Source organism: Rhodoglobus sp. (assembly GCF_053580035.1).
In genome coordinates this window covers 1-57,671 of the sequence record NZ_JBMDVL010000001.1, presented here as the reverse complement: position 1 = coordinate 57,671, position 57,671 = coordinate 1, and the positions used below count along the sequence as shown (strand labels likewise).

The window sequence follows — 57,671 nt, the reverse complement described above, 5'->3', positions numbered from 1 at the left end:
TGCGCGCAGGAACGGCGAACCGGGCTGAAGCTCTCGAAACATTGCGCTACATAACAACAATGCGCATCCGTCTCCTAGGCGATCGTGTCTCACGCGCGACGGCGTGGAAGATTGCCGAGAGCCTCGATTGGGCTGACACGAACGACGCCGAGTACATCGCCGTCGCACAACTTCAGGCTGATGCCTTTGTCACTGTGGATGCCGACTTCCGTCGGCGCATCAACGGCGTTGTCACGGTGGCGTCGTGGGAGTCGCTCCTCAGTTAGTGGGCGTGCTTCCCGCTGACGCAGTGCGACACGATCGAACCAACAAGTTAGGCGACGGTGCGAGTCCGCCCCACTATTCCGGCACGCACGAGCAGTACATAGAGCTGGCATCCGAGGCAGTAGTCGAAGACTGAATTGAGGAACGCGGCGATGAATGCCAGACCCGCGAAGATCACGAGAGCGTAGGGCACGGCTGCGAGGTGCAGCACGACGCCGATGACGGTGATGACGAAGCCGACACCCTGCGAGAACGTGGGTGGGCGCGGGTCTTCGAGGTGGCTTGGTGCACTCAGGCGCGGACGAATCACCGCTTTGAAGAAGAGTCCGTAGGGGTGATGTTGGATGCCGGCGAAGGCTCCCCACGCAAAGAGCGCAGCGATGAGGCTGAAGAGAATGAAGGCGGGCTGGCTGGCGCGCTCGGCGATCGTGGCCGGGAGCGCTGCTGCGGCATCCAGTCCGAGGCCGATCACTGTGAGCAGCAGCACGGCGGTGATACCTGCGCCGAAGCGAGGGCCGCGCGGGTCAATTCCGCGTTGCCCCGGCTTCGCGGCAAGTGCTGCCTTGGAGCCTGCAAGCGAAGTGGTGCCGGTGGAGCGGGTGTCATTCGTAGTCATTGGTGTCGCTATCTATGCTGTCCCGGGCGGGAGCGTGGTCTCGGAGGGGCGGGTGCGGTGACTGGCTGTTAGACCAACACGGGGCTGAGCATCCGGTCGAGTTCGGCACGGAGGTCGTTGATCTTGGGGGCACCACCGATGCGGGCCTGCAGCACACCGTTGCCATCGAGGATGAACGTGGTTGGTGACTGCAACAGGTTGAACTGGTTAGCGATCTCGGGGCGTGATGTGACATCCAATTCGACATGAACCACTGAACCGGTTCCGTCATCGAGTTCGTCAGCGAGGCCGCTGAGAAGAGTTCGGGTGACCTTGCACGGTGTGCAGACTTCGGTAGAGAACTGCAGAAGGGTGACACGGTTTCCGAACGGGGCGGTGCCGGGAATCGTGATGCGATTCTCGCCGGCGGCTGCTGCTGCAACGGGGGTTGTTGTTCGTTGGATACGGCCGGTTCTGGCACGCCAGACTAGGCCCAGCGCGGTGGCGAGTGCCACGAGGCCAAGAAGCACAGTCAGGGTTTCCACGGCGTCCACCTTTCAAGAGTATGGGGGCTTCTGTTGCGTCATCGTTGTGTGACGAGAAGTTACTCAGGACAAGTCGAATGCGACTTCAGATATTCCGAGAAGGTTAGCGCTGCCAAACAGGGCTGTGGCCTAGATTGGATGCGCGGCTGCCGCACGGGTATCCGCGACACTTGCGTGTGGAGACTCACGAGCGGAATTACTGTGAAAGATACGTCGACCTCGAGCGAGTTCTCCCTTGTGCAAGACCCACCTCCGGAGATTTCTGAGCAGGATGCCGCGGCTTTCGCCGACACCGTCTTTGGCATCGCTGCCACTGCCCGTTCGCTCGGCAGCCATCAGGACCGCAATTTCCTTCTGGAGGGCGCGGAAGAACGCACTCTCCTCAAGATTTCTAACCCCGCAAGTTCCCGGGCTGAGCTCGAGGCACAATCTCTCGCCGCCGCCCATCTTGCCGCACGCGAGCCGAGCATCCGGGTGCCCCTCACTCGCACCGGGCGTGATGGTGCACGCGTTCAGGAGCTCTCGGTCGACGGCCGGATATTACACGCCCGCGTTCTCGACTTCATTAGCGGCACTCCCCTCTCTGGCGGGCGCTACCTTTCCCCGCACGCTGTGCGCGCGATCGGAGCACTCGCGGCTCGTGTTGCCGTCGCGTTCGCGGACTTCGATGCCCCCGGCGTCGAGCGCTCGAACCAGTGGGATCTTCGTCGCGCTTCGACGGTGCTCGACGCCCTCCTCCCCTATGTTGACGACGATGCGCTCCGTGCGCGCCTTCGCGAGACGAGCGATGCCGCTTGGGCGACGGTGTCCACTTTGGCCGCTGAGCTTCCGGTTCAGACAATCCACGGTGACCTCACCGACGACAATGTCGTCTCAAACGACACGCTCACGGGCATTCCCGACGGGATCATCGACTTCGGCGATGTCAACCGGAGTTGGGCTGTCGGCGAGATTGCGATCACGGTCTCCTCGCTTTTGCACCACGACGGGGCAACGCTGCCATCTGTGCTGCGCGCGGTCTCCGCGTACCACTCGATCCGCCCGCTCTCGTTTGCCGAAACAGAAGTGCTCTGGCCGCTTGTGGTGATCCGCGGCACCATCCTCGTCGCCAGCGGGCATCATGTGCAGGCGACCGATCCCGACAATGAGTATGCGAGCGAGAATTTGTTGCACGAGGTGCGCATCTTCGAGCAGGCTACCTCGGTTCCGCTAACCGTCGCGAACGAACTAGTTCGCAGTGCGCTCGGACATGATGGCCGCCAAGCGAGCCTGCCAGCGAACAGAATGCTAATTCCCGCGCTCAATCCGAGCGCAATCGAAGTGCTGGATTTCTCGGCAACGAGCGCGGCACTCAACAATGGGCGCTGGCTCAACGACGACGCCGAAGCGGAGATCGCCGCCGAGGCCATCACCGCTGGTGCTTCCGGCGCGCTTACACGCTTTGCCGAGCCCCGGCTCACACGAGCGCGTATCCCGGTCGATCCAGAGCCCGTGAACACTCCGCTCGGCATCGAGCTCACACTGTCCGAGCCGCAGGAGCTGGCCGCGCCGTGGCCGGGCACTGTCACGCACAGCGCCGACGGCGTCGAGTTCCGAGGCGACGGCATCCTCCTCACTCTTGAGGGTGTCAAAGCGCTTGTTCCCACTGGCACCGAGGTGGATGCTGGCGCGCCAATCGGCCACGTCCAGAATCGACTCCGCGTGCGGGCATCCCTCGGCGATGTCGCGGTGCCCTGGCTTGTCAGCCCGGACCTGGCTACCGCCTGGCGCTCTCTCGCGTGCGATCCAACACCCCTCGTGTTTGGCGAGACGCTTCCCAGCGCCGACCGAGATTCGGCCGCCCTGATCGCTCGCCGGCGCGACACTTTCGCTGATGCGCAAGAGTTCTATTATGACGAGCCTCCGATGATGGTGCGCGGCTGGAAGGAGTATCTCGTTGACGCTGATTCCCGCGTCTACGTTGATGTTCTTAACAACGTCACTTCGATCGGACATGCACACCCACGCCTCGTCGTCGCCGTCACTCGGCAGTGGAGCCTGCTCAACACCAACTCCCGTTTCAACTATCCGGAAGTCGTGGAGTTTTCCGAGCGTTTGAGCGCGCTGCTCCCCGATCCCCTCAATTCCGTCTTCCTTGTGAATAGTGGCTCGGAGGCGGTTGACCTCGCGCTGCGCATTGCCCGGGCGTGGAAAGCACGCAGCGATGTACTCGCCGTTCGTGAGGCCTACCACGGCTGGACTTACCTTTCGGATGCCGTATCCACATCGATCGCGGACAACCCTGGCGCCCTCAGCACGCGGCCAGACTGGGTGCACACTGTCGATGCGCCGAACAGTTACCGCGGCAAGTATCGCGGCACGGAGTCCAGCCGCTATGCGGACGAGGCTGTTGCCGAGATCGAACGTCTGGCCGCCGCCGGAACCCCTGTTGGCGCCTTCATCGCAGAAACTTTCTATGGCAATGCGGGTGGAATCGCCCTGCCTGACGGCTACCTCGACGCTGTCTACGGCGCAGTGCGCAAACATGGCGGCCTTGCCATCGCCGACGAAGTGCAGGTCGGCTATGGCCGCCTCGGCAAGTGGTTCTGGGGTTTCGAGCAGCAGGATGTTGTGCCGGATATCGTTGCGGTCGCCAAGGCTATGGGCAACGGGCATCCGCTCGGCGCAGTCATCACGACGCCAGAGATTGCCGCCCACTACCGCTCGCAGGGCTACTTTTTCTCGTCAGCAGGCGGCAGCCCGGTGTCGAGCGTTGTCGGCCTCACGGTGCTCGATGTGATCCGAGATGAGAAGTTGCAGGAGAACGCCGTCGCGACCGGCGGTTACCTCAAGAAACGCCTCGCCTCGCTAGGCGAGCGCCACCCGCTGGTCGGAACCGTGCACGGCAGCGGCTTCTATCTCGGTCTTGAATTTGTGCGAGACAGGGCAACGCTAGAACCAGCCACCGAGGAAACCGAAGCTATTTGTGAGCGCCTGCGTGAAGTGGGCGTCATCGTTCAGCCCACGTCGGACCACCAGTGCGTGCTGAAGATCAAACCGCCGATGTGTCTCACGCGCGCAAGTGCCGACGCCTTCGTCGATGCCCTTGACCGCGTACTGACGAACGGGTGGTGATGTTGACAGGGTAGGTCGCTATTCTTTAGCCCACACGATGACGTGCAACGGAAAAGAGGAGCTCATGCCTTACTTCACCGTCAACAAGAATGCCCAGCCGAACACCGGCGACCACGAGGTTCATGACTTGGCGTCGACACGGGGCTGTCTGCCCAGCGTCGAGAATCGCACCGATCTCGGCGAATTCGCCTCGTGCAGCGAAGCTGTGAATGCCGCAAAGAATCAGTACTCGAAGGTTAACGGTTGTTTCTGGTGTGCCATCGCCTGCCACACGACCTGACTCCGCTTGCGCCGGTAATGTTTGAGCATGCCGAACCACATTCTCATTTCTGGCCCAGTGTCGTGGAACAGCATCGTTTATCTCGATCATCTGCCCGAACCCCGCCCTCACATGCAGTTCGCTCTGGAAGATTTTGAGACGGTTGGCGGCACCTCCGCCGGTAAGGCCCTGCACCTTGCCGGGCTTGGCCGAGAGGTCACCTGCCACACAGTGATGGGCAACGATGCGGCTTCTACCCGCCTGCGCTCGGTTCTTGAATCGTCCGGCATTGAGCTGCACTGCGTCGCCGTTCCCGGCGCTAGTGAACGCCATCTGAATCTGATGACGAGGTCCGGCGAGCGGGTGTCGCTCTACCTGTCGGCTCCCGCGTTTGCCGAGCCAGATGTTGTGCAGTTTCGCACCCTGGCCGAAGGCGCGGAGGCACTTGTCATGGACCTATCGGAGCCCTCTCGAGCACTTCTTTCGGAGGCGGCGGCATCGAGCATCCCGATCTGGACCGATCTCCACGATCACGACGGCCAGTCTGATTTTCATGAGCCGTTCGTTCAGGCGGCGTCGTACCTATTCATGAACGCCGATGGGATGCCGGACCCGCTGCCATTCATGCGCGCTCGGGTAGACGCGGGCGCCATTGTGGTGGTGTGCACGCTAGGTGCCGAAGGAGCTATGGCGCTCGACGCTGATGGAATCCATAAGGTGGATGCGGTGCCTGCCGAGATCCGCGACACTAACGGTGCCGGTGATGCATTTTTTGCTGGCTTTCTGCACGCGACACTGTCGGGTGCCGGCACCGATGGGGCACTCGCCGCGGCCGCCTCGCAGGCGGTAGTTGCTCTCGAGTCGAAGCACCTTCATCCCTGCGTTGAGGGTGCGCTCAACTAGCCGTAACCTTCCGCGCCGAAGCCTGCCCACGTGGCCATGATTCGCCAAACGCCGTCCACAGCATCGGTATTAGCACAGCAGAAGCGACCAACAAGACACCGCCGAACACCATGAACACAGTCCGAGCATCGGTAGCCGACGCCAACAGCCCCGCGAGCCCAGCGCCCACAGGAAGCGCAGTTCGCGCCAATACGAGGTAGGTGCTGCTGACACGACCAAGCAAGCGCGGTTCGACAGCGGTCTGCCGAATGGTGATAGTCATCACGTTCCACAGCGTGACGGCTGCACCGTTGAACGCGAGCAGCAGGGAGGCGAGCCAGAGGTCTCGTGTCCACGTGAGGGCGATGATCGACACTCCGCTCAGGAGAACGGAAACTACCGCAGCCGCTGGCGCACCCAGTCTCTGGATGACCCGAATCGCGATCCACGCACCGACAAAAGATCCGACCGCTGCCAGGGCCAGCATGATGCCGAAACCGATCTCTCCTGATTGCAGATCGCGCAGCGCGTAGATCGCGGCAACTCCCCAAAACCCTCCGGAAACTCCAGCCCACACCGCCAACAGCAACGACATTATGCCGAGTAATCGCGAGTGAGTCACCACCCGGATTCCCTCGACCAAATCTCCGAGGAAGTTCTGGATTTGCCCTCCCGCACGGTCCGGCGCAGGAGTTTCGGGCGCACCCTCCACTTCGCCCAGCGAGACCATCGCAAGTGCCGCGGCGACGAGCAGCAGCACATTAGCAAGAATCGGCAACGGCTGAGCCACCGCAAACAGAATCCCGCCGAGCGCACGCCCCACAAACATCTCACCAACGATTTGCCCCGACTGCAGGTCAGAGTTCGCCCGCCCCAAATTGTTCGCAGCTACCAGACGCGGAAGGATCGCGTGCGATGCCGGATCCGATACCGCCTCCCCCGCGCCATAAAGGAACGCAACCACACACAGCATCGCGATGTCGAGCACCCCGAGCGCGATCGCGACCGCCACGAACGCCAACACGACCGCACGCACTAACTGTGACAGCGCGATAAGTCGTCGCTTCCTGACCCGGTCAACGAAGACTCCGGAAAATTGCCCGAAGAGCAGCGCCGGCACGTATGTGAACACGGTCACCAGCGCGATCAGCGCGGGGTTTTCCGTTGCCTGAGTCGCCAGTAAGGGCAGTGCGACCAGACGGATGCCGTCGCCCATATTCGTCGCAGTGACGGCACCCCAGAAAACCCAGAATGGTCGCCCGAGCTTCTGCCCGCCGGACACTATTCGCTTCTCGTTGGGCTGCCTACCGAATACGTGAATGCTCCGAGCGAGACCATGTCTCCGCCGTCGGTATCGAGCTGACGAATGAATGCCAACGCGCTCTCCAGCAGCACGACCGCAGCTTCCTTGCCTGCAGCATCCAATCGCACCTGCGACACAAACAGTCGCTGGGATTCACTCGCTTCCATCTGCGAAGCCAGCGCGCGGAGCACTGCGGGCCGCGCACCCGCCTCGGTGCTCTCAGGGTCGCCTGCGATCGATGGAGCCGCGAGCCCCCAGAGCTGCTGTCGCCCGCCGCGAACACTGCGCTCACCAACCTGGCACACGATGTGGGCTCGCTCCAGTACGCGCAAGTGGTAACTGATACTGCCCTTGCGAAGCCCCAACTCGGTCGCGAGCTCGACCATGGTCCACTCGCGATCCCTCAGCAGTCGAAGCATATCGAGCCGTACCGCATTGGAGAGGGCTCGGAGGTCGCCGGTGGCCGCTGAATCTTCGACCGGAGCAAGGGCCGTACTCTCAATCGAGTTCGTCATCTCATTAGTGTCAACGACTGTCGACACTAATGTCAAGCACAGAAAGTATTGAGCCTCCTCCCGCAAGCATCAAGCATTTCAAGCGCTTCCTGGAGACCAAAGCCCTAATAGCACGAAGGGGCCGAAAAGAGAATCGCCGTCTGTAGAGCAATAGTCGTAGCCTCTCGATGCGTCCGCCTGAGCTAGTGGCATAAGCACTCATCGCCCCTGGAGGGCAGCCGCCGCAACACGATACCCACTGGTTTAGGCAAATCGGCAGCCGGCGGAGATCCAGACGGCCCGAAGTATAAGTTCCGTGTCACTTGTCAACTTCGTGGAGCCGCAAGCGTGACCGAAATAGGACAACGTTTTATCCGACTTATGGCTTCTTTTCGCCACTCAGGAGTAAAGCCGAACAGGTCGTGGCGGTTCTACCCTCGCCGATTGAGAGCTTAAACCACTCCTCACTCGCTGCCCTGTCCTATTGCGCGAAGGACGTCAGCTATCCAGACAAGGTCATAGTCGATCGGCTCATGTTCGCCGGAAACGATCGCCTCAAGTGATCTAATTGAGTCGGAGAGCTGTCCAATCGTAAACTCTGCCGGTGACTGGGTGACATCGTACATAGCGTCAACAGGTATCGACCAAAAATACTCGTGCGGAATAGCGAGCACCGGCCCCCGTCTCTCCACTACTCTGGCAAGTGCCATCCGCAAAGCGGACTCAAGCGCCGAAACGTCTACTTTCTGGTTCCGCTCGTTCATCTTCCCCCCAAAATATCTGTGATGCCCTTCTGGAACGCCGAGATTTCTTTTTCGAGATGTGCGATTCGGCCCGCAATGATGCTCTCTCTTACAACATTTGAACTCGCCGCAGCAAGAATTCCGAGGTTGTCAGATGCATCCGGATTTGCACGGTATTGGTTCAGCTTAATGACATGCTCGGTGAGGCGCTTCTCTAGCGAAGCGATCGCCTTCAAACTGGCTGCGTTTAGGCTCGCGAGGAACAAATCTCTCTAGGTGTGAAGTTGTGCTCGCAATTCACGCCTTGCCCAAATAGCCGCGCCGACGCATACGTGACGGAGGTCACAAGAGCGATACGAGTGGGGTTTTCAGCGACCTGAGCCGCCAGCGAGGGCAGTGCCCCAAACGTATGTCGTCACCCAAATAGGTCGCGAAGGCAGCGCTCCAGACTACCTAGGACGGCCAGCCAAGCTCCTTCCAGATACACACAATTCGTATCTCATCGGGCTATCCAACGAATACATGAAGGGCCAGCGAGCCGACTTCTCCGCATCGATCTCGAGCTGACGAATGGATGCCAGCTTGCTCTCGAGCTGCACGAGAGCGTGCAGCGCTACCGCGGCGTCCGCGACCGCTTCAACGCCAGCATGGCCGAGCGGTCGAACCCGAAGGTGCGTCGGGCAACGAATCCGCCGATGGTTGTTCCCGCAGCGAGCCCTAGGCCAGTGGCTAGTGCCATGACCATTGACGGCAGCCCTTCGGTCACCCCGAATTCGGAATCCATGAGCGAATAGATGCCTCGATACAGGGCAAGCCCGGGCAACATGGCGATGATGCCGACCATGTTGGTGGCGCCTTCTGGCACTTTCAGCCAGCGGTAAAGAAGGTAGCTGATGACGCCGGCCGCGGTCCCGGCAATCGCAGGAGCCAGTCCTGGCGACGAGGCCAGCGGCAGCACGAAGTAGTAGACGGCAAATACGAGGCTCGCGCCGATGGCCATAATCGGCAGCAACCGCATCCGCACATAGGAGGCGAGGGCGAAGCCTACAGCGATGATGGCCGAGCCGATCATCCCGGAGACTACGCTGCGGTTGTCCCCAAGAGAGTCGCCCACCGCCACCGGAATGCCGAGGCGCAGAGAGAGACTCAGCACGATGGAGATACCGACCGCGAGGCCAAGGGTCATCATGATGACCTCCATTCCGCGGGCAGTTGCGGTGACGTAGTAGCCGCCGATCGCGTCGCTGGCTGCGGCGGTGAGTCCGACGCCGGAAAGGAGCATGATGATGCCGGCGATGACAATGACTGTCGGGCTGTTCGATCCGGGGATCTCGATCCCCACCGAACGCAGCCAGAACATGAACACCGCGATGACGGTGGTTACCGCTGCGGCAGCCATCTGAGCAAAGAATGCGGGAACTGAGAAGCGTTCCAGACGACGAGTCATGACATCCGATATTGCTGCGGATGCTGCCGCCACGAGCACGAGAACGAAGCTCACGTCGAACATCACGACGACACCTGCCGCGAGTATCGCTTTACCAGCGGTCACCATCCAGCGGCGGTACGGGTGGGGTGTCGTCAGGATCGCGCTCAGTTTTTCGCGCGTCTCATCCACGTCTCCTGGACCGTCCGGTCCGGTGATTTCGTCGATCAGCCAGTACACGTTCTGCAGCCGCGTGTAGTCAATGGTGCGCACTTTCACGATGCGCATGATCGACATGGGATCTTCATTCATCCCGCGGTGTATCGAGACGGTGAGCGAGGTGAAGGTGATGTCGACGTGCATCCCAGTAACGCCATAGGCGGTGCTGATGCGCAGCACGGTAGCAACAACGTCGGCGGCGGAAGCTCCAGTCGCGAGCATCGCTTCGCCAGCACGCAAACACAGGTCGATGACCGAGCGCGCGTGACGCTGAGATAGCTGCTGCTCACTGCCGGGGATAGACAGGAGCTGAGTGGGCGCACTGTTTGTGCGCAGGGCTCCCCCGGCCATAGTGATGAGGGATCGACTGATCCGTTGCTGGAATGCGCGTAGTCGATTGTTGCCCGTAGTCACCCCTCTAGGCTACGGGCACGAGCGTGGGAATGTGTCCGCGACGGGGCCGATAGCCACCGCCACCTCAACTAAATCGACTACTCTGCACGATGGTGAAAAAATCCACCGCTCCGGATGCCACACCCTGTGTTTCAGCTCAGGGCGGGCTCCCACCACAACTACGGCCAGCACCACTAGCCGCTGAGAAGAAAACGAGTAGGCGATGACCCGAGTTCACCCCGTCATACGCACAGTCGGCGACGCGTTCCGCGGCATGCTGATCGGCTTCGCTGAGATCGTTCCCGGAGTCAGTGGCGGAACCATCGGTCTCCTCGTCGGCGTCTACGACACCCTCATCGATGGCGCCGGGAATCTCGCCCGTGGTGTGGCGCTCACGGTCGCAGACGGAATCCGTGGTCGTGGGCTTTCCCGCGCTGCCGCCCACTTTCGTTCAGTGCGTTGGAATGTCGTGTTGCCCATCGGCGTCGGGATGCTCGCAGCCATCGTTATCGGCGCGGCGCTGCTCGCTCCCCTGCTCGAGCAATATCCGACCGGCACCCGCGCAGTCTCTGCCGGGCTCATCGCCGCGTCGCTCATCGTGCCTGCTCGGATGGTCGGCGGACGTTGGACGTTGCCCGAGGTTCTGATCGGCCTCCTGGCCGCCGGCGTCGCTGTTGCGCTCACCAGCTTGCCGCGCGCCGGGGATGCGGATCCCACCCTCATCATCGTGTCGCTCGCGGCGGCCCTCGCAGTGTGTGCCCTCGTTCTTCCCGGAGTTTCGGGCTCATACCTGCTGCTGATCCTCGGCATGTATGCGCCCACTCTCGCTGCCGTGAATGACCGTAACTTTGGCTACCTCGGCGCGTTTGTGATCGGTGCCATCGTCGGTCTTGGCCTCTTCGTGTCAGGGCTGCAGTGGCTCCTGAAGAACCGCCGCCGCGTCACTCTCGTCATCATGACAGGCCTCATGCTCGGCTCGCTCCGCGCCCTCTGGCCGTGGCAAACCGAGACCGGCGAAGTACTCGCGCCCGAATCTGACTTCGGATTCGTGCTGTTGCTCTTTGCGATCGGTGCCGCGGTCGTGCTCGGCATCATCGCTGCAGAAGTTGCCCTGACGAAGCGGCGGATGCTCTCGCCCGAGATCGTCGCCGATCCTGAGCCTGATGCGCGCGACGCTTAGTAAGCAGAGACCTCCGCGGCGATCCTCGGACCTACGAATTTCATTTCAAAGCATTGGAAACACGGCTGGCAACCCAGCGTCTGTTCGCGAATCTGCAATCTTTATTCGGATTAGTCCAGCAGTAAGCTCAGCGTGTCTCATTGCCGTGAGTATCTTCGCGTGGTTTTCCCAATGCTCCTCCCAAAGGTCCTCGCCCGCGAGCGATGCAAAGTCGATGAAGGTCGGATCGCCTGATGATTCATAGTCCATTAGGCGACTCGCCCTTTCCTCAAGCCCCGGCACACGACGCGTCGCAGGTGAGAGACGAGCCGGACTAAACATCCACGAGTGCCAAGGCTTGTTGCCCTTGCTCTGGTTGCACTTGCCGCATGCAGGCACGAGGTTTTGAATCTCTGAAATATAGCCGGTGGGTTTCTTATCGACAACGAGCGGTCTCAGGTGGTCCCATTCGCTCGCGGGGTCTCCGCAATAGGCGCACGTGACCGAGTCCTCCATATCGAGAACTTTCAGGGCCCCATCGATCTGAGAAGAGTTCGGCGGGACAACTGGAATGATGCCGTTGACGAAGGAGTTAGTGATGCTCGAGGAACGACTTGTAATCCGCACCGCCCGTGGCATCGCGAACCGAAACTCTACAAATTTAGCCATACGGCCGAGCATAGGTTGCGGTGGATGAGTCACCGGATATTCGGGGCTCACGTGAGTTGGAAGCATGCGCATAAAGCGCTAAGTCGCCAGCGCTCGCACCATTACTAGTAAGCGACCTGAAACTGGAGGCACTGCTTACGCGCGCTGTTGCCGAGCGAAATAGCCTCGCCCATCAATTTTTCGGAAAATGGTCTGAAATCTGGGACGGTCCGGAGACCGACATCCACATGATTCAGGATGTGGACCGAACCCGCGAACTATTCGAGGAGGCTATCGGCAAGCTCGTCTCCGTTATAGGCACACGCCTCGACACGATCGGCGAGAATCCAGATGAGTACATTCCCGGTTTAAAAGTGCGCATTGCGAACGTCCACAGCGCGTCCACGGAGCAACTCGACACGACCTCATAGGACGCGCCGGAATCGCCCAACGTCAGCGCCCCGCCTCGCGTGAAGTCTCCGAACCACGCCATGTCAACTCGCGCAACTGAAGCACCGCCGCAGCGCGACCAGTAACCTGCAGCAGGCGAAATACCCCTTCGAGGTGCTTTTTCACAGTCGACTCTGAGATGCCTAGTTCGCGCGCGAGCTCGTTGTTCGAACCTCCCGTGTGCGCGAGGGCGAATAGCACATCGGCTTGGCGACGGGTGAGGCCAGCGTCCAGGAGCGCATCCGTATCCGCTGAGACATCCTGCTCCCGGCGCAAGAGCAGCACCGCCCACGAGTAGCGATCCATCTCCGCATCCACGAGGCGGGGGCGCTCGGCGCTGACCTGTGGCGCATCGCGAGATGGCCACTCAGTGCGTTCATGACGGCAACGTCGCGATCGCTGAACTCCCCCATCCGCTCGCTGCGGTTCAAGGCGTAGCCCACCACGACATCCGGCGACGAAGGCAGCTGCACCACGAGCTGAAAACGCACATTGAATAGACCATAGAAATGGCGGTAGAGGTCGGTAGAGGTGCTTGTCGCGTTGGAGCTTGAAACCGCATCCGACCCGTAGCTCATCTGCGAGCTTAAGAGCACCTTCTGGTCTGAGCCCTTGCGGAGGTTGCACCCGCCATGACTCCGCTTAACTCTTCCGGATCTTCCACTTTTCCAGGATGCACGCGCCCGCGACTCCAGCATGATCCGCTATCGCGATATTGCTTTGCGCCCAATGACTTCACAGCCATACTTTCTCTATGGACCGAAGCGAGGCATCTCCACCACCGATCGTCTTCGAGACCGAGCGACTCCTCTTGCGGCCGTGGCAGGTCACCGACGCAGAGTTCCATCGCCAGCTGTGGGAGGAACGCGATCCACGCGTCCCGGCGCATCGTCGGATTACGCGGGATGGTCGTCCTACCGTTGCAGAGTTGGCGAACTGGGCCCGCAGCTACGAACTAAAGCCAGCGCCCGGCCTTCTCGTTGTGCAGCAGAAGGGTGTGTCAGCAGCGATCGGATATTGCGGGCTCATCCCCAATAGCGTCAGCCGTCCGGAAGAACCAGAACTGGCATTCGAATTCCTTCGAGCATTCTGGAATCAAGGATTTGCCACCGAGGCGTCACGAGAGATCATCGAACGAGCACGGCGCATAGGGTACCGGCACCTCACATCCACTGTTCGAGATTGGAACACCGCGTCACTCCGAGTGCTGGACAAGCTGGGCTTCGTAAACAAAGGCGAGAAGGAGAACGACGATCAGCATGGCGATTCGCTCCTGCTGAGAATGGCTCTCTGAGCGCTTCCCGTCTACCAGCCGAAAACCTGACGGACGACGTTTCGTAAACCGTTCACATCACCTGTAGCCGCCAGAGCTTCATGCATGCCCTCAGCACGAGAAGGCAAGGCACAGCCGACTGACGTAAACTAGGCCTCTTGATTATTGAGCCTGTGGGGCTCGCTCGACGGAGGTTTCGTGGCCGGAAATGCCAACACTCGCTTCAACAACGTTTCACTGTTGTCGGTCGCGAGCACATTACCCAGCCGGGTAACCACATCAGCTGACCTCGAGACGCGCCTCGCCCCGGCGTTCTCGCGCCTCGCGCTCCCCAGCAGACTTCTGCAACGGGTGGCCGGTGTACTTGAACGTCGCAATTGGGCTGACGGTGAAACATCCGACGACGCCACAGTCTCGGCCGGCCAACGCGCGCTGGCAGAAGCCGGAGTGGATGCCTCAGAAGTTGGCCTCCTCATCAACACTTCTGTGAGCCGAAAGCACCTTGAGCCATCGGTAGCGGTGCGCCTTCACCACGGGCTCGGCCTGCCCAGCTCTGCCATCAACTTCGACGTCGCGAACGCCTGCCTCGGCTTTGTCAGCGGCATGAACCTTGCGGCGAACATGATCGAATCGGGCCAGATCCGGTACGCGATCATCGTCAATGGCGAAGACGCTGACGCAATCCAAACCAACACCATCGACCGCCTGCTGAAGCAGGACTCCGATCGTGACGGATTCATGAGCGAATTCGCATCGCTCACACTCGGCTCCGGTGCTGCTGCTGCGGTGCTCGGGCGCACCGACGAACACCCGGCCGGTCATCCGATCCTCGGTGGAGTCACCCGCGCGGCAACACAGTTTCACGAACTCTGCGTCGGAAGCGTCGATGGCATGTTCACCGACGCGAAAGCCCTCCTCAAAGGCGGTCTCGACCTCGTCGTCTCGGCGTGGAAAGAGGCATCCACCGAATGGGACTGGTCGAAGATGGATCTGTACGTCACCCACCAGGTGTCGTCGGTGCACACCAACGCCATCGTCAAAGCCGCGAAGCTCGACCGCGATCGCGTGCCCACCACCTTCCCGCTCTATGGCAACGTCGGCCCCGCATCGATCCCCATCACCCTCTCTGAAGCACAGGGCTCCCTCAAGAAGGGCGACCGCGTTCTCCTCATGGGTGTGGGCTCCGGGCTCAACACAGCAATGATGGAACTAGCATGGTGACCGAAGCCGCTTCCCGCCCACCGCACCACCTGCCCGGGCTTGACCCTCGCTTCAGCCGAGTTACCTCCGTGCCCGGAAGTGGTCTGGATGCGGGACTCACCCGTGAATGGCACTACCTCGACACCGGCGATGAGCTGGAACGTATCGGCGTCCCCATTGCCGGCACCATTCTGGCCGTCCACGGCAACCCGACCTGGTCGTACTACTGGCGCGAACTGCTCACGCAAACGCTGCAGGCCGCCGAGGCTGGGGCTGGGGCGTGGCGAGTTATCGCCGTCGACCAGCTCGACATGGGCTTCTCGGAGCGCACCGGCATCCATCGTCCGCTCGCGCAGCGGGTCGCCGATCTGACGGCGTTCACCGATGCACTCTCGCTTACGGGGCCCGTAATCTCGCTCGGTCACGACTGGGGTGGCGTCGTCTCCCTCGGCTGGGCTGTCGATCACCCGGAGCAACTCACCGGCATCATGCTGTTGAACACGGCCGTGCATCACGAGACCGGCAAGCCGATCCCGGCACCGCTGCGACTTGCTCGAGCACGCGGGATGCTGGCGGCATCCACCGTGCGCACCACCGCCTTCTTAGAGACCACGCTCGCGCTCACTTCTGAGCCGCTCGACCCGGCCGTGAAGGATGCCTATCGTGCGCCGTACCGCACGGCATCGCGACGCGGAGGCATTGGCGGCTTCGTTGCCGACATCCCCGCCGACGCGAACCACGAGAGCTTCAACGAACTCGACCGCATCGCCACGGGTGTCACCCAGCTCGGCGTTCCGGCGCTCATGCTGTGGGGTCCGCGCGATCCGATCTTCAGCGACTACTACCTCGACGACCTCATCGAGCGACTCCCCCACGCTAACGTGCACCGTTTCGAAGGCGCGGGCCACCTGCTCGCCGAAGACGCACCCTACGCTGAATCGGTGCTGACCTGGCTCAGCGACAACGCCGACGGGCTCTCGAACCCCGGCTCGATCTCAGTGCCGGTTGGCTCAGTGTCGGTTGACTCAGCGGCTTCCGGGTTGCCGGCTTCGACTTCAACATCGGTTGATTCCGACACGGATGACGCAACCTTCGTTCCGCTCTGGCGCAACCTCGACGCACGCGCCGACGACGCCGCCACCGCCGTCATTGATATGTCGACTCGAGGAGGCCGCGGCCCTCAACAGGTCAGTTGGCGACAACTCTCTGACCGAGTGAATCGCATAGCCGCCGGCCTCTCCGCGATCGGTGTGCGAAAGGGCCAGCGGGTTTCCCTGCTCGTGCCACCCGGTCCGACCCTCACCGCCGTGGTCTACGCCTGCCTCCGCATCGGCGCCGTCATCGTCGTCGCGGATGCCGGACTCGGCGTCAAAGGACTCACCCGTGCCGTGCGCGGATCCTGGCCCGACTTCGTCATCGGCGAAGCACCCGGCCTCACCGCCGCCCGCACCCTCGGCTGGCCGGGAGTGCGCATCTCCACCGCGCAACTGCCCAAGGTTTCCGCCATGGCGCTCGGAGTCTCGTACAGCCTTCGCGACCTCATCACGCTTGGCGAAAACACGCCTCTCCCCACCGAACCGCGGTCCGAGGATGACGCAGCGATCCTCTTCACGTCGGGATCAACCGGCCCCGCCAAGGGTGTGGTGTACCGCCACGGTCAGCTTTCTGCCCTCCGCGATGTGCTCGCCAGCCACTTCGAAGTCACCGTCGACACCGGACTCGTGACAGGGTTCGCACCGTTCGCCCTGCTCGGTCCCGCACTCGGCACGCGATCAGTGACACCCGAGATGGATGTGTCGGCTCCCCGTACGCTTACTGCTCGAGCTGTCGCGGCTGCCGTCGAAGCATCCGGCGCCAGCATGGTGTTCCTCTCCCCCGCCGCCATCCTCAATGTCGTGGCGACTGCGGGAGATCTCACCGCGAAAGACCGCAACGAACTCGAGCGCGTTCGCTCCTTCCTCTCTACCGGTGCACCTATCGGTGCCGAGCTGCTCGCTTCCGTCGGCACGATCATGCCGAACGCGACCGCGCACTCGCCCTATGGGATGACCGAATGCCTCCTCGTGACGGACATCACGCTCGACGGCATCCGCGCCGCTGCCAGTGATGCAAACACCGGCGTCTGCGTGGGAACGCCGATCGGCGAGAACCTTGTTCGCATTAGCGCGCTCGATGAGCACGGTGCAGCGACCGGCGCACCAAGTTCGGAGCCCGGCATTCTCGGGGAGATCGTCGTCTCGGCGCCGCATCTCAAAGACCACTACGACCGGCTGTGGCTCACCGACCGTGAGGCTGCTCGTGAGACCACGGTCGACGCGGATGCCGTTGGTTCTCCGAACTCGACGGATGCACCGGATGCGCCCCACGCGCGCTGGCACCGCACGGGCGACGTCGGTCACCTCGACGAGCTCGGCCGCCTCTGGGTCGAAGGCCGGTTGCCTCACGTGATCGTGACGGCGACAGGGCCAATCGCCCCGGTCGGCGCTGAGCAAGATCTCGAAGGAGTCGCCGCCGTTCGCCGTGCTGCTGTCGTCGGCGTCGGACCGCACCGGTTGCGGCAAGCCGTTGCGGTTGTGGAGACTACTCCGCCCACTCGTCGCCCCGGGCTCGCCAGTCCAGCGTTGACTTCGGCCGTGCGCGAGAGCACATCGCTGCCACTAGTGGCCGTGCTCACGGTTCCTGAGCTACCTACCGACATCCGCCACAACTCCAAGATCGACCGCACGCGGTTGTCGGAGTGGGCTGACCGACTGCTCGCTGGCGGAAAGCCGACTGCACCATGATCGTGCTCGTCACCGGTGCATCCGGATTTCTCGGTCGTGCGGTAGCTGCTGAGCTCGTCGCCGCTGGGCATGAGGTGCGCACGCTGCAACGACGACCGTCAGGCGTTGAAGGTGTCACAGACTTCCTTGGCTCGATCACCAACCCGGATCACGTCGCGCGCGCAATGGAAGGCGCTGAAGGTGTCATCCACCTCGCGGCGAAGGTATCGCTCGCCGGCGACCCACACGCGTTCCACACCGTCAACGTTGAAGGAACACGTCTAGTGCTGTCCGCAGCCGAGGCGGCGGGCGCATCCCGCTTCGTGCAGGTGTCGTCACCATCGGTCGCGCACGCAGGCTCCGCGCTAGCTGGCGTTGGCGCCGAACCCGCAGCGCCTGAACATGCCCGCAGCGAATATGCACGCACCAAGGCGCAAGCCGAATTGCTCGCGCTCGCCAGCGATTCCGATACGATGCGCGTCATCGCCATTCGCCCACACCTCGTCTGGGGCCCTGGCGACACCCAGCTCGTCGGCCGAATCGTCGACCGAGCTCGCCGTGGACGCCTACCCCTGCTCAACGGTGGCACCGCCCTCATCGATACGACCTACATTGACAACGCAGCATCCGGAATTGTCGCAGCCCTGCACCGCGCCGACGTCGCCCACGGCAAGGCCTACGTTCTGACGAACGGCGAACCGCGCCCCGTTGGCGATATCTTGGCGGGCATCTGCATCGCTTCAGGTGTTCAGCCTCCACGCTGGAGCATCCCAGCGGGGGTTGGGCGCACCGCGGGCTCAGTGGTCGAACGAGTCTGGGCCGTGCGCCCCGGAGCCGACGAGCCGCCCATGACACGCTTTCTTGCCGAACAGCTCTCGACAGCGCACTGGTTCGATCAACGCGACATCCGACAGGCCCTGGACTGGTCGCCCGCCGTGAGTATCGACGAAGGGCTACGCCGACTCGCCGCTTCGCGCATGGGCGGGGTACGCTCAGGGAACGAGCCACTCGGCTCACAGGAGGACAACGTCATGGCCGATAAATCGCCCAAAAAAGCCACAGCCAAGACTGTAGCCAGCAAGTCTCTCAAAGAGAAGCGCGCCGACAAGAAGGATAAAGCCGCTAACAAGCGCAAGGACTAAAACTCGATCAGTGGCGCGGGTGCTTCTGCTAACAGAAGCACCCGTAAGCCCCAAGGAAAGTCGAACGAATCCAACTAACGTCGCCCTGCAGATTCAAGGACTCGACGTCGCCGTCGTCTATAGGGCACAGTCTCCGGATGTTGCCAGTGGCTGCGATATCAGCCGACTTAGCGACAAAGAAGACGTGAGAGATCTCTACACAATCGGCATCTGCAAACGTCGCACCCGCCAAGGTGGATTTCGGATGATCGATTCCACTCAGTATCTACAGGTAACGAATAGTCCTTTCGCGCCGGTACCAGACAAACGCGGCTGCACCAAAGAGGATGAGCAGGATCGCGAGAGTGAGCAGTCCTGCTGGGTCGCTCCCTGTGCGCGATAGCGTGGCAGCGAATCCTCCCGGGATTGCGGTGACCTCGATGGCCGCATATTCGTAGCCTCCTATCGCTAGATGATGCAAGCCCGGCATCGTATTTGCCGGGATCGTCACGGTTGCCCTGAAGCTGCCATCCGACATAGTGGTCACGGTGCCGAGCTGAACCGGATCAGAATGAAGAACCAACTGGAGCGCCGATGTCGGGCCGAATCCGGAACCCGTGACCGTAATCTGATCTCCGGCAGTGACCGTCGAAGCTGACAGGTGCATTGTGGGTGCCGGAACGATGTCAATCGTGACAGGTGCGCTTCGGGCAATGGTTCCGCCATTCTCGGCGGTAACGGTGAATGTGGATGTGGCGATCGTGGACGCCGTTCCCGAAAGTCGCCCGGTGGCTGCATCAAGAGCCAGCCCTGCCGGCAATGTTCCCGAGCCCAAGCCATAGCGCGGCGTCGGCTCGCCACTGGCGGTGAACTGATAGTCGTACACCTGCCCTACGAAACCTGTAACCGGGGGTGCTACAGCAGTGAAGACGGGCAAGACGATCGCCATCAGCGTGACCTGTGCGGTGAGGTCGCGAATCGTCGCAGTGACCACATGCTCGCCGGTGGTCACAGGCGTGCAAACACTTCCGGTGCAGCTGCCATCCGGTGCGATCGTCAGCGCCGTGTACGTCGAAGCATCCACGGCTTCGTCAGCCGCGTCCCGAGCAGTCAGGATGAACTCTGCACCGGTCATTACTTCAACAGTGCTCGACACCGCCGTAAGAACGATCGGCGGCTGATAGGCAACAGTTACCGACGGCGACTGGGGCGCCGCAATACTTGTCTTGCCGCCGAGAGCGAACGAAGAACCGCCGCCTCCTCCGCTGGCGCCGAAACGATAGCTGTAATCGGTTCCGCTACCGCCGCCAAAGAGACCTCCTCCTCCGGCGCCACCTCTGCCATACAAAGAACTACCGCCCTGCCCGAGGGAGCCGCTCAGCCCCGAAGAGTTGGAATAGCGCTCGCCGCTCAGACCGCCCGCAGTTTCGGTTCCCCGTTTCCCGCCTAGAAAGTGTGGGGCATCTTCGTCAGCAGAACCGCCGTCGTTCGAATAAATCGAGGGCAGCGAGACATAATTGCTTCCACCTCCACCCCCACCGCCACCCGCAGCGACCAGTAAGCGGGAATCGAGGGAGCCGGCATCATCGCGGGTGATCGTGCGCACATCAGATGCACCGCCACCACCACCGTCTCTACCTTGCCGTGAAATGTAATGCAGGTAAGTGCCACCGCCGTTGAATGCTCCTTCAGCGGAGCCGTAAACGGGGGCGTCACCGAGAGAGTAGCCGTTGGAACCCGCGGCACCGACCTCGATGAATAGCGTCGACGATGGAGAAACGGCTACTGTCGCGGTCGCCTTTCCTGCCGCACCGCCCACACCGCCTTCGTTCAGATCGTCATAGCTCCGTTGGCCGTTTCCGCCTGCGCCTCCGACCGCGGTGACCGCGATCGAAGAAACACCGGCGGGAATCACTAGGGTCTGCTCGGCCTGAATGGAATTGTAGGTACACGTGACGACGCCAGCTATTTCAGGCTGGACGCAGCCAGACGGCAACAGAACTGAGATGGATATCCGAGGAGTCGTCGCTGGAACGCCTCCATTCGATGCGACAACCGTGAAGGTCGAGATACCGACGGTTGTGGGTGTCCCCGAGAGGTCTCCGGTCGCGGGATTGAGGCTCAGCCCGGGCGGCAACGTTCCTGTTCCGACAGAGAAGCTCGGCGCAGGGATTCCCGCAGCTGCGAAAGTGTAGTTGACACCAGAAACGCCGGACATCGTTGTCGAGTCCGGTGTAGAAGCGGTGAATACGGGGTCTGCAATCGTGGCGGTCAGAGTCGCCGAGTCTGTGAGCGCACCCACGGTTGACGTCACCGTGTGGATGCCTGGGCTTGCTGGCGTGCACGAATTAGTTGTGCACGTGCCATCCGGGGCGATGTCAAGAATTGCCACTGAGGTCAGATCTTGCACTCCGGCACCGTCTGAGTTGAGGCCAACTGACTGCACCGCGACCCCTATCCCAGCAACAGTCGTCTGTGAGGCTAGACGTGCGCTGAGAAACCCCACGACGCCAACGGGCTGGTAGCTGATAACCACGGATGCGGGGGCGTCTTTTTCCGCCGTCGCCGTCGTGCCGCCTGACGGAACGTAGGATGAGCCTCCGCCTCCGCCACCGCCACCGGAACTGTTCACCAAGCCGGTGCCTGAGCCACCGCCGCCGCCGCCGAACCAACCGCCGCCGCCGCCGCCGCCGCCTCCGCCATAGTCCCTATCGTCTCTGCCAAAAGCACCTCCACGTCCGCCTTGCCCTTCGGCACCGACGACTCCGGGCCGCAGTTCGGTTCCCCCTGAACCGCCAGCCCCAGGGGCATCTGCTGTTCCGGGTGACCCGCCAGCACCTGGAGCGTACGCAACACCAGCCCACATCCACTCACCGCTAGCGCCAGAGGCTTCCGCTGCGCCGCCAGCACCTCCGGTGGGTGCCGTACTTAAATAACCAGTTGTGTCCCCGACGCCTCCGCCTCCGCCGCCGCCGCCGGCAACAACAAGGCGTGAGCCCAGGCTCAGGGAATCGTCGGCGCTAAGAGTTCGCACATCAGAGGCGCCCCCGCCTGATCCAGCTCCTTCTCCCCATGCCAGCCCAGACCTGCCGCCACCATTGAAGCCGTAGACGCCGCCCACCTCGACGAAGAGTTCGGATGCTGGCGTGACATCTAGCACCGCCGTCGCAATTCCGCCGTCGCCCCCAGCAACTAACCCCACATGCCTAGTCTGAACTGTCTCGCCCGCAGAGCCGGTCGCGACCACGGTCACAGACGTCACCCCAGCAGGAACAGTAAAGACTTGCTCCACCCCAGTGAAGCTGAAGGTACACGACACCGATCCGACCGCTGTCTCCTGCACACATCCGGCCAACAAAGTGGGACTAGTCACGCCAATGGCGGAAGCTGGCATCGACGCAAGCCCCGAGAAGCTGATAGCGAGCACCAAGGTGAGCGCCAGCATCCGCGATCTGAATGGTCGGCGCCTTTGCACGGCAGGAAAATAGGACAGGGTTGACAAAGTCATAGAACATCCACTCGGGCGTAGAAGCAAGTGGACCGGGTGATCCCGCCGAACAGAAAAATTCCCCCTCTGCCCCGCCCTGCTCGCCCCAGTATGCACCTTCGCTCGCGATCCCGCTGACATTCGCCCTCGGTGGTGGTGACAGCTCCTCCGTTTGCTGAGCAGCCGACCCCGCCGTTCCTCGACGGGGCCAACAGGTAACTCGAACAGCGGGTCTACTACTCGACGAAATCATCGTCGAAACCGGGCGGGTTACCCTCGATCGAGTCGGGCAGATCCTGCCCGGAGTACGCGAAAGCCGCTCCGGCTCCGCCGAGAACAAGACCAGATACAAGAATGCATCCGATAATCGCTCGCTTCATAGTCGCCACCACATTGTGATGTATTTCGGATTGGGTATCGACGCTGGCGATCGCGTGGCGACCGAGAGCCACCGACAAGCTGAAGCTAGTCTTCGGCAGACAAAAATAGTCCGAATCCACAAACGTGGATCCGGACTATTCCGACGTCTTGTGACATCACGTTGTCAGGCTGACAGGATTTGAACCTGCGACCCCCTGACCCCCAGGTAGCCCTACGAGCCCAGATCGTTGATATTCCGGGGCGCGGAGCTGCGCAGAACGGTTCAAATCACGTCATGCATTGCATGACTTGCATGATTCTGGTCCCCTTTTGGTCCCCCTTTTTCATTGACTGACGGTGCTAAACGGCACGTCTGACTTTGAATATTTCGCCGGGGAGCATGGGCAACCAACTGTCAAACACTTGTCCGTCGTGAACGACTGGACGCAGAGGGCGACTCAACATTTGCCTGTACCCGCAGGGACGTAAGTGCATATTCGCGAGATGCGGGCTCTGGCCGGAATGGAATTGTCCAGAACACGCCAGGCAAATCGACCCTCACCTGTCGAGGTGCGTAGTCAAGCACCGCGAGAAACACAATTGGGATGTCGGTCGCAGCATACTGAGTTGCCTGCTTGCCGAAACGATCTGTAAGCACTACATCCGTCGTCTTATGCAGAACACGCTTAACCTCGATGTAGAAACTACCGAACCTAAATCTAACCTCAAGGTCGACGTCGCCTCCGGCCGTGTTCACTCGCTCGATTGTTGCATCGACACCGGAGGCAGCTAACCATTCATGTAGGGCCTCTGAAAGCGCGTGCTCCTTCGGGAAGTCTGCACTTACTCCGAGCCAAGGCTTCTTTCGCTCACCCGATTGACGAAGATTGATGTGATGGGCAACGAATCGAACGAGGTGAACCACGAGTGCGGCAAGTTCGCTTCGTACCGCGGCGGCCTCTTCTGGCCTAATTTCTTCAATTTCGTCGATGATTCGCCGAACCACGTTGTCCCACGCCAAGGGGAGCGGGGCATTCACGCTCGAATAGAGCTCAAGAAACTGATCGAGGCCCTCCACGAGGGGCGCGGGAACGGCAGAAACAGACGACGGTCCGTCCCCGCCATCAGCTTTTGGGTGGGAGTTGCCTCTCGTGGAGACATCGGCCTGAAGCAGTTCGACAGCGGCAATCAGCTGAGCGTCCCCGTTCCCACGCGCCTTAGCCGCGTCCAGCCAATGTCCTATGAACTGCAGGCTGGGGGGCTTAGTGACGAAAGCAGAAATGATGGCCGGCCGCACCAGCGCTGCGAGTCCGCGGCCTTTCGCCCTATCAGGAGCGGCGTTCTCGCTGACGACCAATTCAACTGTGACGTGAGCGGTGTATACCTTTGCTGCCGCTTCGATAACTGCCGATGGGTCAAACCACTCGGGGTCGCTGCTGGTAGACGCATCTGCAAGCAGTGCAACAAGTTCGGCCCATCCGTCGCTAGTATCTGCACGTCCTTGCCGCCAGTGTCGCCCAAGACCTCTATACCCGATTAGGTAGTCGTTGATGGTTCCACGAACCTCAACGACAACGTCTTGTGAGACCGGCTTGCCCTCCGCATATCCCAGGAGTGGCCCGATCGCTGCAAGAAACGCTTTGGCATCCTTACGGTTATCAAGGTACTCAGCCTTACTGAGATGTTCGACGGCAGTGCGGAGCTGTTCTATTGCTCGGACATGTGTCTCTGCTGAAAGTGCTCGACCTACGTAGTGCATTCCGAGCTCGAAGGCGGCATCCGCCTCATACCCGTCTAGGAGGCCAAGCGCGCGCATCGTTGCCGCGAGCTCGTCATCGTTCCACCTGTGGAGGGCAGCTCCGACTGAGCGCACAAAATAGATGGTTGTTTCCCCACGACCAACGCTCGCACTTTTGGCCCGATGCGCCAGATGACCGCGGAGTTCCAACCCGCTACACCATTCACCAAGTGCGAGCCGAGTCCAGCCTTGGCTAGCGATATCCCCCAGAATTCCTTCACGGCAGGATGCTTCCCGCAGGAAGTTGGTGAGCGGTTCCGCAAGGTCGGGTAGGGCGAGTTCACTTGTCAAGATGACGTCGAGAACGTCATCTGCATCGTAGACATCGTCGGTCTTGACTGCCTGCATGAGGAACTCAATTGCGTCTGTTTTCGAGCCTATCTGTGCCCAGCTGGCACAGAGGACCCCAACTATCTTCGCGGCGTCACACGCAAGGATCTCGTCGCGCTCAGCAAAGATCGCGGCTTCCCCTCCAAGCTGGTCGAAGGTTGGAAGATTGGAATCCTCCCAACGGCGCAGGGTATCAAGAGGCTGCCCCATCTTTTTGTCCTTCCTTCTCCACTACTCGATTGCCACTTCAGGTCATAACCCATCACCACATGTAATCGTCTGATTCGCGCGCAAATCGAACGGCGTCAGGGGGAAGCGCCTCCGCGATCATCTCCCCGCGTGCTGAAGCGGTAATGATCTGAAGGCCCACGAGGTCAGCGACCTTTTCGAGCTCTTCGAGCAGTTGCTTCGCGTCCGCGGGGTTAAGCTCCTCGCGGGCAAGTGAGTCGATGACCAAGAGACCGGGATGACGTCCAACACCTGCGCCCGTTCCGACACGCAACAATGCAATTATCACCGCGACCTTGAGGCGAAGCCTCTCGCCTTCAGTCAGAGAACCAAAGTTGACCCGCTCACCACCTTTAACGACGGGAAGATTGCAGTTCGCTTGGAACTTAGCGGATTCAAGCTGCGCGAATCCCAAAGCCTGTCCGAGCTCAGTGATGTCAGTGCTGACTAGACTCAGAAGTTCAGTACGTTCCTTGTCGCTGCGCACTTTCGCAACTTGCTCTGCGGCCTTCAAAACCGAGACAACTTGTTCTCTCTCAGTCAACTCCGCGGGTGCAACCGAAACACGTGAACGCTCCTCGATACGCCCCCGAAGAGTAGCAATTTCCATTTCGATACGCCGCGGACGAGCCACGTCAATATCGCTAGTCCCGATAGCTTCAGTAGCAACACGGTGGGCGCCAGCTGCTCGCTCCCGTTCATCCGTCGCTGCGTCGAGCACGTCAGAGGCAGTCTCTCGCGCCTCGGTCACCGCGACAATTCGCTCCCGTATAGCCGAGCGATCATCAGTCATATCATCTGATTCATCCGCGTAGGCTTCCGCATTGGAAAACTCGACTGGCGCGGGCTCGGCAATCTCTGAAATATCGGAATCACATAGCGAGCATTGCCCGTCACGCTCTTTCTTCCATCGCTTCTCATCAACTACTGCATCACATCGCGGGCAGCACGATGGTTTCAGCGAATGCCAGAACCTTTTGGTTACCGCAGCCTCTTCGAGTGCCACTTCGTCAGCTTGAGCATCCGCCAAATCACGTTCAAACTGCCCGTAGAGCCGGGCTGCGACCAAGTAGTCCGACTCTGCCTTCGCCAGCTCTTGCGCAGTTCCTCGTACACCGGAGACCAACTCCTCGAGCTTGTCCAGTTCGTCGACCCATGAGAGCGTTTCTTGCTCTGCTTCTAGCTCGGCTAATTCGCTCTGCAAAGCGGCTACGGTTTCGTCGCGGTCACGTTCGTCGTTCGACTGACGGCGCTTGAGCGAGGCAATCTGGCTTTCGATCGCTAACCTGCGAGCTTTGGCCGCGAGAGCCGCTGGCCCCCAGGCTGTACCGAGGTACATCTGCAGCACGAGTTGGGACGCCTGCGCTTCATCGCCAATAGTCACCTTGATCGGCTTGTCCGAGATAGCCAATGCTTGAGACCATAATGGCCATCCGTGAGTGACGAGATGTCCATCAGAAGTTTCCGAAGCATTGGAGTGCTTAGCCCAGGCTTCAGTCTCCTCAAACCCGAGCGCTGAGCTCATGAGATTTGCGATTGTCCGTTTGAAGCTTTCATCGTCGACGAACACCCCGGCAACGAAGGCGCCCGCATTGATTGCCTCTCCGATCACTCTTGTCATCGGCCGCTCGGCAGGTATCTCACCGGCGGACACCTCATCCTCTGCTTCGCGCAGTGCTTCATCATTAACTCGCTGCCAATCGAGGTTCTGAGATCCCCGGAGAGTGACGATTTGACCGCTTGGGACTTTCTCGTCCATGCGCCACCACACAACGTAGGATGTTCCATCGATGCTGAATTGGACAGAAGCTTGACGCATCCATGCACGGACGTCGCCGGCAAGTCCGCTCGTTCCTCGCACCGCCCAAAGAATCACGTCAAGGACCGTGGACTTCCCGGCGTCGTTCCTTGCCCGCGTTAAGAACGCCGTAATGGTGTGAGTGAGCTCGTGGGTAAAGCTAAAAGCTTCCCGTACGCGCTCGTCTTCTCCATCCGGGTGGGCAAGGTTTTTCACGCCAGAGAAGTGGACGGCCTCGACGCGGAGGCGACGCCGGGCCGGGAGCACGCGCTGTGCCGGAATCCGCTCCTGCTCCAGGATTTCCCGAGCAACCTCACTACTCTCGCCGCTGAGGGTCGCGACCTCTTGGTACCAGTTATCAGATGCGTTCATTTTTCTTCCCCCTCGCCACTCGCGGACTCGATATTGAAACTAAGCTCACGCGCGCGTTCCGCCACTCGTTCGAAAATCGCGGGGATTTCAGTGCCGATCCTCGCCCCCCGGTACTCAGGCTGTTCATATTGGCGTTGCCGCGCAGTAGAACCCATCGCTGCTTCGGCAAGAAGCGCAATTGCTTCAGCTTGATCGTCGTACCACTGCAACTGCGGCAGCGTGGTTCGCATTTGGGCGACAACACGCTCACCTTCTTCGAGTAGGAAGTAGTCGCGTCGGGCACGGTCGCCAGCATCAGCTGAACGACGGTGTTCGATGAGGCCGGTTGATTTCAACTTTGCAAGCGCATCGTCTACCTGTTCATACGCTCCGTACTTGAAGCGGATCATTGGATAGTGGTGGCCAGTGGCAGCTAAGCTCAGCATTCGGCTGACGTGCACCTCAATTGTTTGGCGTGGAAGCCGTCCCTCGAGGTGGTCAGTCAGAAGCTCATCCGCAAGGTAGTCAGGATTACGCATCCAGAAATCAAGCTTCTCAAGCCGAGTGAGAGATGAGATCGCTCGCACCGCACCAGGCACAGGGGGTGGATCTCCAACAGGCATTCCAAGCACGTCCAAAAGGATTAGAAGCCGTGCCGCAGTTTGAGATGAGCTTCCGCCCCGCAAACGCGGGTGACCAAAGTCCTGATCCACGTGTAGTTATCCTTCGCCGAGCGCGTCGAGCAAGTCGCCGGAGAGAATCGCGACGGCAGCTGAGACCTGTGCAGGGTCCCCCACTGCTTCTTCCGCTCTGCCCGCCATCATGGCCCCGGTCGCCTCGGGCCCAGCAGCGAAGAGTTCTGCAAGGTAAACCAAAGCTTCTCGCGTGGCGCCCTCGCTGAGCCCGTCGGTCAAAAGACGTGTGAACGCGAAACTGAGGGCGTCCGTTTCAACCGCTCGCAGGATGCGGTACGCGTCGTGGGCGTCCTTGTCAATGAGACGACGAGGAGTATCAACTCGTTCCGCGATCTTGTGGAGTTTTGCGACGAGGAGTGCGGCTGCACCTGCCACCTTCACCCTGACGATTCGGTGATCGTCCGGGTCGAGTGCTGCTACCTCCATCTCGTCGAAGTCAACGAGTGTTGCCTCCAAACCTCTGGCACGTCGGGTTGCTCTCGCATCGTGTGGAGGAATGCGCGCGCCGCGAGTGCCAGCGCCGGCCAAGCTTTCGGGCACCATTAGATCGACGGGGATGCCGTCCGGGCTTATCCACGCCCCAGGCTGGCCGTTCACCGATGGCAAAAACCCGGCGGCCCTCATCGCGGCTTCGAGCCGTGGATCATCTGCGAGCAAGCGAGGGTCAACGGCGACATCGCTGTCCTTCGTCGCTTCTGCGAGCGCGACGTCGATCCCGCCTGTTCGGAGGTACACCGCTTGTGCGCCAATCACGATGATTGCGTCGATGTGCTCGCGTAACGCGTCGAGGGCGTCGAGAAGAACAGAGCGGGCTCGGACCAGCAGGTCCGCCGCTTCATCGCCAGAGCTGTTCATTGCTTTTCATCCATTCCACTAGTTCTTCGGCCTCCGATGGTGCACGCCCGGGGCCAGTCATGAGGTCGACAGCAACCTGTGTCGGTGCTGCAATACGAAGGCCGTCTGGCCTGTCGATCGCGCGCTCAACCAGGACGTCGTATGTCGGCCTGGCCAAGATGACGTTTGCCCCGGTATCGGTCGCGCGCAATCCCCAGGCTTCTGCAACGCGCTCAGGGTTCGGGCTGTAGATCATGGCCGATCTGACCGGCGCGTAGGGCGCCCAGGTGGCGGCTGCGATTGATCCTGTTATCGCGTAATCGCGCATTTCGTACTTCCGAACCCGCTCGAGGAACGAGTCAATCCCACGGGGGGCGATCCACTGGGTGACGGTGTTCGTACGCAGGAACTGGTAGTCGTCGCTCCACCGGCGCAGCAAGGCGGGCCAGTCAGGGACCGTGATCAGCCCACCGTCTTCTCTGTTGGCCAGCGCTTCGGATTCCAGGAACTCGACGACGCGGTAGACCGACCCCGTGGAGGATGCCGATGCTTTCACTAGGTCGCTAATTTTCCAAGGTCCTTGGAGGTCCAGCAGAGCACGTACCACCTTGGCGGCTGGCTCTCCTTTCAAAGTTCCCCGAGGGCGGCCTGGTCCACGCCAGGGGTCGTTATCGGCCCCCCGGTCGGAGATGAATACTGCAGGCGATTGTGCGCGCATCAGTAGATTCCCGGTGGCGTCTACATATGACAGTCCAGCGTCCGCAAGGCGTTCGCGCGTAGATTTTGTCAAGTACCGGGCTGCGACCAGCCCAATGGTTGCAGGTTGGCGGTCGATGATTCTGTCGAGTTGCTCCCTAATCCGGGGCACATCTCTTGCTTCCAGCAACCGTTTTGCTTCTACGACCACTTGCAACTCTCCCCCGTCTGGGGAACGCAGCACAAAGGTTGCGTCTGCGCGAGGGGTTCCTCGGTCTACTGCGGCTTCGGTGAGCAACCAATCCGGGGGAAGGCGATCGCGGAGTGTGGCTATTCCGACCGCGACCATGTCTGCCTCCGTCCGAGGAGGCTGCGGCCGTTCACTCATCTCAACCATATTCAGACAATAGCCGGTTTCCAGCACCGACGGAATCCCCTGATTTTCTGAACAGTGAGTTCATACGCATCTTCAGACGAAGAACGGCTCGACCAATGACGACTCCCCCTCAAACCATTTGGAGTTGTTCTTGGTCAATGTCTAGCGCTCTGCACATCTCTTCGAAGTGCTGCCTGTCGATTGCCTTGATGAACTCCAGGCTCGACGCAAGCACGCTAATTGATTCACCGAAATTGGTTCCGCGGCCGATATCGGCTTCCTCGTTGTGAGACTGCTGATGCAAGAATCGAGTCACGCGTTGCCTGACGGGATCAGTTACAGCTTCGTGCTCTAATGCTCGTCTCATCGATCCTTCGAAGTCGCCGATTGAACTCGGGTATTTGAACGCAAGGAATGCTTCGAGCATCTTTCGCGCAGCATTAGGAATGATTGCCATGGCCTCAAACTCCGCAATGAGGTCTCCGCTGGCTCGGTTGTCAGCGATCACGTTCCCAACTCGCCAAAATAGATAGTGGTATTGGGAGCGCAACTTCTTTCGTTTTTTAGCATCGCTCCAGGAAAGCAACCGCGGCCGCCTCACCGGCACCCCCTCAGAGGGATTCTCGTAGCGTGTTCGGAGTTCTGCGATCGTGAAGCTGCAAGTCTTCTTGAGGCTGTCAGGTAGCCGGTCCAATTGGTTGCTCCACATGCGGAACAACTCGAAGCTGTGTGTCAGAAGTATGACTTGGTGCTTTGACCCGTTGCCTACGAGTGCACTCCAGAGGTGGCCCGACGCGCCGACAAGAATCTCCTGATCGAGGCTTGATACGGGGTCATCGATGATGACAGTTGCTCTGATGCCCTTTGTCTCTTCGTCTCGGAGGCTGCATAAGAAGTACAGCAGCGAGACGGCTGTTTGTTCTCCCTCGCTGAGCGCTGTCGCGGGTTCACCGTGTCTTTCGATCGCGTATTTGTCGCCCTGTTTTCTGAAAGACAGTTCTGCTCGTCCCAGAAGTGTGGCGATGTCCCGGGTCAGTTCCTCGGCGAGTGGTGCGGAATCGAGGTGCTCGACGTCAAGCTCCTCACGCTCTCGAAGCAGCTCTCGTCGTTCCGTGGTGAAGCCACCAACCAGCCCTTGAGCCACTGCTTCGCCTGCCATGGCACTTTTGTATCCCTCAACGATGCCCGCGAGGCGGGAGCGTTCAACACGATCCGCGGCTAGCGTCACGGATTTCTGAAAGTTAGCGTTTCGGACGTTGTGATCGTCGAGAACATCTCCAAACGACTCAAAACTGATCGCGTCGACTCCGGGCAGCTCCTCATCGCTCTCTGGCAAGGAAAATGGCGCCGCACGTTTCTTGCGAATGAGGCCCTGCAATGAGGAGATCCGTTGCCGGTATAGGGCGAGATTCTTCGATACAGCTTCCCGGCTAGCAATGTAAGCGTCGCGCAAGTCCGGATACAAGAGGCCTGCTTCATGCGCACCGGCGAGGACTTGCACGACGCTGGACTCGTGGGTTGAGAGACGCTCCTCGAGCTCGACGAGCTTGGCTTGTAGTCGTGTAAAGCTTGCGTCGAAGTGTCTGTCGAGTTCGAGGCCGCGATCCTCAGTAAGCTCATTTCCGCAGAAGAAGCAATGGTCCCGTCCATCGTGCAGCGCGAGCCCTTCCTGAACCCACTGTTCCGCAGGAGAGTTGCCCTTGAGCTCGACAATTGCGTTGTTGGTGATGCTTTCCGCCAGTACAAGCTCAATATCTGTTGCCAGCGCGGCCAGAGAGAACTGCCTTGTGGGTAAAGGTGCAACGTCACCCATCTGTTTGCTCTGGATGACTTGCAGATCGCTAGCTACGTCAACTGGTGGTTCGGCGGCTGACCTCTTCGGATCTTTGAGTGCTTCTCGAACCTTGGTTGCGTTGTAGCTACGGCTGCTAAATCGGCTGCCAGCAGCCTGAAGCTCTTCTGAGATTGTTCGCGCGGTATCAGTGGCAATCTTCCGGTGCGCCGTCTGCCAGTCAGTCGCGCACTTGGTGACCTTCGGAAGTTCCTCGTCGATCTCCTTCAAACGCTCGTTAATGGCCGTGAGCCGTTTGGCGCGGTCAACGTTCGGCGTGCCGAGCACGAGTAGGGGAAGCGCGTCGCTTCTGCCTTCGATGTCAAACAGAAGGCTGCGTTTCACGAAGTCCTTGTTGAACACTCTGACGCGGTCCCAGAACGGATCGTCTCGAGCGCTGACCCGCCGCTGAGTGCCATTTTCGTCGAGGACGTCAATGTGAATTTCGGCCCCATTAGCATCTCCATGAGCCCGTTTTCCGAACACTTGGGCCAGGGTGCTTTTACCGCTGCCGTTGCCGCCATAGATCACGTTGATCCTGGCAAAGTCTTCAGCTGCGGAGCCAGGCGACCAGCGCTGAAAGATACCGATGTTGTCGACCTTGACAATCTTCTTGATCATCGCAGTACCAGTTTGTGACGGTACGTGTGCAATTCAGCTTGAAGAATCGGAAAGTGGTGGTGCAATGCCATAACGGGTCCTTGACCGACGGGACCGGGGTGCACCGTCTAAGTAGTTGCAGAAGACATCTCGCCCTAAGCATGTCTCAGCCGACTACCGCACGCCACGCGACACGCTTACACCGGCAGCCGCCGCTTCGTACGTTGCTCAGCAGAAAGCGTCCGGGCCAATAGCAGTAGGCTCCACGGCCCGAAGAACAAGAATTTCAGGCCATTCCAGAGGAAAAGTAAGAAGAGCGGTTAGAGCCACTACAAGACGCTTCCCAGCTCCCTCCACATTCCCTCCCGGCGAAACCCCGATTGTCGACCCCATCAGTGCTGGGCTGTGTGCGCATGACCAGAAAACTTCATGTCCCACCCCTCGGGGTCCGGCTCTCGCACGATATCGAAGTACGCTCCGGAAGAATCCGCGCGCGGGTGCGCTGGGTTGATCAGGTATCCAAGCAGCGCAGGAGCTATTCGAAGACGGTGGCCGACCGCACCGCGGCGGACGTGTTCTTCGAACGGCTGGACGCCGCGGCCGGGACAAACATCGATCCGTACGTCACGTTCAGCGCCTACGCGGATGCAATCGGTGACCGCTGGCTCCGCGGCGTCGACCTGACCTCAACTGCGGCCGGCTATCGCGTCGGCCTGCGCCTTCGAGTGGTTCCCGCGCTTGGCCATCTACCCATATGCCGGATCTCGACCGGAATCATTGACCGCACGATCGACCGATGGGAAGAGAGCTGCTCCTCGTCCACGATCAAACAATCTGTTGCCGCACTCACCCGGATCTTGGACGAAGCAGTGCGAGACGAGGTAGTTGATCGAAATCCTGCCCGAGCCCGCGCACGGCGAACGCGCCCCACACCGCCCGGTTCAGCGACGAGACAGCAGGTGCTCCCAGATCTAGCGGCATTGTTTACGCTGGCCGACGCATGCGAACGGGTTCATCTCAGCTACCACGATCACGTGCTTCTCTGCGCTCTTCTCGCCGCTCGAGGGTCAGAAGTGGCGGGGCTCCGCGTCGGTGACATCGATTGGAACCACGGAGTCGTGATCATTGAGCGTCAGTGCTATCCGGGGCACGGCGGCTTGCGCATGAAACCGCCAAAAGGGCGGCGCGCACGCAGAGTTCCGATCCTTGAGGCACTGGCCCCCACGCTCCGCCGCCTCACCAAAGGTCGAGAGGCCGAAGAGCCACTGCTTCGCGGCCCACATGGCGGCGTCATTACTTCGGCTTCCTTACGCCGCGCCACGGATTGGGACACGCTGCTCATACGCCTCGGTCACAACGGTTTCCGTAGACATGGGCTGAGGCATACCGGCGCGACGTGGCTGGCGAACGCCGGGGTTCCCCTCGATATCATCGCGCGGATCCTCGGGCATACCTTGCTGGAGACAACGAGAACCTATCTCCACATCGACGACCGGCAGCTCACAGAGGCTGCAGACACGGTGAACCAGCACTTACGCCAGTACGCCGAGGAGGAATTCTATGATTAGATACCGCTGACCCACTTGACCTATACGCGGTCAAGTGGCTTAGAGACCGGTCCCAGGTTGGTCCCAAGTCATCATTTACTAACACAAATGGCATATTTATCAAGGATAAATATGCCATTTGATCAGGTGTTTCTTTGGTCGGGCTGACAGGATTTGAACCTGCGACCCCCTGACCCCCAGTCAGGTGCGCTACCAAGCTGCGCTACAGCCCGCGACAACTCGAATAGCTTACCGCGAAATCTGAGCGCCGATGTTCAGAATGGGGCCAAAACCGCAGCAAGGGCCAAATCAGTTCGTTGCGATGCCGTATGCGGCGGCGAAGAACTCGCGTTCATGCTCCGTCGATGCCACGAAAGCCGTCAGCATCGCATCCCGAACCGGCGGGGTGGCGTCTGCGGCGAGCGCCGTCACTATCGTGATGGCCTGCTCTGTGGCATCCGTGAATGCTTCATCGGCATAGGTGGTCAACCAGTCGGCGTAGGGATGCTCAGGGTGCGACAGCGGGTGCAGTCGCGAACCGACGTCGTGGTACACCCAGAAGCACGGCAACAGGGCCGCAGCGAGCACCGCATAGTCACCACGGGCCGCCGTCGCCAACAGGTGGTTCAGGTATCCGGTGGTGGTCGCACTGGGTGATGCCGCAAACAGCTCACCGTCCACAGACCATGACTCGTGCAACTGCAGCTCGGTCACGATGCAACCCTCAGCACTCGACGCCCAGAACGCTTGCTCTGCCGCGGTCGGCGCCAATCGGGCAGCTTCGGCGAGCGCCCGCGCATAATCGCGCAGATAGAGCGCATCCTGAGCCAGGTACCAGACGAAGTCACCCCGGTCGAGAGAGCCATCGCCCAGTGCCCGCACAAAGTCGCCCTCGTCGATCTGGGCCCGCACAGAGGCGATCTCCGCCCACCAGTGCTTGCGCACCTCAGCCGCAGTCGGCGCTGTCTCGATACCCCCGCGCTGCCACACCCCCGCAAAGTGACTAATGGGTCCACGCCCGCCACCTACCTGCAACGCCGCACCGGCACGGATGCTCTCGCTCAACCACCGCTTCGACTCCCCCACAGCGGCAGCCCAGTCACCGCCAGCCGCAATCCGGGTCGCGAGCGCGCTCGACAGCGAACACCCCGTTCCGTGGGTGTTGCTGGTCTCTATGCGGATGCCGGCAAACTCAGTCACGACAGCAGCGTTCCCGAAACGGGCATCCACCAGCGCATCCGGAGCCTCGGCCCCACTCAAGTGTCCACCCTTGGCTAGTACGCGCACCCCGTAGGAGGCAGAGACCCGCGCCGCCTGCTCCAACACCTCGGGCCATGTCTCAGCGGCGGGTTCCGCGGCAATGATCGCGAGCTCCGGAATGTTCGGAGTCACTAGGTCACACACCCGCACCAGCTCCCGTAGCGCCTGCTCGGCTTCGGCATCCAGGAGTCGGTCACCACTCGTGGCCACCATCACCGGGTCAAGCACCACGAGCGGCGGCCGCTCAGCCTCAAGCCATGAGCGCACGACACCAACGACCTCGACGGTGCCGAGCATCCCAATCTTCACGGCATCAATCGCTATGTCGTCGCTGAGCGCATCCAACTGCTCCCGCAGAAACGGGGCAGGCGGCACATGCACTCCATGCACCCCTTGCGTGTTCTGAGCCGTCAACGCGGTAATCGCCGCCATGCCGTAGCCACCATTGGCAGCAATCGACTTCAGGTCAGCCTGAATGCCGGCACCTCCCGAGGGATCACTCCCGGCAATACTCAGCACGCGCGGCACATACCCCGCAGCCGGCACACCTGGCAGCTCGGGCACAACCTGCACACCCGACACGCCATGCACGCCCGACACCACGCTAACCCCGGCTCCCCCGCTCACGCGCCGCCTCCGACGCTCTCCCCCATACGTTCGCCAGCCCAGGCGTCCGCGAGCGCCCGAGCCGCCGCGCGGGGATCAGCCGCACCACAAATAGCCGAAACAACCGCAGCACCATCAGCACCGGCCGCCCGCAACAGCGGCAGATCATCCGGTCCAATGCCACCAATTGCCACACTGGGCAGCGTGCTCAACCCAATCAGCTCCGCCATCCGCGCATGACCCAGCTGTTCTGGGGCATCCTTCTTACTTGTCGTCGGGTGAAGGGCGCCAATACCGACATAGTCGACACCCGCCGAACGCACACTCGCCTCATAGAGTTGGTCTTCGGTCGCAGCGCTCAGCCCGACAATCGCATCCGGACCGACAAGGGCCCGCACCGAGCCGGTAGGCAGGTCATGCTGCCCCATATGGACCCCAGCCACCCGGGCACCCATCTCGCGGGCAGCCAGGTACACATCCACTCGGTCATTCACGAGCACCGGAACCTTGCGAGCCACAGCGGTCGACACCCGCAGCACCAAATCGAGAAATTCGCGCGCCGGCAGGTCTTTCTCCCGCAATTGCACGATCGTGACTCCTCCCGCTACCGCCTCGTAGACGAGATCGACCAGATCATGACCGGCCGCGCGTGCTTGCGCAGAATCTGTCACCAAATAGGTCGAGAGATCGAAGCTCTGCCGAAAGCCACTCACTGCGGCGGGGCTCTCGAGCCGTGCCGCCTTCGCCGCCGCTCCGCGAATCACGCAAACACCGCCCGTGCCGCCAAGTCATCAACCGATATTTCACTCAGCGCGTCGAGCAGCGCGACTGCAAAGCTGCCGGGCTGCACCGAACGTTCTGCCGCGAGATCGGCGGCCACCGTATACACGCTCGTGGCAGCCACAGCCCCAGTCAGCGCATCCGGAGTCACCGCAACAAACGCCGCCATGATCGCCCCAAGCGCACAGCCACCACCGGTCACCTTAGTCAGCACCGGATGCCCGTTCGAGAGCCTCACAACACTCACGCCATCGGTCACAATGTCGGTCGCTCCCGAAACTGCGACGGCACCACCGGATACTCGCGCCAACAGTTTCGCAGCGGTAAGCGCATCATCGGCGCTGCTGGTGCTGTCGACACCACGGCCCCCTGAACCCAGTTCGGCGAGTGCCAAAATCTCTGAGGCATTACCCCGCACAATCGACGGGCCCAGGTCACGCAACTGGTGCGCGAGCGGAGTGCGCACTGGCAAAGCACCGATCGCTACCGGGTCGAGCACCCATGGTGTTCCCGCAGCCTTGGCGGCTGGCGCCGCTTCGAGAGCCGCCGCACGCTGTTCAGCACTGCAGGTGCCGAGGTTGATGAGCAATCCGGATGCCACCCCGGCAAAAATGCCAGCCTCCTCCGGAATATCCACCATCGCGGGAGCCGCCCCCACCGCAAGCAGCGCATTGGCGGTGAAGCCAACCACCACGCTATTGGTGATGCACTGCACGAGCGGCGACGTCGATCTCACCGCCTCGAGCGCTTCTTGAGTGGCGGTCAAAAGATTTGGTGGCGTACGCGACATGCACGACATCCCTTCGCTAGTTCTAACTAGATCAGGTTCGACGGGTGTGATCTCAGCCCCGCAGGGCACCCCGTGTCACAAGTTGTGCCTCCAACATACCGGGTCGCGGATGCCGGTGGGGAGTGGTTCACGTCGCTGCCTGCGCTGCCCGATCCCGGGTGCTGTATGCCGCGCGTGTGCCGCGTGTTCGCCTCAGGCGGAAGCCTTTCTGGACTAAAACACTGACGGATGTCGTTGCCCTGCATGACAATGAGAGTGACGACTGATTTGTGCGCCGCTTTCTCTTCCGGCTGCTGCCTCGTCCCACCACTTTAAATACGACAGGACCCCCATGACCAGCACGTCGCCGATTACTGGCAACATTGCCCTTCCCCAGTGGGCGCCGCCCACTCATGACGCTCCCGTGGATAACAGCGGTCGCAACCGTCTCGTCATTGCGCTCATGCTTGCGGCAACGTTTGTGGTGTTCCTCAACGAGACATCCCTCGTGGTGGCTATCCCCCGCATCATGGCTGACCTCAACATCGAGCCGAGCACCGCTCAGTGGTTGTCGACATCGTTCATGCTCACCATGGCGGTGGTGATTCCGATTACCGGATTCCTCATCCAACGTTTTTCGACCCGCACGATCTTTATCGCCGCCATGTCCTTCTTCACTCTGGGCACTGTGCTTGGCGCTGTCGCCCCCACCTTCTTTGTACTGATCATTGGTCGCGTGATTCAGGCCTCCGGCACCGCGATGATGCTTCCCCTTCTGATGACAACCGTCATGACTTTGGTGCCACCAGCAACTCGCGGCAAAACGATGGGTAATGTCTCGATCGTCATGTCGATGGCGCCGGCGGTCGGCCCCACCGTTGCCGGTCTGGTATTGGCTGTCTTCGATTGGCGTTGGGTGTTCATCGTGATGATTCCCATCGCGCTCATCGCGCTCATCCTCGGCATCACCCGGGTCAAGAACGTCACCGAGCCGAGCAAGGTCTCGATCGATGTTCTCTCTGTAATTCTTTCGGCGATCGCATTCTCCGGGCTTATCTACGGGCTCTCCAGCCTCGGCGAATCTGCCAGCGGCACCACAGTGTTTGTCGCCCCCGTGATTCCCATCGTTGCCGGTGCCATCAGTCTCACGCTGTTCATCATTCGCCAAATCGCTCTGCAGAAAGAGGATCGTGCGCTGCTCGACCTCCGCACTTTCGCCGCTCCTGGCTTCGCCGTCTCGATCGGTCTCATGATGGTCATGATGGCTGCGCTCTTCGGCACCATCATCCTGTTGCCCATGTTCACTCAAGACGTTCTCGGCCTCGAGCCCATCGAGAGCGGGCTGCTCGTGCTGCCCGGCAGCCTCATCATGGGGCTTCTCGGCCCCGTCGTCGGTCGCCTCTACGACAAAGTCGGCCCGCGCCCCCTCATGATCCCCGGCGCCATTCTCGTGAGCGCCGCGCTGTGGAGCTTCACCATGCTCTCCGAAACTAGCTCGCCGTTCATGGTCGTCGCCATCCACATCCCCATGAGCATCGGCCTCGCCTTCATGTTCACCCCGCTGTTCACTTCAGCCCTCGGATCCCTCAAGCCCCACCTGTATTCGCACGGCAGCGCCACCATCGGCACCGTGCAGCAACTTGCCGGAGCCGCCGGCACAGCACTGTTCATCGCACTCCTCACCGTGCAGTCCGTGGCCCTCGCCTCCGATGGCGCAACAGACACCGTCGCTCTCGCCGGCGGAGTGCGACTCGCGTTCATGGCCGGCGGAATCATCTCGCTCTTTGCCGTCGTCGCCACCTTCTTCGTGAAACGCCCAGCCGAAGAGCTCCAGCCGGCCGACTCGGAATCCCCCGAGACACCGACAGCACACTAAGCGGGTGTGAACGGGTAGCCCACTGCGCCCGCTCACCCTCACCTAGCTCACGAACGCAGCATTCACGCTCGCCGCGTTCACGCGCGGCTCACAGCGCCACTTAACGGCAAAACGGCGAGTCACTCTCTTTCGAGAAGTGACTCGCCGTTTGTCGTAAAGGCTCTAGACGTTACTTGCGCTTCCGCTTTTCACGTACACGCATGTTGACCTGGATGGGCGTGCCATCGAAGCCGAAGATCTCACGCAGTCGACGCGTAATAAAGCGACGGTACTGCGGGTCCAAGAACCCGGTCGTGAAGAGAACAAACGTCGGCGGACGGCTTGATGCCTGTGTACCGAAGAGGATGCGCGGCTGCTTGCCACCACGAAGCGGGTGAGGGTGCTCCTGCGTCAGTTCGGCAAGAAGCGCGTTGAACTTACCGGTCGGAACGCGGGTATCCCACGACTCCAACGCCAGCTCGAGAGCCGGAACCAGCTTCTCCATGTGGCGACCAGTCTTGGCTGAAATGTTCACGCGAGGAGCCCACGCAACGTGCGACAGGTCCTTGTCGATTTCGCGCTCAAGAAGATCGCGACGTTCGTCGTCGAGGAGGTCCCACTTGTTGAAGGCCAAAACGAGCGCGCGGCCCGATTCGAGCACGAGATCAACAATTTTGAGGTCCTGCACGCTGAGCGGCTGGCTGACATCGAAAATGACAACGGCAACTTCAGCCTTTTCGAGCGCTGCACTCGTGCGAAGCGTTGCGTAGAAGTCTGCACCCTGAGCGAGCGCAACACGACGGCGAATACCGGCAGTGTCAACGAAGCGCCAGAATTTTCCGCCGAGCTCGATCTGCTCATCGACGGGGTCACGAGTGGTGCCCGCGAGATCGTTGACAACAACGCGCTCTTCACCGGCAGTCTTGTTCAACAGGCTCGACTTGCCGACATTCGGGCGACCAAGAATAGCGACGCGGCGAGGGCCACCGACTTCTTCCTTAGCAACGTTCGAAATCTCAGGCAGAACCGTCAAAACGTGGTCGAGCAAGTCGGCAACACCACGGCCGTGAACGGCAGAGGCTGGCCACGGCTGACCGAGTCCGAGACTCCACAGCGAAGCAGCATCCGACTCTTGGTGAACGTCGTCGACCTTGTTAGCGACGAGAATCACTGGCTTCTTAGTGGCACGCAACATGCGCACAACGTGCTCGTCAGTCGAAGTGGGGCCAACAGTGGCATCCACGACAAAGAGCACAGCGTCGGCGAGGTCGATAGCGATCTCAGCCTGAGCGGCAACAGAGGCGTCGATGCCCTTAGCATCTGGCTCCCAGCCGCCAGTATCAACGATGGTGAAGTGACGGTTGTTCCACTCGGCCTTGTAGTTCACGCGGTCGCGAGTAACACCGGGGGTGTCCTCAACAACAGCTTCACGGCGACCGATGATTCGGTTAACCAGAGCAGACTTGCCGACGTTCGGGCGACCAACAATGGCCAGCACCGGAAGGGCAGGAAGGTAATAGATTGCATCAGGATCTTCGCTAGCGGCGTCGAGAACCTGAAGGTCCTCATCGTCGAGATCGTAGTCACTGAGGCCGGCACGCAAGGCAGAGGTGCGCTGGGCAGCCTCGTCTTCGTTCATGCCGGAAAGTCGTTCGACGAGAGCCGGGTTCAGTTCGGGAAAATCGTCTTCGGCGGGCGAATGATCGGCCATGGGTAGTCCTTTAGTTACATGCTGGAGCGAACGAAACTCGCGACGGCCGTCACGGTCTGATCGAAGTCAAGATTGGTGGAGTCAATGGTGATGACTCCTTCTGCGGCGTTCATGAAGTCCACGACTTTGGAGTCCTGCGCATCTCGATAACTGAGTTGTTGCGCCGTTGTCGCGCTCGATTCTCCGGAGAGTTCGGCCGCACGTCTTCCCATCCTAGCTTCTTCACTAGCAGTTAGCAGAATTCGCGCCTGAGCGTCGGGGGCAACGACCGTCGTGATGTCTCGCCCCTCGACCACAATGCCGGGTTTTTCACTGCTCGCGATAATGCTGCGGAACAGCTCAACCATGTATTCGCGCACTTCGGGAATGCGGGCAATATTCGACACAACACCAGTAATGCGAGGTTCGCGGATGTCGTTGGTCACGATCTCCGAGTCGACCTTCACAAAGTAGTTGTCTGGGTCAATCCCGATGAAGTACTCGAAGCGGGGAAGAGTATCGATAACATCGCTGGGCCCGAGGGTGTCAACACCACGGTCGAGGCAGTGCAGGGCAAATCCACGATAGGCAGCCCCCGTGTCGAGGTAGTCGAAGCCGAGTTCGCGAGCGGTTGCTTTCGACACACTCGATTTGCCGCTGCCTGCAGGCCCATCGACGGCCACGACAACGAACGATGGGTCTGTGTTCACGCTAAAGTCTCTGCAATCTTCCAACCACGAGCTTCGAGCTCGCTAATAAGTAGGGCTTCTTTTTCGGGCAGTACCGAGATTTCGGCGAGACCGAATTGGGCGCCCGGTGAGTGCTCAAGACGCAAGTCTTCCATGTTCACCTGGGCTTCGCCGATTTCGGTGAGCAGCCGTGCGAGCTCTCCCGGCTTGTCATCAACCATCACGACAAGTTGGCTGAAGTGCTTGCGTGTTCCGTGCTTTCCGGGGATCCGGGCGACTCCCGTGTTTCCTCCGGCGAGCACTTCGGCGATGGCGCGGCGTGCGCCAGGTGCATCGGGGGTCTCCAGCGCATCAATCGCAACACCAAGTTCGGCCTGAAGTTCCCGCAAGATGTGTGCGACCGGTCCCGCGTTTGCGGCCAAAATCTGCACCCACAGCTCGGGGGCGCTCGACGCGATGCGGGTGGTGTCGCGCAGTCCTTGACCGGCAAGCCCAACAGCGGCGTCGGATGCTCCGGCCAACCGGTGCGCAAGCAAACTTGCCACCACTTGGGGAACGTGCGAGATCAGAGCCACTGCGTCGTCATGCTCGGCAGCAGACATCGCAATCGGAACCGCCCCCAGCTCGATGACCACATCTTCCACCGCGCGACGACGGAAGGGCTCTCCCCTGCCAACAACCCACGGCCGACCGATGAAGAGGTCAGCGCGAGCAGCACTCGCACCGCCACGTTCGCGTCCAGCAAGGGGATGCGAACCAACGTAACGATCGAGATCGACACCAAGAGCAATGAGCTCCTCGAGTACACCGACCTTCACACTCGCAACATCCGTCACGGATGCTCGCGGCCACGCCGCAAGTTCGCGCGCAACAACCTCGGCGGTGACATCGGGCGGAACCGCAACAATGACCAGCGTTGGTGCATCGTCAGGTTGCGGTGCACGACCAGCGCCGTAATCGATCGCGAGCGATAAAGTGCTGCGGGAAGCATCGTGAACAATCACGTCAACACCCTTGGCCCGCAATCCGAGCCCAATACTCGCACCGAGCAAACCCGCACCAACGATGCGAACTTGCCCTGTGATGCGGCCTAGATTCACGACTGTTCCTCGGCGTCACGGGCGATCGTCAGCACCGCGCCCAACTCCACTTTCGTTAGGTTGCGGGTGCGGCCGATTCCGAGGCTGCCCAGGTTGAGCGGGCCAAACTGGCGCCGCACAAGTTCAATCACGGGGTGACCGACGGCATCCAACATCCGACGAACAATGCGGTTTCGCCCCGAGTGAAGAGTGAGTTCCACCATTGTCTGGTCGCCGGATGCTCGGCCGAGCGCCCGCGCCTTGTCTGCCGCAATGAAGCCATCCTCAAGTTCGATGCCCTTAGTGAGCTGTGCGATGGTCTGCGCGGTCACCGTGCCCTCCACCTTGGCGATGTAGGTCTTCATTACGCCAAAGGAAGGATGCGCGAGAACGTGCGCGAGTTCGCCATCATTGGTCAAGATGATGAGGCCAGACGTTTGAGCGTCAAGACGGCCAACGTTGAAGAGTCGCTCGTCATAGTTGCCCGTGAACTGGCGAAGGTCGGGGCGACCATTCTCATCCGCCATTGAGCTAACAACGCCAACAGGCTTGTTGAGCATCACGTAGCGCTTGGTGGTGTCGAGCTGGATGGCGGTGCCGTCAACAGTCACGCGGTCGGTCGGTCGCACCCGACGACCAGCCTCTTCGACGACCTTGCCGTTAACCGCGACACGACCCTGGTAGATCAAATCTTCTGAAACGCGACGCGATGCCACACCGGCAGCGGCCATTACTTTTTGAAGGCGTTCGCCTTCGGGATTGCTGGGGCTTGCGCCATTAGCGTTGTTCATCAAAACCGTCCGAACCATCAGATAAAAGCGGCGAGATCGGAGGTAACTCGGCAATGGAATTGATTCCCAATTGCACGAGCATTAGCTCCGTTGTTTCGTAATGGATGGCGCCCGTCTCGTTGTCGGTAAACGCCTCCGTAATAAGTCCCCGGCCGAGCAGCGTGCGCACAACAGAGTCGACATTAACGGCACGCACTGCTGCGACCGCTCCCCTGCTAATTGGTTGCTTGTAGGCAATGACAGCCAAGGTTTCGAGTGCAGCCTGGCTCAACCGTGAGGGGTTTTGCGTATAGACAAAGTCTCGCACTGCTGCGTCGTAGTCTGCGCGCACATAAATACGCCAGCCGCCACCGACTTCGCGCAGCTCAAAGCCACGGCGTGGGCCTTCGCCATCACCATCGAAATCGGCACACAGCGCCGTGATGGTCTTGCGGATTTCCGCAACGGGGGCATTGAGCGCTGTGGCAAGACTGACGAGACTCTGGGGTTCGTCAGCAACCATGAAGATCGCTTCGAGTCCTCGAGCAAGGTCGACAACGGGGCCGGCCTCGAGTTCTTCTGTCGCAGTATTAGTTTCCATAGTCAGCTCCCAGATTAGCGAGGCTATCGTCTGACCAGTGCTGCGCTGTCCAGCGCACGGTCAGCTCACCCAGCGGCTCGATCTGCTCAAACGACACATTTGCGCCGCGATACAGCTCCAATACGGCCAAGAATCGCGCAACAATCACGCCTTTTAGCTCTGCACCGGCGATGAGTTGCCGAAATGTCATCGACTCCCCCGACCTCAGCAGCGCAACGACGTGAGCTGCCTGTTCGCGGATGCTGATGAGCGGTGCATGCAAATGGTCGAGGCCGACGCTCGGGATCTCCCGCGGGGTGAATGCCAGCGTCGCCAAGGCAGCAAAGTCATCGAGGCTGAGCGTCCACACAAGCTCGGGAGTTTGCGTACGAAACTTCTCTTCGAGTCGAACTGACCGCACGGTGCGCGTTGACTCGGCATCGAAGTGGCCAGAGAACCAATCACTTGCCTGCTTAAACGCCCGGTACTGCAACAGACGGGCGAACAGCATGTCGCGGGCTTCGAGCAGCGCCACATCCTCGGCATCCACCAGTTCACCCTGCGGCAGGAGGCCAGCGACTTTCAGGTCGAGCAGGGTCGCCGCCACCACAAGAAACTCGCTCGCTTGATCGAGCTCATCGATTCCGTCACCCGTGCCATCGCCCTCGGATTCGAAGTGGCGCAGGTAGGCGATGAACTCGTCGGTGATTCGTGACAGCGAGACTTCGGTGATGTCGAGTTCGTGCTTCGAGATCAGCGAAAGTAGCAGGTCGAATGGCCCGTTGAAGTTGCTAAGCGAGACCGAGAAACCCGGGGCGGGCGACTGGGACTCTTCCACGTCGCTAGGCGACGGCGCCACGGGCGATCAACTCTCGCGCCACCTGGCGGTAGGAGTGCGCCGCAGAGTGTTCTGGTGCAAAGGTCGTGATGGGTGCGCCAGCCACGCTCGCATCCGGGAACTTCACGGTGCGACCGATCACGGTCTCCAAGACATCGTCACCGAAGTTTTCGACAACGCGCTCGAGCACTTCACGCGAGTGCAGCGTGCGGGCATCAAACATGGTTGCCAAGATTCCGTCGAGCTTGATCGCGGGGTTCAACCGGTCCTGAACCTTTTCGATTGTCTCCACGAGAAGGGCGACACCACGCAACGCGAAGAACTCGCACTCGAGCGGAATCAGAACACCATGAGCTGCGGTCAAGGCGTTGACGGTGAGCAGGCCAAGCGATGGCTGGCAGTCGATCAGGATCACGTCGTACTGATCGCTAACCTTGCGCAGTACGCGCGCCAAAATCGTCTCGCGCGCAACCTCATTGACGAGGTGCACTTCTGCGGCAGACAGGTCAATGTTTGCCGGGATGACGTCGAGACCGGGCACGTTCGTGTGCACGATCGCTTCTGCGGGGTTCTTGATCGTGCCGAGCAGCAGGTCATAGATGGTGGGAACGTCGTGCGTTGGCACACCGAGACCTGCTGAGAGGGCCCCCTGGGGGTCGAAATCGACCGCGAGCACCCGTCGGCCGTATTCGGCGAAAGATGCGCCCAGATTGATCGTGGTGGTGGTCTTGCCTACGCCACCCTTTTGGTTGCACAGCGAAATGATGCGCGCCGGGCCGTGGCCCGTGAGAGGAGGTGGCTCGGGAAAGTGAGTGATCGGCCGGCCGGTTGGGCCCATTGCCTGAACATCCAACCCTGCCAGCCCCGACTGGGTAACACGCGGTGCTGTCATGCCAAAAGTTTACGTCGCGCATCCGTCACAGCCTGCGCTCCCACGCGCGGACACAGCAGGGTCGCCTCTACCAAAGGTTGAAGGTTTGGACGCGCGACACGCAGGCCAAACGAGTCCTCTAGCGAGCTCGCGGATGCGCCGTCGTGTACATATCGCGCAGAGTGTCCGCCGTCACCATCGTGTAGATCTGCGTCGTCGCCACCGAAGAGTGCCCGAGCAGTTCTTGCACGACTCGCACATCGGCACCACCGGAAAGCAAATGAGTAGCGAAAGAGTGACGGAAAGTGTGCGGCGAAATATCGATACCGAGTTCGACCCGCTCGGCGGCAGCTTGGATGATCAACCACACGTTTTGGCGCGAAAGCCGGGCCCCGCGCGCGCCCATAAACAACGCCGGCGTCGACGGACCCTTCAGCGAGAGCGTCGGCCGCGCCCGCACCAGATATTGCTGAATCGCGTCGCGGGCAAAGCTGCCAACCGGAACAATCCGTTGCTTATTACCCTTGCCCAACAGTCGCACAATGTCACCATCGATCATGTCGTCAACATTGAGCGACACTACCTCGGAGACGCGCGCTCCCGTGGCATAGAGCAGCTCAAGCAGTGCCGTATTGCGCAGAGAAATCACGTCATCGCCCTCGAACGCCGCCAGCACACTCGCCATCTGCTCGATTGTGATTGCCTTCGGCAATCGCATCGACTGCTTCGGAATCGCCACCGCGTGGGCAACATCGACAGTCGCCAACGATTCATCGATGAAGAACGTGTGGATGCCGCGCACCGTCGACAGCATCCGGGCAACCGAGGATGCCGCGAGTGGGCGCTCGGGATCGGCACGCAGGCTGTGCGCAAACGCCGTCACGTCATCCGCGGTGATGGCGTCTGGCGAAACAATGTCGCGTTCGTCGAGGAAGGCGAGGTACGACTCGAGGTCGCGACGATAAGCGGCCAGGGTGTTGGCCGAGAGTCCACGTTCGATCGCCAGGTGCCGCAGATAGCGCTCCGAGGCGACCGCGATCCGGTTTCCCGCTCCAGCGCGCACCGACTCACTCATCTGATTCAACTACTCGCGTGAATTACTCGTCGTAGTTTCGCGGATGCCGCGGCCAGGGCTCATCGGCAGCACCGAGGGTGTTCCAGCCGCGGTCGCGTCCGATCTGGGCCGCAAGCAGTCCCATGCACAGAATCGAGTTCTGGATGCGACGGTCAAGCAACGCATCAACCGCATCCTCGAGAGGAACCCAGCGCATTTCGATGCCCGCTTCTTCGGCAAAACGGTCAAAGGTCTCGCCCGTTGCGCTCACACCGCGCGCAAGGTAGATGCGCACCGCTTCATTGCTTCCGCCCGGCGAGGTCAGCATTTCACTGAGCACGTGCCACGATTCAGCCTGCAAATCGGTCTCTTCAGCGAACTCGCGCTGAGCGGCAACCAGCGGCGACTCGTTCTCAACGTCGAGCAATCCCGCTGGCAGTTCCCAATCGCGAAGGCGCACCGGATGCCGGTATTGCTTGATCAGGAGGACCCGGTCACGCTCATCCAGAGCAAGCACCGCAACAGCACCCGTGTGATTGACAAACTCGCGGGTAATTTCTGATCCCTCTAACTCAAAACGTTCGCGGTCAACGTTCCACACGTGACCACTGAACACTGTTTCAGTGTTCAGCAGGTGTGGGGTGACGCGGTCGTCGCTGAGTTCGCTATGCATCATCCTGCTCAGTCACCTCAAAGAGGCGGTTTGCTTTTTGGCGCTCGATCGCTGCGGCAACCAGTCCGCGGAATAGCGGGTGGGCGCGGTTAGGGCGAGATAGGAGCTCGGGGTGTGCCTGAGTTCCCACGTAGTAGGGGTGAACTTCGCGCGGCAGCTCAACAAATTCGACGAGGGTGCGGTCTGGGGAGATTCCGGAGAACGTGAGTCCGGCATCCGCAATCTGCTGGCGGTATTCGTTGTTGACTTCGTAGCGGTGACGGTGACGCTCAGCCGCGGTCGGTGCGCCGTAGATTTCTTCTACGATCGAGCCCGGCTCAAGGTTGGCGTTGTAGAGACCGAGGCGCATCGTGCCGCCCATGTCTCCCCCGGCAATGATGTCGACCTGTTCGGCCATGGTCGCGATAACCGGGTACTTGCTGTCGGCGTCAAACTCGGTCGAGGATGCACCTTCGAGGCCGGCCATGTCGCGAGCATATTCAATGACCATGCATTGCAGCCCGAGGCAAATCCCGAGGGTGGGGATGCCGTTCTCGCGAACGAATTTGAGCGCTCCGAGCTTGCCTTCGATGCCGCGAACGCCGAATCCACCTGGCACGACAATGCCGTCAAGGTCGGAGAGGTTCTTGGCTGCGCCTTCTGGAGTTTCACATTCGTCGGAAGGAACCCAACGAATGTTGACCTTCGCATTGTTCGCGAAACCACCGGCACGCAGTGCTTCGGTGACCGAGAGGTACGCGTCGGGCAGGTCGATATATTTGCCGACAAGACCGATGGTGGCTTCGTGCTTAGGGTTGTGAACGACTTCGAGAAGCTCGTTCCAGCCATCCCAGTTCACTGACTTAGCTTCGTCGAGGCCGAGCTGGTTGATGATGTAGGCGTCGAGTCCCTGGCTGTGCAACATTTCGGGGATGTCGTAGATGCTGGAGGCGTCGGTGGCGTTGACGACGGCGTCTTCTTCAACGTCACACATGAGCGCGATCTTGCGCTTGTTGGACTCGGAGACGGGGCGGTCACTGCGCAGAACGAGCGCGTCGGGCTGGATACCGATCGAGCGCAGCGCGGCGACGGAGTGCTGGGTCGGCTTGGTCTTCTGCTCGCCAGAGGCGGCCATGAACGGCACGAGTGAAACGTGCACGAAGAATACGTTCTTGCGCCCGAGTTCGTGGCGCACCTGCCGAGCGGATTCGATGAACGGGAGGCTTTCGATGTCGCCGACGGTTCCACCAATTTCGGTGATGATGACGTCAGGCTGGGGGTTTTCATCGTCGAACGGGCCGGCAGCCTGCAGGCGCATACGGCGCTTGATTTCGTCGGTGATGTGCGGAATCACCTGCACGGTGTCGCCAAGGTATTCGCCGCGACGTTCTTTGGCGATCACTTCGGAGTAGATCTGTCCGGTAGTGACGTTCGCTGCTTGGTTGAGCTTGATGTCGAGGAAGCGCTCGTAGTGTCCGATGTCGAGGTCGGTTTCGGCGCCATCATCGGTGACGAAGACTTCACCGTGTTGGAAGGGGTTCATGGTGCCGGGATCCACGTTCAGATAGGGATCCAGCTTCTGCATGACGACGCGGAGCCCGCGTGCTGTCAGCAGGTTTCCGAGACTCGCCGCCGTGAGGCCTTTACCGAGAGAAGAGACGACTCCTCCGGTGACGAAGATGTGCTTTGTTACGACCGCGTTTTTATTGTCCACCACGGGGTTCTATCGTATCTCACGACTGGCGTTTAAGTTGCGCTGTTGGGGCGTTTCGTTATCGGCTTAACAGGCTCGCGACACAAAAGAGGCTCTGCGTTAGCGATTTGCCTTCTCCAGTTCGTGCGCGGTGTTGATGAGTTCGCGAGCGTGGGCGAGCCCCGATTCGGAGTCGGGAAGGCCGGAGAGCAGTCGCGCCATTTCGGCGATTCGCGCCTCTCCTTCGAGCTGGTGAACGCTGGATGCCGTGACTGAGCCGTCGTCGCCCTTGATGACGCTGAGGTGGTTGTCGGCAAACGCGGCAACCTGGGCAAGGTGGGTGACAACGATCACTTGAGCGGTGCGGCTCAGCTGGGCTAGACGTTTTCCGATTTCGATGGCGGCTGCACCGCCGACTCCGGCATCCACTTCGTCAAAGATGAAGGTGGGCACGGGGTCGTTGCCGGCAATGACAACTTCGATGGCAAGCATGACGCGGGAGAGCTCTCCCCCGGATGCGCCTTTGCCGAGCGGGCGCGGTGGCGCGCCGGGGTGTGGGCGAAGCAGTATCGACACTTCGTCTTTTCCGCTCAGCGAGTAGTCGCTGCGATCTTCAACGGTGACGACAATCTCGGCATTGGCCATGGCGAGTTGCGCAAGTTCGCTGGTGACTTCGGCGGAGAGTCGCTGTGCACTGCTTGTACGCACGTCGCTGACGTTCGCTGCGAGGGCGATGAGTTCGGCCTGATCAGCTTCCACTTGAGCACGGAGCGTATCAATGCGAGTGGAGTCGTTGTCGAGTTCCAGTAGTCGCTGACTGCCAGTATCGAGCACGTCGACAACATCGTCGAGGTTGCTTCCGTGTTTGCGTACGAGAGCGGCAAGTTGGCTGCGTCGTTCTTCTACCTGTTCAAGTTCGCGGCTGCCATCTGAATCGAGGCTCGCAAGATAGCTGGCAAGATCGGTCGCGATTTCACCGAGAGTGATGGATGCCGCGGCAAGGGCTTCCGCGATCGACCCGAGTTGGGCGTCATGCTCAGCAACACGCTCAAGCCCTCGATAGGCCGCGGCAAGCTGGGCAACCACATCGGAGCTCTCGTCTGCGGCATCCGCCGACAACACCGCGTGGGCGCCTTCGGCTGCGAGACGGAGGCCTTCAAGGTTGGCGAGTCGATCGGCACGCTCGGTGAGTTCAACATCTTCACCGCGGCGAACGTCAGCGGACTCGATCTCATCAATGGCCACGCGTAGTTCTTCGGCTTCCCGACTGCGCAGATCGCCTTCGGCTACGAGCACATCGAGTTCGCCCTGGGCAGACTGCCAGCGGCGGAAGACGGTTTGGTACTGCTCAAGCACGGTTGCCAATTCGGCTCCAGCGAAACGATCGAGCGCATTGCGCTGAGCCGTCGCTGACTTGAGACGAATCTGATCGGATTGCCCGTGCACAACAACAAGCTGGTCACCAAGCTCCGTCAGCACCCCGACAGGAGCACTGCGGCCGCCAACAACAGCACGACTGCGACCCTCACGTGACACAGTGCGCACGAGCAGCAGTTCGCCATCATCAAGATCACCACCGGCATCGCGTACTCGCTCGGCAACGGCAGACTTCGGGTCAATGACCCAGCGCCCTTCAACGGATGCTTGGTCGCTGTCCGCACGGATCGCTGCCGCATCGGCGCGCTCCCCCAACAGAAGCCCAAGGGCTGTGACCACCATGGTTTTACCCGCACCGGTTTCACCCGTGAGCGCGGTAAATCCGGGGCCGAGTGGGAGTCGTGCTGATGCGATCACTCCGAGATCGCGAATGGAGATCTCTTCGATCACGACTGGGGTCCCTCCTCCGAAGCTGGGCCACGCCATCCGTATACGGGCAGGTTGAATTTCTCTACGAGTCGATCGGTGAACGGCCCCTGTGCGAGGCGCGCGAGGCGCACGGGAACGGGTGACCGGCGAACGACTACTCGAGCGCCGCGGGGAAGATCGTGGGCACGGCGGCCATCACACCAGAGAACACCGGTCCCCATGTTGCGGTCCATCACTTCGACGGCAAGCGCAGAATCTGGGCCAACAACAATCGGTCGGGCAAAAAGAGCGTGGGCGCTGAGGGGAACAAGCAGGATGGCGTCAAGACTTGGCCAGACGATGGGTCCGCCGGCCGAGAAGGAATATGCGGTTGAGCCGGTGGGGGTCGACATGACGACGCCGTCGCAACCAAAGGATGAGAGGGGTCGGCCGTCAACCTCGATGACGACTTCGAGCATCCGCTCTCGGCTGGCTTTTTCTACCGTTGCTTCGTTGAGCGCCCACGTTTCGTAGACGACTTCGGAGTCAACCTTCACCCGCACCGAGAGCGTCATGCGCTCTTCAACGAGGTAGTCACGCGCCAGAGCACGCTCCACAGTGGAAGTGAGCTCTTCGCGCTCGCTCTCTGCCAGAAATCCGACGTGACCGAGATTAACACCGAGTAGCGGCGCACTGCAGCCACGGGTCAGTTCAGCCGCACGCAGAATCGTGCCGTCACCACCGAGCACGATGACGAGCTCAAGTTCGCCCGTTTCGACTTCGTTGCCGAGGCGAGATATCGGAGAGAGATCTGGTTCAGCTTGAAGAATAGTTTCGTAGCTATCGGGCGCCAATACGGGCACGATGCCTGCGGTGATGAGTTGATGGCACACAGAGATCGCGGCCGTCAATGACTCAGCTCGACCGGTGTGAGCAATAACTAGGATGTGGCGATCGGAAGCGTGAGAGTTCTCGGACTGCACCGTGCACCTCTCGTTGGTAGTGATTGACGACTCGTGTCGCGCTGACTCAAACCCCGCCCAAAGCAATGGCGGAGATCTGCGTTAACCATTCTGTCCGATTCCCACCGACAAGTGCGCGTTGCACACGATTCTGGGGATATTGCTCGCGCCAGCGGGCAATTTTCGTCCTGGTGCCGAATCGGTTGGCACACAGCCTCCTGTATACCACCGGGGGTATCGTGGCCCGCACGGCACAATCCCAAGCGAAAGGAACCAAATCTGATGATGTGGGGCTACGGAAATATGGGATGGGCTTGGGGATACGGGCTGCTGGCACTTGCCGGCGTCGCCCTGCTCATCTATGTCATTGTTCGTTTAGCGTCGAGCAAGTCCAGCAGCGAGGGAACACCTGAGAATCCGAGGCACTCTGATGCCTCTGGCGCCAAACGAATCCTCGAAGAACGTTTCGCTCGCGGGGAGCTCACCACGGAACAATACCGAGAACACCTTCGAGTGCTCAACGAGTCCCCGTAATGTCCGAAATCAGCCGACGTAACGCGCTGATCCTCGGCGGAGTCGGGATCGCCAGTGTCGCGGTGGGCGCTACCGGTGTCTTTTTCAATCAGGGCCCCTCATCTAACTCATCGGCGGGAACAGAATCCGGCAACACCTTTACAGAGCCTGTCGAGTTGCGCAGCAGAGACGGCGCGCTCACTCTGGACCTCACGTCGTCGCCCCAAAGAGTGAGCATTGCTGGCCGAGACGTGAACGCGCTGAGCTACAACGGTGGCCTGCCAGGTCCCACCCTGCGCGTTCGCGCGGGAGACACCCTCGCTGTGAGCCTGAAAAATGGCTTAGCCGACCCCAGCAATCTGCACGTGCACGGGCTCCATATCTCCCCGAACGGCAACAGCGACAACGTGTTCGTCACGGTCGCAGCAGGCGAATCATTCGATTACCAGTACACGTTGCCAGCCGACCATCCTCCCGGCGTGTACTGGTATCACCCGCACCTTCACGGTTTCGTCGCGGAGCAAGTGTTCGGCGGGCTCTACGGCGCCATCATCGTCGAAGACCCCGAACCGATCCCCGCTGACCGAGAACGCCTCCTCGTCATCTCCGACATCACCATCAGCTCAACGGGAAATATTCCAGCCGCGTCGCCGAGGGAAGAGATGTCTGGGCGGGAGGGAGATCTCGTGCTTGTTAACGGACAACTCACTCCAGACATGACCGCCCGCCCCGGTGAACGCGAGCGGTGGCGCATCGTCAACGCCAGCGTCTCCCGCTACTTGCGACTTCGCCTCGACGGACAGCAATTGACTCTGCTCGGCATCGACTCTGGGCGCTTTGAATCGCCTCGGGAAGTCGACGAAATCGTGCTGGCCCCGGGCAACCGAGCCGACCTCATCGTCACGGGCAGCGCTGGCATGTCCAGACTACGAACCCTGAGCTACGATCGCGGATCAAACGGCGGAATGATGATGGGAGGCGGATCGCCTGCCGCTGAAGACATCACACTGGCCAGCTTCAGCGTGGCCGGGGATGCCATCGCCGGCCAGCCTGCTCTCCCCAGCCAACCTGCCCAGCGTGACCTCCGCATTGCGACCACAACTGCAAAACGCGAGCTGGTGTTTGCAATGGGAATGGGCGGCGGGATGGGAGCAGGAATGATGTCGCCCACGATCAACGGCCGCGGATTTGATGCCGCCCACGTTGACACCACTGTCCAATTCGACAGCGTCGAGGAATGGTTGCTAACCAATACCAGCACTCTCGATCATCCGCTGCACCTGCACGTCTGGCCCATGCAAGTCATCGAACAAGACGGGCAACCCGTCGACTCGATCATGTGGCAAGACGTCGTAAACATTCCTGCCCGAAGCACTACGCGCGTGCGGATCGCGTTCGAGGACTTCAGCGGAAAAACCGTCTACCACTGCCACATACTCGACCACGAAGACAACGGGATGATGGGAATCATCACCGCGAACTAGCAACGGAGATAACCATGAACTATGCGCACACCATCACAGTTTCATTGCCCTACGAGGAAGCAATCGCCGCGACGAAGCAAGAACTAGCGAACCAAGGGTTCGGCGTCCTCACCGAAATCGACATCCGAGCGACCTTCACCACAAAGCTTGGCGCCGAGAGTGCAGCTGCGGTCGGCGACTACTTGATCTTGGGCGCGTGCAACCCGGCCCTTGCCGAGCAAGCACTCGCCGCCGACCCCGACATGGGCCTGCTACTGCCCTGCAACGTCGTCATCCGACGAAGCGAGTCTGCCAAGTCGACTACGGTTCAAGCGATCAACCCGCAAACCATGGTCCAACTCAGCTCTGTGCCAGCAGTACAAGCGGTTGCTGATCAAGCAGATGAACGACTTCGTGCCGCTCTGGCAGCTATCGAGGCTGCCAGCAGCCAGTAGCCGGACTCGAGCCCCTTACCGCTTAGGCGATGGCAGCAACCCGCGTTATCCACTCTGTCGGGTTGCTGCCGTTCGGGGCACTCAACCAGACAAGATACTCACGGTTTCCTGCGTTTCCGGCGATTGGGGAGGAGACGACGCCCGCCGTGCCGAGTCCCACATCCCAAGCAGCCCACAGCACGCCCATGATTGCTTCGTCACGCAAAGCAGAGCCGTGCACAATGCCCTCGCGAATATTGGTGCGACCAACCTCGAACTGCGGCTTGACGAGAAGAACGTAGTCTGCGGCATCCCCCACCGACGCATACAGCGCCGGAATTACGGTACGCAATGAGATAAACGACAGATCAGAAACCACCAGTGTGGGAGTTTCGGATGTCCCGCTCAACGCCGCAAGCGACTCTGCAGTGAGATAGCGCGCATTTTCGCGTTCGATGACCCGCACTCGAGCATCCGAACGAATCAGGTCGACGAGTTGGCCATGCCCAACGTCAAGGGCGATTACTTCGCGAGCCCCGCGTTCGAGTAGCACTTGCGTGAATCCGCCAGTGGATGCGCCAACATCGAGGGCGAGCCTGTCTGTGGCGTCAATACCGAACGCCTCAAGCGCGGCAACCAACTTGTGGGCGGCACGGCTCACATAGTGATCGGTCTCGGCAACCTCGATAACGTGGTCATCGGTCACCGGTGTCGAGGCTTTCGGCACCGCAATGCCCTGCACTGTCACGAGGTTGTCTGCGATCAGTTTTGCGGCGTGCGTGCGTGATCGGGCGAGACCACGCGCGGCCAGAGCAGCATCGAGCCGGGTGCTAGCCATGACGCGGGAACGAGTCCCTGCCCTCAAGTTGTTGTTGCAGTTCATCGTGAATTTGCGTGAACGCTGCAGCCCTCGACTCGAGCGGTTGATCTTCGATCAGGCTCAGTCGTGACATCAATCCGTCGACGGGTGATTCATCGCTCATACTCACGAATATAGCTCCGCCGGAACCTCAAGGGCGTAGATGGCGCTCCCGGAATTCCAGATTGCTGCAGCTCCTGCTCGAAGCCGGTCAATGGATGTTCCGGCCGCTGTCACGGTGAGGCGCTGTGCTTCGAGGCGCACTGTCGCCGTTCCCACTGTCGTCACTACGGCGGCGCCGTCGTGCGTAATTACGGTTTCCGGATACGGCTCATGAAGCCCCCGCAGGTCGTCAACGATCATCGTTGGACGCTCTTCGGGGATTGCTGCGAGTACTTGCTTGGCTTGATCGATACCGGTCAAGACGAGCAGAGACGGGATGCCTGAGTTGTTGGCACCGAGAATGTCGGTGTCGAGGCGGTCGCCGATCATGAGTGCTTTGCGGGACTCGTAGCGTCGGAACGCTTCTTCGAAAATTGCGACTTCTGGCTTTCCGGCAACGATGGGCAGCCTGCCAACCGCGGTGTGCACGGCAGAAACGAGGGTGCCGTTTCCTGGTGCTGTTCCGCGCGCTTGGGGAATGGTCCAATCGGTGTTTGTGGCAACCCACGGGATGCCGTCGTCGCCACCTTTGAGAGCGAACGCTGCTTCTGCAAGGTGTGTCCACGCCACATCGGGCGCAAAGCCCTGAACGACTGCGGCTGGCGAGTCTTCGGCGGAGCGTGTGACGACGAAGCCAGACTTCTCGAGCTCGCTCGTGAGTCCGTCTCCCCCCACCACCATGACGGTTGAACCAGCTGGCACCAACTCGCGCAGAAGAGTCATCGCCGCTTGGGGCGACGTGACAACGTCGTTCGCCTCGACCCGCAATCCGAGTTCACTCAGATGAGTGGCGACGGATGCGTCGGTGCGCGAAGCATTGTTGGTGATATAGGCGACCTGGGCGCCCTCTATCGCGTTGATGCTGTCGACGGCATGAGGAATAGCGTTAGCGCCCCGGTAAACAACACCGTCGAGGTCGGCAAGAACTAGGGAAATTCCAGTGAGCGGTGTCTTAGTCGACACGCTCGCCACTTTCGCCTTCGTTCCCATCAGTCTCGTCAGTGACGTCCAGAGGCTCATCAGCATTCTCAGTTTCTGTCTCGGATGCCGCGGCGGGTGCAGTGTCGACCTCAGACGTGACTTCGTCGATTTCGTACTCAAATTCTTCTTCAACGACTTCAATGGTTGCATCGTCATCGTCGTTGAGCGCGTCGGCTGCGACGTCTGCACGATCAAACCAGATCGCTGCTTCTTCTTCGCGACCGAGTTCTTCGAGCACAGTGCCGTAGGCACCGAAGAGTGCTGGGCTATAGCTGAACGCTTTAGTGGGGTCGAGTTGCGGAATCTGCAGTTCGGTCAGGGCTTCTTCGGCTTGACCGAGGTCGAGCCGAGCACCAGACATGGCGATCGCGAGCTCTACCTGCACGCCGGTCGACAGGGTGCTTCGGCGCACGGATCGTCCGAGCTCGAGTGCACGTTCGGGGCGTTCGAGGCCACGTTCGCTATCAACCATCATCGGTAGTTGGTCGTCGCGACCAGAGATGCGACGGTAGGTGCGCAGTTCGCGCAGCGCGAGGGCGTAGTCCTCTGTTGCGTAGGCGGTGATTGCGAGGGTTTCGCGCACAACACCAATTCGGCCGGCTCGACGAGCGGCAGAGATGGCGTGTTGGTGCGCAAGCTCAGGATCACTTTCGATGAGCTGCGAGACCATGACGAGGTGCAGGGCTACGCCTTCTGCGTTTTCCTTGCTTAGAGTCTTCAGTTCATTGGATGCGATTCGATCAAGCATCTTTGGGGTAATTCCCGCGGGAATTTCCGGTGCCTGGTGGAATGCGCGAACGGAGCGGATGCCGAAGGGATCGCGATCTTCTTCTGGCTCGCGTTCGCTGGCGTTGTGGTCTCCGCGTGCGGGGGCGCCGCCTTTGGTCCAGAGACGCTTCTCGGGGGGCCCGTCGCTGCGTCCGGATCCGCGGTCGGGACGACCTCCACGTTCCGGGCGACCGGAGCCGTCGTTGCGTGGGGGGCGTGCGGGGCGTGCGGGGCGATCGCTGCGCTCGGGACGACCTGAACGGTCGCCACGATCGGGGCGGTCACCAGAACGAGGTGGCCGGCTATCGCGGTCACCTGACCGTTGCGGCCGACTGTCGCGGTCGCCGGAGCGGGGTGGGCGGGTGTCGTCGTTTGACCGTGCGGGGCGACCCTCGCGGTCGCCGGAGCGGGGTGGACGGGTGTCGTCGCCTTCGGGCTTTGCGCGCCAAGGACGATCGGATCCGGATGCGGGCTTGCCGCGGGCTGGTCCACCTGCGGCGTTGTCGCGGCGAGGTCTTCCATCGCTTGGACGGCCCTCTCCTGGTCGCCCACCGGTGGGTCGACCACCAGATCGAGGCGCGCCAGAGCGGTTTCCGTGGGGTCGGCTGTCGCGACGCCCATCGTTACCTGACGAATCACTCACTTTTTGCTCCTGAATCTGGATGGAACTTAACGCAAAATGGCCACCCGCTGTGTCTATTAAACACAGTGGTGGCCATTTCACAATTGAAGTCCGGCGGTGTCCTACTCTCCCACAAGGTCCCCCTTGCAGTACCA

The 57,671-nt window shown here is 60.7% G+C and carries 50 protein-coding genes, 1 tRNA gene and 1 riboswitch (1 of these 52 running past the window's edge); of the genes, 15 read left to right on the top strand and 36 right to left on the bottom strand.

All coding sequences use genetic code 11. From position 1 onward, the window contains the following. Positions 1–266 carry the 3' portion of a hypothetical protein gene (locus ACOH1Z_RS00255; RefSeq protein WP_449646505.1) on the top strand. It extends 133 nt beyond the left edge of the window, so only the last 266 of its 399 coding nucleotides appear in the window; its start codon lies beyond the left edge, outside the window; it ends in the stop codon at positions 264–266. A gap of 47 nt (positions 267–313) precedes the next feature. On the opposite strand, the gene ACOH1Z_RS00250 is transcribed toward ACOH1Z_RS00255, so the two are convergent. Both ACOH1Z_RS00250 and ACOH1Z_RS00245 read right to left on the bottom strand, forming a co-directional pair. Next, complete coding sequence (locus ACOH1Z_RS00250; protein ID WP_449646504.1) at positions 314–880, bottom strand: DUF4395 domain-containing protein; 567 nt, start codon at positions 878–880, stop codon at positions 314–316. Between the two features lie 68 nt (positions 881–948). Further along, positions 949–1,404 (bottom strand): TlpA family protein disulfide reductase, encoded by a 456-nt coding sequence (locus tag ACOH1Z_RS00245; protein WP_449646503.1) that lies wholly within the window; start codon positions 1,402–1,404, stop codon positions 949–951. Between the two features lie 201 nt (positions 1,405–1,605). On the opposite strand from ACOH1Z_RS00245, the gene ACOH1Z_RS00240 reads away from it, so the two are divergent. The 3 genes from ACOH1Z_RS00240 to ACOH1Z_RS00230 all read left to right on the top strand — a co-directional run bounded on the left by ACOH1Z_RS00240 (position 1,606) and on the right by ACOH1Z_RS00230 (position 5,680). Then, a complete protein-coding gene (locus tag ACOH1Z_RS00240; RefSeq protein ID WP_449646502.1) occupies positions 1,606–4,518 on the top strand; it encodes an aminotransferase in 2,913 nt (970 codons plus the stop codon). A 64-nt stretch (positions 4,519–4,582) separates the two neighbouring features. Further along, entirely contained in the window at positions 4,583–4,798 is a 216-nt protein-coding gene (locus ACOH1Z_RS00235; RefSeq protein ID WP_449646501.1) for a hypothetical protein, read from the top strand. A 27-nt stretch (positions 4,799–4,825) separates the two neighbouring features. Further along, positions 4,826–5,680, top strand: coding sequence for a carbohydrate kinase family protein (locus ACOH1Z_RS00230; protein ID WP_449646500.1), 855 nt, complete (start codon positions 4,826–4,828; stop codon positions 5,678–5,680). On the opposite strand, the gene ACOH1Z_RS00225 is transcribed toward ACOH1Z_RS00230, so the two are convergent. From ACOH1Z_RS00225 to ACOH1Z_RS00210, 4 genes are all read right to left on the bottom strand, one after another. Beyond that, positions 5,673–6,941 (bottom strand): MFS transporter, encoded by a 1,269-nt coding sequence (locus tag ACOH1Z_RS00225; RefSeq protein ID WP_449646499.1) that lies wholly within the window; start codon positions 6,939–6,941, stop codon positions 5,673–5,675. The genes ACOH1Z_RS00230 and ACOH1Z_RS00225 overlap by 8 nt on opposite strands. Continuing rightward, positions 6,941–7,477, bottom strand: coding sequence for an ArsR/SmtB family transcription factor (locus ACOH1Z_RS00220; RefSeq protein WP_449646498.1), 537 nt, complete (start codon positions 7,475–7,477; stop codon positions 6,941–6,943). Before ACOH1Z_RS00220 ends, ACOH1Z_RS00225 begins: the two co-directional genes overlap by 1 nt. Before the next feature lie 443 nt (positions 7,478–7,920). After that, complete coding sequence (locus tag ACOH1Z_RS00215) at positions 7,921–8,220, bottom strand: hypothetical protein (RefSeq protein ID WP_449646497.1); 300 nt, start codon at positions 8,218–8,220, stop codon at positions 7,921–7,923. A 592-nt stretch (positions 8,221–8,812) separates the two neighbouring features. Then, positions 8,813–10,258 carry a threonine/serine exporter family protein gene (locus ACOH1Z_RS00210; RefSeq protein WP_449646496.1) on the bottom strand — a complete coding sequence of 482 codons (1,446 nt, stop codon included), beginning with the start codon at positions 10,256–10,258 and terminating at the stop codon, positions 8,813–8,815. Between the two features lie 202 nt (positions 10,259–10,460). Here ACOH1Z_RS00210 and ACOH1Z_RS00205 point away from each other — a divergent pair, with 202 nt between their 5' ends. Then, positions 10,461–11,417 (top strand): DUF368 domain-containing protein, encoded by a 957-nt coding sequence (locus ACOH1Z_RS00205; protein WP_449646495.1) that lies wholly within the window; start codon positions 10,461–10,463, stop codon positions 11,415–11,417. Between the two features lie 45 nt (positions 11,418–11,462). Here ACOH1Z_RS00205 and ACOH1Z_RS00200 read toward each other — a convergent pair whose 3' ends face one another. After that, positions 11,463–12,065, bottom strand: coding sequence for an HNH endonuclease signature motif containing protein (locus tag ACOH1Z_RS00200; protein WP_449646494.1), 603 nt, complete (start codon positions 12,063–12,065; stop codon positions 11,463–11,465). 227 nt (positions 12,066–12,292) lie between these two features. On the opposite strand from ACOH1Z_RS00200, the gene ACOH1Z_RS00195 reads away from it, so the two are divergent. Beyond that, positions 12,293–12,475, top strand: a complete 183-nt coding sequence (locus ACOH1Z_RS00195; RefSeq protein ID WP_449646493.1) for a hypothetical protein — start codon at positions 12,293–12,295, stop codon at positions 12,473–12,475. A 22-nt stretch (positions 12,476–12,497) separates the two neighbouring features. Here ACOH1Z_RS00195 and ACOH1Z_RS00190 read toward each other — a convergent pair whose 3' ends face one another. Then, the gene (locus ACOH1Z_RS00190) at positions 12,498–12,800 is read right to left on the bottom strand and encodes a response regulator transcription factor (RefSeq protein ID WP_449646492.1); all 303 of its coding nucleotides are present in this window, start codon (positions 12,798–12,800) and stop codon (positions 12,498–12,500) included. Positions 12,801–13,248: 448 nt separating this feature from the next. On the opposite strand from ACOH1Z_RS00190, the gene ACOH1Z_RS00185 reads away from it, so the two are divergent. From ACOH1Z_RS00185 to ACOH1Z_RS00170, 4 genes are all read left to right on the top strand, one after another. Further along, a complete protein-coding gene (locus ACOH1Z_RS00185; RefSeq protein WP_449646491.1) occupies positions 13,249–13,788 on the top strand; it encodes a GNAT family N-acetyltransferase in 540 nt (179 codons plus the stop codon). A 177-nt stretch (positions 13,789–13,965) separates the two neighbouring features. Then, positions 13,966–14,988, top strand: a complete 1,023-nt coding sequence (locus ACOH1Z_RS00180; protein ID WP_449646490.1) for a 3-oxoacyl-ACP synthase III — start codon at positions 13,966–13,968, stop codon at positions 14,986–14,988. Beyond that, entirely contained in the window at positions 14,982–17,750 is a 2,769-nt protein-coding gene (locus ACOH1Z_RS00175; protein ID WP_449646489.1) for an alpha/beta fold hydrolase, read from the top strand. Before ACOH1Z_RS00180 ends, ACOH1Z_RS00175 begins: the two co-directional genes overlap by 7 nt. Continuing rightward, complete coding sequence (locus tag ACOH1Z_RS00170; protein ID WP_449646488.1) at positions 17,747–18,871, top strand: NAD-dependent epimerase/dehydratase family protein; 1,125 nt, start codon at positions 17,747–17,749, stop codon at positions 18,869–18,871. The genes ACOH1Z_RS00175 and ACOH1Z_RS00170 overlap by 4 nt, the downstream gene beginning before the upstream one ends. Positions 18,872–19,136: 265 nt before the next feature. Here ACOH1Z_RS00170 and ACOH1Z_RS00165 read toward each other — a convergent pair whose 3' ends face one another. The 8 genes from ACOH1Z_RS00165 to ACOH1Z_RS00130 form a co-directional block, all read right to left on the bottom strand. Further along, positions 19,137–22,358: an Ig domain-containing protein gene (locus ACOH1Z_RS00165; protein WP_449646487.1), complete on the bottom strand. Its 3,222-nt coding sequence runs from the start codon at positions 22,356–22,358 to the stop codon at positions 19,137–19,139. A gap of 215 nt (positions 22,359–22,573) precedes the next feature. Beyond that, positions 22,574–22,717 carry a hypothetical protein gene (locus tag ACOH1Z_RS00160; RefSeq protein WP_449646486.1) on the bottom strand — a complete coding sequence of 48 codons (144 nt, stop codon included), beginning with the start codon at positions 22,715–22,717 and terminating at the stop codon, positions 22,574–22,576. A gap of 395 nt (positions 22,718–23,112) precedes the next feature. Further along, a complete protein-coding gene (locus tag ACOH1Z_RS00155) occupies positions 23,113–25,035 on the bottom strand; it encodes a hypothetical protein (protein WP_449646485.1) in 1,923 nt (640 codons plus the stop codon). 52 nt (positions 25,036–25,087) lie between these two features. Beyond that, positions 25,088–27,223 (bottom strand): hypothetical protein, encoded by a 2,136-nt coding sequence (locus ACOH1Z_RS00150; protein WP_449646484.1) that lies wholly within the window; start codon positions 27,221–27,223, stop codon positions 25,088–25,090. Beyond that, complete coding sequence (locus ACOH1Z_RS00145; RefSeq protein ID WP_449646483.1) at positions 27,220–27,825, bottom strand: hypothetical protein; 606 nt, start codon at positions 27,823–27,825, stop codon at positions 27,220–27,222. The genes ACOH1Z_RS00150 and ACOH1Z_RS00145 overlap by 4 nt, the downstream gene beginning before the upstream one ends. Positions 27,826–27,921: 96 nt before the next feature. After that, positions 27,922–28,752 (bottom strand): hypothetical protein, encoded by an 831-nt coding sequence (locus tag ACOH1Z_RS00140; RefSeq protein ID WP_449646482.1) that lies wholly within the window; start codon positions 28,750–28,752, stop codon positions 27,922–27,924. Further along, positions 28,733–29,824, bottom strand: a complete 1,092-nt coding sequence (locus ACOH1Z_RS00135) for a hypothetical protein (RefSeq protein WP_449646481.1) — start codon at positions 29,822–29,824, stop codon at positions 28,733–28,735. The genes ACOH1Z_RS00140 and ACOH1Z_RS00135 overlap by 20 nt, the downstream gene beginning before the upstream one ends. 109 nt (positions 29,825–29,933) lie before the next feature. Next, complete coding sequence (locus tag ACOH1Z_RS00130) at positions 29,934–32,255, bottom strand: AAA family ATPase (RefSeq protein WP_449646480.1); 2,322 nt, start codon at positions 32,253–32,255, stop codon at positions 29,934–29,936. A 392-nt stretch (positions 32,256–32,647) separates the two neighbouring features. Here ACOH1Z_RS00130 and ACOH1Z_RS00125 point away from each other — a divergent pair, with 392 nt between their 5' ends. Next, a complete protein-coding gene (locus tag ACOH1Z_RS00125) occupies positions 32,648–33,802 on the top strand; it encodes a tyrosine-type recombinase/integrase (protein ID WP_449646479.1) in 1,155 nt (384 codons plus the stop codon). Between the two features lie 135 nt (positions 33,803–33,937). On the opposite strand, the gene ACOH1Z_RS00120 is transcribed toward ACOH1Z_RS00125, so the two are convergent. The 4 genes from ACOH1Z_RS00120 to thiM form a co-directional block, all read right to left on the bottom strand. Then, positions 33,938–34,014, bottom strand: a tRNA-Pro gene (locus ACOH1Z_RS00120). A 76-nt stretch (positions 34,015–34,090) separates the two neighbouring features. Then, positions 34,091–35,668 (bottom strand): bifunctional hydroxymethylpyrimidine kinase/phosphomethylpyrimidine kinase, encoded by a 1,578-nt coding sequence (locus ACOH1Z_RS00115; protein WP_449646478.1) that lies wholly within the window; start codon positions 35,666–35,668, stop codon positions 34,091–34,093. Continuing rightward, positions 35,665–36,411 (bottom strand): thiamine phosphate synthase, encoded by a 747-nt coding sequence (thiE, locus tag ACOH1Z_RS00110; protein ID WP_449646477.1) that lies wholly within the window; start codon positions 36,409–36,411, stop codon positions 35,665–35,667. Before thiE ends, ACOH1Z_RS00115 begins: the two co-directional genes overlap by 4 nt. Next, positions 36,408–37,217: a hydroxyethylthiazole kinase gene (gene thiM, locus ACOH1Z_RS00105; protein WP_449646476.1), complete on the bottom strand. Its 810-nt coding sequence runs from the start codon at positions 37,215–37,217 to the stop codon at positions 36,408–36,410. The genes thiE and thiM overlap by 4 nt, the downstream gene beginning before the upstream one ends. After that, positions 37,209–37,300: riboswitch (TPP riboswitch) on the bottom strand. Its footprint overlaps the gene before it by 9 nt. A 248-nt stretch (positions 37,301–37,548) precedes the next feature. Between thiM and ACOH1Z_RS00100 the strand changes: the two genes are divergently transcribed. Further along, complete coding sequence (locus tag ACOH1Z_RS00100; RefSeq protein WP_449646475.1) at positions 37,549–39,072, top strand: MDR family MFS transporter; 1,524 nt, start codon at positions 37,549–37,551, stop codon at positions 39,070–39,072. Positions 39,073–39,241: 169 nt separating this feature from the next. Here the strand turns inward: ACOH1Z_RS00100 and der are convergent, their stop codons facing one another. The 12 genes from der to ACOH1Z_RS00040 form a co-directional block, all read right to left on the bottom strand. Next, positions 39,242–40,762: a ribosome biogenesis GTPase Der gene (gene der, locus ACOH1Z_RS00095; protein WP_449646474.1), complete on the bottom strand. Its 1,521-nt coding sequence runs from the start codon at positions 40,760–40,762 to the stop codon at positions 39,242–39,244. Positions 40,763–40,776: 14 nt separating this feature from the next. Beyond that, positions 40,777–41,451, bottom strand: coding sequence for a (d)CMP kinase (gene cmk, locus ACOH1Z_RS00090; RefSeq protein WP_449646473.1), 675 nt, complete (start codon positions 41,449–41,451; stop codon positions 40,777–40,779). Further along, positions 41,448–42,530, bottom strand: a complete 1,083-nt coding sequence (locus ACOH1Z_RS00085; protein ID WP_449646472.1) for a prephenate dehydrogenase — start codon at positions 42,528–42,530, stop codon at positions 41,448–41,450. The genes cmk and ACOH1Z_RS00085 overlap by 4 nt, the downstream gene beginning before the upstream one ends. Continuing rightward, the gene (locus ACOH1Z_RS00080) at positions 42,527–43,300 is read right to left on the bottom strand and encodes a pseudouridine synthase (protein ID WP_449646471.1); all 774 of its coding nucleotides are present in this window, start codon (positions 43,298–43,300) and stop codon (positions 42,527–42,529) included. Before ACOH1Z_RS00080 ends, ACOH1Z_RS00085 begins: the two co-directional genes overlap by 4 nt. After that, positions 43,287–43,880 (bottom strand): SMC-Scp complex subunit ScpB, encoded by a 594-nt coding sequence (gene scpB / locus ACOH1Z_RS00075; RefSeq protein ID WP_449646470.1) that lies wholly within the window; start codon positions 43,878–43,880, stop codon positions 43,287–43,289. The genes ACOH1Z_RS00080 and scpB overlap by 14 nt, the downstream gene beginning before the upstream one ends. Continuing rightward, positions 43,870–44,718, bottom strand: coding sequence for a segregation and condensation protein A (locus ACOH1Z_RS00070; RefSeq protein WP_449646469.1), 849 nt, complete (start codon positions 44,716–44,718; stop codon positions 43,870–43,872). Before ACOH1Z_RS00070 ends, scpB begins: the two co-directional genes overlap by 11 nt. Further along, positions 44,702–45,589 (bottom strand): ParA family protein, encoded by an 888-nt coding sequence (locus ACOH1Z_RS00065; RefSeq protein ID WP_449646468.1) that lies wholly within the window; start codon positions 45,587–45,589, stop codon positions 44,702–44,704. Before ACOH1Z_RS00065 ends, ACOH1Z_RS00070 begins: the two co-directional genes overlap by 17 nt. Positions 45,590–45,707: 118 nt before the next feature. Further along, the gene (locus ACOH1Z_RS00060) at positions 45,708–46,643 is read right to left on the bottom strand and encodes a site-specific tyrosine recombinase XerD (RefSeq protein ID WP_449646467.1); all 936 of its coding nucleotides are present in this window, start codon (positions 46,641–46,643) and stop codon (positions 45,708–45,710) included. A 22-nt stretch (positions 46,644–46,665) separates the two neighbouring features. Beyond that, on the bottom strand, positions 46,666–47,298 hold the full coding sequence (locus ACOH1Z_RS00055; protein WP_449646466.1) for an NUDIX domain-containing protein: 633 nt from the start codon (positions 47,296–47,298) through the stop codon (positions 46,666–46,668). After that, the gene (pyrG, locus tag ACOH1Z_RS00050) at positions 47,288–48,991 is read right to left on the bottom strand and encodes a CTP synthase (RefSeq protein ID WP_449646465.1); all 1,704 of its coding nucleotides are present in this window, start codon (positions 48,989–48,991) and stop codon (positions 47,288–47,290) included. The genes ACOH1Z_RS00055 and pyrG overlap by 11 nt, the downstream gene beginning before the upstream one ends. Positions 48,992–49,087: 96 nt before the next feature. Beyond that, positions 49,088–50,794 (bottom strand): DNA repair protein RecN, encoded by a 1,707-nt coding sequence (recN, locus tag ACOH1Z_RS00045; protein WP_449646464.1) that lies wholly within the window; start codon positions 50,792–50,794, stop codon positions 49,088–49,090. Further along, a complete protein-coding gene (locus ACOH1Z_RS00040; protein ID WP_449646463.1) occupies positions 50,791–51,735 on the bottom strand; it encodes an NAD kinase in 945 nt (314 codons plus the stop codon). Before ACOH1Z_RS00040 ends, recN begins: the two co-directional genes overlap by 4 nt. Positions 51,736–51,996: 261 nt before the next feature. Here ACOH1Z_RS00040 and ACOH1Z_RS00035 point away from each other — a divergent pair, with 261 nt between their 5' ends. From ACOH1Z_RS00035 to ACOH1Z_RS00025, 3 genes are read left to right on the top strand one after another with little or no spacing between them, the layout of a single operon-like run. Continuing rightward, positions 51,997–52,248 carry an SHOCT domain-containing protein gene (locus ACOH1Z_RS00035; RefSeq protein ID WP_449646462.1) on the top strand — a complete coding sequence of 84 codons (252 nt, stop codon included), beginning with the start codon at positions 51,997–51,999 and terminating at the stop codon, positions 52,246–52,248. After that, a complete protein-coding gene (locus tag ACOH1Z_RS00030) occupies positions 52,248–53,711 on the top strand; it encodes a multicopper oxidase family protein (RefSeq protein WP_449646461.1) in 1,464 nt (487 codons plus the stop codon). Before ACOH1Z_RS00035 ends, ACOH1Z_RS00030 begins: the two co-directional genes overlap by 1 nt. A gap of 14 nt (positions 53,712–53,725) precedes the next feature. After that, positions 53,726–54,145 (top strand): DUF302 domain-containing protein, encoded by a 420-nt coding sequence (locus tag ACOH1Z_RS00025; RefSeq protein WP_449646460.1) that lies wholly within the window; start codon positions 53,726–53,728, stop codon positions 54,143–54,145. A gap of 22 nt (positions 54,146–54,167) precedes the next feature. Here ACOH1Z_RS00025 and ACOH1Z_RS00020 read toward each other — a convergent pair whose 3' ends face one another. From ACOH1Z_RS00020 to ACOH1Z_RS00005, 4 genes are read right to left on the bottom strand one after another with little or no spacing between them, the layout of a single operon-like run. Next, on the bottom strand, positions 54,168–54,962 hold the full coding sequence (locus ACOH1Z_RS00020) for a TlyA family RNA methyltransferase (RefSeq protein ID WP_449646459.1): 795 nt from the start codon (positions 54,960–54,962) through the stop codon (positions 54,168–54,170). Continuing rightward, positions 54,955–55,107 (bottom strand): hypothetical protein, encoded by a 153-nt coding sequence (locus ACOH1Z_RS00015; protein WP_341952173.1) that lies wholly within the window; start codon positions 55,105–55,107, stop codon positions 54,955–54,957. The genes ACOH1Z_RS00020 and ACOH1Z_RS00015 overlap by 8 nt, the downstream gene beginning before the upstream one ends. A 2-nt stretch (positions 55,108–55,109) precedes the next feature. Beyond that, a complete protein-coding gene (locus ACOH1Z_RS00010) occupies positions 55,110–56,135 on the bottom strand; it encodes an HAD-IIA family hydrolase (protein ID WP_449648165.1) in 1,026 nt (341 codons plus the stop codon). Next, positions 56,098–57,537, bottom strand: coding sequence for a hypothetical protein (locus ACOH1Z_RS00005; protein WP_449646458.1), 1,440 nt, complete (start codon positions 57,535–57,537; stop codon positions 56,098–56,100). Before ACOH1Z_RS00005 ends, ACOH1Z_RS00010 begins: the two co-directional genes overlap by 38 nt. Between the last annotated feature and the right edge of the window lie 134 nt (positions 57,538–57,671).

Coding starts and splice junctions, on each gene's coding strand:
- ACOH1Z_RS00200 (WP_449646494.1), bottom strand. CDS start 12,065: ATGGCTAAATTTGTAGAGTTTCGGTTCGCGATGCCACGGGCGGTGCGG.
- ACOH1Z_RS00135 (WP_449646481.1), bottom strand. CDS start 29,824: ATGGTTGAGATGAGTGAACGGCCGCAGCCTCCTCGGACGGAGGCAGAC.
- ACOH1Z_RS00100 (WP_449646475.1), top strand. CDS start 37,549: ATGACCAGCACGTCGCCGATTACTGGCAACATTGCCCTTCCCCAGTGG.
- ACOH1Z_RS00130 (WP_449646480.1), bottom strand. CDS start 32,255: ATGATCAAGAAGATTGTCAAGGTCGACAACATCGGTATCTTTCAGCGC.
- ACOH1Z_RS00195 (WP_449646493.1), top strand. CDS start 12,293: ATGATTCAGGATGTGGACCGAACCCGCGAACTATTCGAGGAGGCTATC.
- ACOH1Z_RS00150 (WP_449646484.1), bottom strand. CDS start 27,223: ATGAACGCATCTGATAACTGGTACCAAGAGGTCGCGACCCTCAGCGGC.
- thiM (WP_449646476.1), bottom strand. CDS start 37,217: ATGTCGCGTACGCCACCAAATCTTTTGACCGCCACTCAAGAAGCGCTC.
- ACOH1Z_RS00020 (WP_449646459.1), bottom strand. CDS start 54,962: ATGGCTAGCACCCGGCTCGATGCTGCTCTGGCCGCGCGTGGTCTCGCC.
- ACOH1Z_RS00065 (WP_449646468.1), bottom strand. CDS start 45,589: ATGACAGCACCGCGTGTTACCCAGTCGGGGCTGGCAGGGTTGGATGTT.
- ACOH1Z_RS00160 (WP_449646486.1), bottom strand. CDS start 22,717: ATGAAGCGAGCGATTATCGGATGCATTCTTGTATCTGGTCTTGTTCTC.
- scpB (WP_449646470.1), bottom strand. CDS start 43,880: ATGGAAACTAATACTGCGACAGAAGAACTCGAGGCCGGCCCCGTTGTC.
- ACOH1Z_RS00165 (WP_449646487.1), bottom strand. CDS start 22,358: ATGACTTTGTCAACCCTGTCCTATTTTCCTGCCGTGCAAAGGCGCCGA.
- ACOH1Z_RS00010 (WP_449648165.1), bottom strand. CDS start 56,135: ATGGGAACGAAGGCGAAAGTGGCGAGCGTGTCGACTAAGACACCGCTC.
- ACOH1Z_RS00145 (WP_449646483.1), bottom strand. CDS start 27,825: ATGCCTGTTGGAGATCCACCCCCTGTGCCTGGTGCGGTGCGAGCGATC.
- ACOH1Z_RS00155 (WP_449646485.1), bottom strand. CDS start 25,035: ATGGGGCAGCCTCTTGATACCCTGCGCCGTTGGGAGGATTCCAATCTT.
- ACOH1Z_RS00220 (WP_449646498.1), bottom strand. CDS start 7,477: ATGACGAACTCGATTGAGAGTACGGCCCTTGCTCCGGTCGAAGATTCA.
- ACOH1Z_RS00030 (WP_449646461.1), top strand. CDS start 52,248: ATGTCCGAAATCAGCCGACGTAACGCGCTGATCCTCGGCGGAGTCGGG.
- ACOH1Z_RS00230 (WP_449646500.1), top strand. CDS start 4,826: ATGCCGAACCACATTCTCATTTCTGGCCCAGTGTCGTGGAACAGCATC.
- ACOH1Z_RS00055 (WP_449646466.1), bottom strand. CDS start 47,298: ATGATGCATAGCGAACTCAGCGACGACCGCGTCACCCCACACCTGCTG.
- ACOH1Z_RS00060 (WP_449646467.1), bottom strand. CDS start 46,643: ATGAGTGAGTCGGTGCGCGCTGGAGCGGGAAACCGGATCGCGGTCGCC.
- ACOH1Z_RS00080 (WP_449646471.1), bottom strand. CDS start 43,300: ATGAACAACGCTAATGGCGCAAGCCCCAGCAATCCCGAAGGCGAACGC.
- ACOH1Z_RS00035 (WP_449646462.1), top strand. CDS start 51,997: ATGATGTGGGGCTACGGAAATATGGGATGGGCTTGGGGATACGGGCTG.
- ACOH1Z_RS00140 (WP_449646482.1), bottom strand. CDS start 28,752: ATGAACAGCTCTGGCGATGAAGCGGCGGACCTGCTGGTCCGAGCCCGC.
- ACOH1Z_RS00205 (WP_449646495.1), top strand. CDS start 10,461: ATGACCCGAGTTCACCCCGTCATACGCACAGTCGGCGACGCGTTCCGC.
- ACOH1Z_RS00015 (WP_341952173.1), bottom strand. CDS start 55,107: ATGAGCGATGAATCACCCGTCGACGGATTGATGTCACGACTGAGCCTG.
- ACOH1Z_RS00235 (WP_449646501.1), top strand. CDS start 4,583: ATGCCTTACTTCACCGTCAACAAGAATGCCCAGCCGAACACCGGCGAC.
- der (WP_449646474.1), bottom strand. CDS start 40,762: ATGGCCGATCATTCGCCCGCCGAAGACGATTTTCCCGAACTGAACCCG.
- ACOH1Z_RS00185 (WP_449646491.1), top strand. CDS start 13,249: ATGGACCGAAGCGAGGCATCTCCACCACCGATCGTCTTCGAGACCGAG.
- ACOH1Z_RS00175 (WP_449646489.1), top strand. CDS start 14,982: ATGGTGACCGAAGCCGCTTCCCGCCCACCGCACCACCTGCCCGGGCTT.
- ACOH1Z_RS00250 (WP_449646504.1), bottom strand. CDS start 880: ATGACTACGAATGACACCCGCTCCACCGGCACCACTTCGCTTGCAGGC.
- ACOH1Z_RS00190 (WP_449646492.1), bottom strand. CDS start 12,800: ATGGATCGCTACTCGTGGGCGGTGCTGCTCTTGCGCCGGGAGCAGGAT.
- ACOH1Z_RS00025 (WP_449646460.1), top strand. CDS start 53,726: ATGAACTATGCGCACACCATCACAGTTTCATTGCCCTACGAGGAAGCA.
- ACOH1Z_RS00170 (WP_449646488.1), top strand. CDS start 17,747: ATGATCGTGCTCGTCACCGGTGCATCCGGATTTCTCGGTCGTGCGGTA.
- ACOH1Z_RS00125 (WP_449646479.1), top strand. CDS start 32,648: ATGACCAGAAAACTTCATGTCCCACCCCTCGGGGTCCGGCTCTCGCAC.
- ACOH1Z_RS00215 (WP_449646497.1), bottom strand. CDS start 8,220: ATGAACGAGCGGAACCAGAAAGTAGACGTTTCGGCGCTTGAGTCCGCT.